At 68.1% G+C, this 45,707-nt stretch carries 39 protein-coding genes and 12 pseudogenes (1 of these 51 running past the window's edge); 23 read left to right on the top strand and 28 right to left on the bottom strand.

What is annotated here, in order from left to right; genetic code table 11:
• Nucleotides 1–88 precede the first annotated feature (88 nt).
• Nucleotides 89–259 carry an integrase core domain-containing protein gene (locus NW895_RS34280; RefSeq protein ID WP_289940659.1) on the bottom strand — a complete coding sequence of 57 codons (171 nt, stop codon included), beginning with the start codon at nucleotides 257–259 and terminating at the stop codon, nucleotides 89–91.
• Between the two features lie 94 nt (nucleotides 260–353).
• Between NW895_RS34280 and NW895_RS34275 the strand changes: the two are divergent.
• Nucleotides 354–1,593: pseudogene (locus NW895_RS34275) on the top strand (IS256 family transposase).
• An 11-nt stretch (nucleotides 1,594–1,604) separates the two neighbouring features.
• Here NW895_RS34275 and NW895_RS34270 read toward each other — a convergent pair.
• Nucleotides 1,605–2,328 (bottom strand): annotated as a pseudogene (locus NW895_RS34270) (transposase); the annotation flags it as partial.
• A gap of 71 nt (nucleotides 2,329–2,399) precedes the next feature.
• Between NW895_RS34270 and NW895_RS34265 the strand changes: the two are divergent.
• Nucleotides 2,400–2,783, top strand: coding sequence for a hypothetical protein (locus NW895_RS34265; RefSeq protein WP_289940658.1), 384 nt, complete (start codon nucleotides 2,400–2,402; stop codon nucleotides 2,781–2,783).
• 50 nt (nucleotides 2,784–2,833) lie between these two features.
• Here the strand turns inward: NW895_RS34265 and NW895_RS34260 are convergent, their stop codons facing one another.
• The 3 genes and pseudogenes from NW895_RS34260 to NW895_RS34250 all read right to left on the bottom strand — a co-directional run bounded on the left by NW895_RS34260 (nucleotide 2,834) and on the right by NW895_RS34250 (nucleotide 4,557).
• Nucleotides 2,834–3,097, bottom strand: a complete 264-nt coding sequence (locus NW895_RS34260) for a hypothetical protein (RefSeq protein ID WP_289940657.1) — start codon at nucleotides 3,095–3,097, stop codon at nucleotides 2,834–2,836.
• A 132-nt stretch (nucleotides 3,098–3,229) separates the two neighbouring features.
• Nucleotides 3,230–4,120: pseudogene (locus NW895_RS34255) on the bottom strand (IS481 family transposase); the annotation flags it as partial.
• Nucleotides 4,121–4,191: 71 nt separating this feature from the next.
• A complete protein-coding gene (locus NW895_RS34250; protein ID WP_289940656.1) occupies nucleotides 4,192–4,557 on the bottom strand; it encodes a VOC family protein in 366 nt (121 codons plus the stop codon).
• A 92-nt stretch (nucleotides 4,558–4,649) separates the two neighbouring features.
• Between NW895_RS34250 and NW895_RS34245 the strand changes: the two genes are divergently transcribed.
• Nucleotides 4,650–5,612: a WYL domain-containing protein gene (locus NW895_RS34245; RefSeq protein ID WP_289940655.1), complete on the top strand. Its 963-nt coding sequence runs from the start codon at nucleotides 4,650–4,652 to the stop codon at nucleotides 5,610–5,612.
• 29 nt (nucleotides 5,613–5,641) lie between these two features.
• On the opposite strand, the pseudogene NW895_RS34240 reads toward NW895_RS34245, so the two are convergent.
• Nucleotides 5,642–6,007: pseudogene (locus NW895_RS34240) on the bottom strand (transposase); the annotation flags it as partial.
• Nucleotides 6,008–6,445: 438 nt separating this feature from the next.
• Here NW895_RS34240 and NW895_RS34235 point away from each other — a divergent pair.
• Entirely contained in the window at nucleotides 6,446–7,192 is a 747-nt protein-coding gene (locus NW895_RS34235; RefSeq protein ID WP_289940654.1) for a phosphotransferase, read from the top strand.
• Between the two features lie 81 nt (nucleotides 7,193–7,273).
• Here NW895_RS34235 and NW895_RS34230 read toward each other — a convergent pair.
• Nucleotides 7,274–7,987, bottom strand: a pseudogene (locus tag NW895_RS34230) (IS5 family transposase); the annotation flags it as partial.
• 326 nt (nucleotides 7,988–8,313) lie between these two features.
• Here NW895_RS34230 and NW895_RS41350 point away from each other — a divergent pair.
• Nucleotides 8,314–9,085: pseudogene (locus NW895_RS41350) on the top strand (IS5 family transposase).
• A gap of 151 nt (nucleotides 9,086–9,236) precedes the next feature.
• Here NW895_RS41350 and NW895_RS34215 read toward each other — a convergent pair.
• Both NW895_RS34215 and NW895_RS34210 read right to left on the bottom strand, forming a co-directional pair.
• On the bottom strand, nucleotides 9,237–9,533 hold the full coding sequence (locus NW895_RS34215; RefSeq protein WP_289940675.1) for a hypothetical protein: 297 nt from the start codon (nucleotides 9,531–9,533) through the stop codon (nucleotides 9,237–9,239).
• Between the two features lie 76 nt (nucleotides 9,534–9,609).
• Entirely contained in the window at nucleotides 9,610–9,945 is a 336-nt protein-coding gene (locus NW895_RS34210; protein ID WP_289940653.1) for a hypothetical protein, read from the bottom strand.
• 326 nt (nucleotides 9,946–10,271) lie between these two features.
• On the opposite strand from NW895_RS34210, the gene NW895_RS34205 reads away from it, so the two are divergent.
• Both NW895_RS34205 and NW895_RS34200 read left to right on the top strand, forming a co-directional pair.
• Nucleotides 10,272–10,439 carry a hypothetical protein gene (locus tag NW895_RS34205; RefSeq protein WP_289940652.1) on the top strand — a complete coding sequence of 56 codons (168 nt, stop codon included), beginning with the start codon at nucleotides 10,272–10,274 and terminating at the stop codon, nucleotides 10,437–10,439.
• Between the two features lie 158 nt (nucleotides 10,440–10,597).
• Nucleotides 10,598–11,203 carry a TIGR03086 family metal-binding protein gene (locus NW895_RS34200; protein ID WP_289940651.1) on the top strand — a complete coding sequence of 202 codons (606 nt, stop codon included), beginning with the start codon at nucleotides 10,598–10,600 and terminating at the stop codon, nucleotides 11,201–11,203.
• 99 nt (nucleotides 11,204–11,302) lie between these two features.
• Here NW895_RS34200 and NW895_RS41345 read toward each other — a convergent pair.
• A pseudogene (locus tag NW895_RS41345) lies at nucleotides 11,303–11,521 on the bottom strand (transposase); the annotation flags it as partial.
• A gap of 211 nt (nucleotides 11,522–11,732) precedes the next feature.
• On the opposite strand from NW895_RS41345, the gene NW895_RS34195 reads away from it, so the two are divergent.
• Nucleotides 11,733–12,782, top strand: coding sequence for a helix-turn-helix transcriptional regulator (locus NW895_RS34195; protein WP_289940650.1), 1,050 nt, complete (start codon nucleotides 11,733–11,735; stop codon nucleotides 12,780–12,782).
• A 457-nt stretch (nucleotides 12,783–13,239) separates the two neighbouring features.
• Here NW895_RS34195 and NW895_RS34190 read toward each other — a convergent pair whose 3' ends face one another.
• From NW895_RS34190 to NW895_RS34165, 6 genes are all read right to left on the bottom strand, one after another.
• A complete protein-coding gene (locus tag NW895_RS34190) occupies nucleotides 13,240–15,432 on the bottom strand; it encodes a peptidase domain-containing ABC transporter (protein WP_289940649.1) in 2,193 nt (730 codons plus the stop codon).
• Nucleotides 15,432–18,593 (bottom strand): type 2 lanthipeptide synthetase LanM family protein, encoded by a 3,162-nt coding sequence (locus tag NW895_RS34185; protein ID WP_289940648.1) that lies wholly within the window; start codon nucleotides 18,591–18,593, stop codon nucleotides 15,432–15,434. The genes NW895_RS34190 and NW895_RS34185 overlap by 1 nt, the downstream gene beginning before the upstream one ends.
• Before the next feature lie 138 nt (nucleotides 18,594–18,731).
• Nucleotides 18,732–18,959 carry a mersacidin/lichenicidin family type 2 lantibiotic gene (locus NW895_RS34180; protein WP_289940647.1) on the bottom strand — a complete coding sequence of 76 codons (228 nt, stop codon included), beginning with the start codon at nucleotides 18,957–18,959 and terminating at the stop codon, nucleotides 18,732–18,734.
• 25 nt (nucleotides 18,960–18,984) lie between these two features.
• A complete protein-coding gene (locus NW895_RS34175) occupies nucleotides 18,985–19,203 on the bottom strand; it encodes a mersacidin/lichenicidin family type 2 lantibiotic (protein WP_289940646.1) in 219 nt (72 codons plus the stop codon).
• A 38-nt stretch (nucleotides 19,204–19,241) separates the two neighbouring features.
• Nucleotides 19,242–19,457 carry a mersacidin/lichenicidin family type 2 lantibiotic gene (locus tag NW895_RS34170; protein ID WP_289940645.1) on the bottom strand — a complete coding sequence of 72 codons (216 nt, stop codon included), beginning with the start codon at nucleotides 19,455–19,457 and terminating at the stop codon, nucleotides 19,242–19,244.
• A gap of 220 nt (nucleotides 19,458–19,677) precedes the next feature.
• Complete coding sequence (locus tag NW895_RS34165) at nucleotides 19,678–19,833, bottom strand: hypothetical protein (RefSeq protein WP_289940644.1); 156 nt, start codon at nucleotides 19,831–19,833, stop codon at nucleotides 19,678–19,680.
• A gap of 653 nt (nucleotides 19,834–20,486) precedes the next feature.
• Here NW895_RS34165 and NW895_RS34160 point away from each other — a divergent pair.
• The 4 genes from NW895_RS34160 (at nucleotide 20,487) to NW895_RS34145 (ending at nucleotide 26,381) form a co-directional block, all read left to right on the top strand.
• A complete protein-coding gene (locus NW895_RS34160; protein WP_289940643.1) occupies nucleotides 20,487–20,873 on the top strand; it encodes a hypothetical protein in 387 nt (128 codons plus the stop codon).
• 1,026 nt (nucleotides 20,874–21,899) lie between these two features.
• On the top strand, nucleotides 21,900–22,748 hold the full coding sequence (locus NW895_RS34155; protein ID WP_289940642.1) for an alpha/beta hydrolase-fold protein: 849 nt from the start codon (nucleotides 21,900–21,902) through the stop codon (nucleotides 22,746–22,748).
• 799 nt (nucleotides 22,749–23,547) lie between these two features.
• Nucleotides 23,548–24,438: an aminoglycoside phosphotransferase family protein gene (locus NW895_RS34150; RefSeq protein ID WP_289940641.1), complete on the top strand. Its 891-nt coding sequence runs from the start codon at nucleotides 23,548–23,550 to the stop codon at nucleotides 24,436–24,438.
• On the top strand, nucleotides 24,435–26,381 hold the full coding sequence (locus tag NW895_RS34145) for an ABC transporter ATP-binding protein (protein ID WP_289940640.1): 1,947 nt from the start codon (nucleotides 24,435–24,437) through the stop codon (nucleotides 26,379–26,381). Before NW895_RS34150 ends, NW895_RS34145 begins: the two co-directional genes overlap by 4 nt.
• A gap of 218 nt (nucleotides 26,382–26,599) precedes the next feature.
• Here the strand turns inward: NW895_RS34145 and NW895_RS41340 are convergent.
• Both NW895_RS41340 and NW895_RS34140 read right to left on the bottom strand, forming a co-directional pair.
• Nucleotides 26,600–26,803: pseudogene (locus NW895_RS41340) on the bottom strand (transposase); the annotation flags it as partial.
• Complete coding sequence (locus NW895_RS34140) at nucleotides 26,733–27,152, bottom strand: hypothetical protein (protein ID WP_289940639.1); 420 nt, start codon at nucleotides 27,150–27,152, stop codon at nucleotides 26,733–26,735. The pseudogene NW895_RS41340 and the gene NW895_RS34140, both read right to left, overlap by 71 nt.
• A 952-nt stretch (nucleotides 27,153–28,104) precedes the next feature.
• On the opposite strand from NW895_RS34140, the gene NW895_RS34135 reads away from it, so the two are divergent.
• From NW895_RS34135 to NW895_RS34125, 3 genes are all read left to right on the top strand, one after another.
• Nucleotides 28,105–29,448, top strand: a complete 1,344-nt coding sequence (locus NW895_RS34135) for a competence protein CoiA family protein (RefSeq protein WP_289940638.1) — start codon at nucleotides 28,105–28,107, stop codon at nucleotides 29,446–29,448.
• A gap of 533 nt (nucleotides 29,449–29,981) precedes the next feature.
• Nucleotides 29,982–30,284, top strand: coding sequence for an antibiotic biosynthesis monooxygenase (locus NW895_RS34130; RefSeq protein ID WP_289940637.1), 303 nt, complete (start codon nucleotides 29,982–29,984; stop codon nucleotides 30,282–30,284).
• A 46-nt stretch (nucleotides 30,285–30,330) separates the two neighbouring features.
• Nucleotides 30,331–31,083 (top strand): AraC family transcriptional regulator, encoded by a 753-nt coding sequence (locus NW895_RS34125; protein WP_289940636.1) that lies wholly within the window; start codon nucleotides 30,331–30,333, stop codon nucleotides 31,081–31,083.
• A 219-nt stretch (nucleotides 31,084–31,302) separates the two neighbouring features.
• Here NW895_RS34125 and dctA read toward each other — a convergent pair whose 3' ends face one another.
• Both dctA and NW895_RS34115 read right to left on the bottom strand, forming a co-directional pair.
• Nucleotides 31,303–32,700 carry a C4-dicarboxylate transporter DctA gene (gene dctA / locus NW895_RS34120; protein WP_289940635.1) on the bottom strand — a complete coding sequence of 466 codons (1,398 nt, stop codon included), beginning with the start codon at nucleotides 32,698–32,700 and terminating at the stop codon, nucleotides 31,303–31,305.
• Nucleotides 32,697–33,815 carry a PrpF domain-containing protein gene (locus NW895_RS34115; protein WP_289940633.1) on the bottom strand — a complete coding sequence of 373 codons (1,119 nt, stop codon included), beginning with the start codon at nucleotides 33,813–33,815 and terminating at the stop codon, nucleotides 32,697–32,699. Before NW895_RS34115 ends, dctA begins: the two co-directional genes overlap by 4 nt.
• A gap of 146 nt (nucleotides 33,816–33,961) precedes the next feature.
• On the opposite strand from NW895_RS34115, the gene NW895_RS34110 reads away from it, so the two are divergent.
• From NW895_RS34110 to NW895_RS34095, 4 genes are all read left to right on the top strand, one after another.
• Nucleotides 33,962–34,867, top strand: a complete 906-nt coding sequence (locus tag NW895_RS34110) for a LysR family transcriptional regulator (protein ID WP_289940632.1) — start codon at nucleotides 33,962–33,964, stop codon at nucleotides 34,865–34,867.
• Nucleotides 34,868–36,216: 1,349 nt separating this feature from the next.
• Nucleotides 36,217–36,909 (top strand): GAF and ANTAR domain-containing protein, encoded by a 693-nt coding sequence (locus NW895_RS34105; protein ID WP_289940631.1) that lies wholly within the window; start codon nucleotides 36,217–36,219, stop codon nucleotides 36,907–36,909.
• Between the two features lie 455 nt (nucleotides 36,910–37,364).
• Nucleotides 37,365–37,625 carry a carboxymuconolactone decarboxylase family protein gene (locus NW895_RS34100; RefSeq protein WP_289940674.1) on the top strand — a complete coding sequence of 87 codons (261 nt, stop codon included), beginning with the start codon at nucleotides 37,365–37,367 and terminating at the stop codon, nucleotides 37,623–37,625.
• Between the two features lie 363 nt (nucleotides 37,626–37,988).
• Nucleotides 37,989–38,342: a hypothetical protein gene (locus NW895_RS34095; protein WP_289940630.1), complete on the top strand. Its 354-nt coding sequence runs from the start codon at nucleotides 37,989–37,991 to the stop codon at nucleotides 38,340–38,342.
• Nucleotides 38,343–38,966: 624 nt separating this feature from the next.
• On the opposite strand, the gene NW895_RS34090 is transcribed toward NW895_RS34095, so the two are convergent.
• A complete protein-coding gene (locus NW895_RS34090) occupies nucleotides 38,967–39,191 on the bottom strand; it encodes a DUF6207 family protein (RefSeq protein ID WP_289940629.1) in 225 nt (74 codons plus the stop codon).
• Nucleotides 39,192–39,461: 270 nt separating this feature from the next.
• Nucleotides 39,462–39,845, bottom strand: a complete 384-nt coding sequence (locus NW895_RS34085; protein ID WP_289940628.1) for a VOC family protein — start codon at nucleotides 39,843–39,845, stop codon at nucleotides 39,462–39,464.
• Between the two features lie 145 nt (nucleotides 39,846–39,990).
• On the opposite strand from NW895_RS34085, the gene NW895_RS34080 reads away from it, so the two are divergent.
• Entirely contained in the window at nucleotides 39,991–40,791 is an 801-nt protein-coding gene (locus tag NW895_RS34080) for a TetR/AcrR family transcriptional regulator C-terminal domain-containing protein (RefSeq protein ID WP_289940627.1), read from the top strand.
• Between the two features lie 182 nt (nucleotides 40,792–40,973).
• Here the strand turns inward: NW895_RS34080 and NW895_RS34075 are convergent.
• A pseudogene (locus NW895_RS34075) lies at nucleotides 40,974–41,057 on the bottom strand (transcription factor); the annotation flags it as partial.
• A gap of 67 nt (nucleotides 41,058–41,124) precedes the next feature.
• Here NW895_RS34075 and NW895_RS34070 point away from each other — a divergent pair.
• Together NW895_RS34070 and NW895_RS34065 are read left to right on the top strand one after the other, a co-directional pair.
• Nucleotides 41,125–41,430: a hypothetical protein gene (locus NW895_RS34070; protein ID WP_289940626.1), complete on the top strand. Its 306-nt coding sequence runs from the start codon at nucleotides 41,125–41,127 to the stop codon at nucleotides 41,428–41,430.
• 393 nt (nucleotides 41,431–41,823) lie between these two features.
• Nucleotides 41,824–42,372 carry a GNAT family N-acetyltransferase gene (locus NW895_RS34065; protein WP_289940625.1) on the top strand — a complete coding sequence of 183 codons (549 nt, stop codon included), beginning with the start codon at nucleotides 41,824–41,826 and terminating at the stop codon, nucleotides 42,370–42,372.
• A gap of 51 nt (nucleotides 42,373–42,423) precedes the next feature.
• On the opposite strand, the pseudogene NW895_RS34060 reads toward NW895_RS34065, so the two are convergent.
• The 3 genes and pseudogenes from NW895_RS34060 to NW895_RS34050 form a co-directional block, all read right to left on the bottom strand.
• Nucleotides 42,424–42,852, bottom strand: a pseudogene (locus tag NW895_RS34060) (ATP-binding protein).
• A gap of 471 nt (nucleotides 42,853–43,323) precedes the next feature.
• Entirely contained in the window at nucleotides 43,324–43,848 is a 525-nt protein-coding gene (locus tag NW895_RS34055) for an ATP-binding protein (protein WP_289940624.1), read from the bottom strand.
• 29 nt (nucleotides 43,849–43,877) lie between these two features.
• A pseudogene (locus NW895_RS34050) lies at nucleotides 43,878–44,099 on the bottom strand (IS5/IS1182 family transposase); the annotation flags it as partial.
• 11 nt (nucleotides 44,100–44,110) lie between these two features.
• On the opposite strand from NW895_RS34050, the gene NW895_RS34045 reads away from it, so the two are divergent.
• The gene (locus NW895_RS34045) at nucleotides 44,111–44,257 is read left to right on the top strand and encodes a hypothetical protein (protein WP_354670144.1); all 147 of its coding nucleotides are present in this window, start codon (nucleotides 44,111–44,113) and stop codon (nucleotides 44,255–44,257) included.
• Between the two features lie 149 nt (nucleotides 44,258–44,406).
• Here NW895_RS34045 and NW895_RS34040 read toward each other — a convergent pair whose 3' ends face one another.
• Entirely contained in the window at nucleotides 44,407–45,063 is a 657-nt protein-coding gene (locus NW895_RS34040) for a hypothetical protein (protein ID WP_354670142.1), read from the bottom strand.
• A 104-nt stretch (nucleotides 45,064–45,167) separates the two neighbouring features.
• Nucleotides 45,168–45,707, bottom strand: a pseudogene (locus NW895_RS34035) (IS630 family transposase); its annotated part runs 23 nt beyond the window's last position; the annotation flags it as partial.

The raw sequence follows: 45,707 nt of genomic DNA, 5'->3' as shown, positions 1-45,707 counted from the left end.
ACACAGCCCCACCAACACCATCCATAAACATCCCTCCCAGACTCCCACCCACCATCCAACCCCCCACTCAAAACCCACTCGCACCCCACTAGATGTATGAGGGCTCGACGTTGATGACGCTCTCGCGCAGGCATGCTGCTGGCGGCTTTCCGGCGGCAGCACTATGCGGCCGGTGGTAGTTGTAGTGGATGTTCCACACTGCGATCGCGGCTGACCGGGGAGCAATGCTGGAGACCTGTGGATCAGTTCCGGCAGGCACGCGGAAGACGTACCTTCTCGAATGATCCTTTGATGGTCAGCGAGTAGGCCCGCGTTGCAGCGCGGGTCGGGAAGGTACGCCCGCGCTCAGCGTAGTGACCGACGGCGGCTCCACCCAGTCCGGCTCCCTGATCGACGAGATCGTCCGGGAGGGCGCCCGCCGGATGCTGGCTGCCGCTCTGGAGGGCGGAAGTCAACCAGTACATAGCCGAGTTGACCGCCGAGATTGACGAGCACGGGCGGCGCCTGGTGGTCCGCAACGGCCACCACAAGGCGAGGACCGTGGTCACTGCCGCCGGACCGGTCGAGGTCAGAGCTCCGCGGGTGAACGACCGCCGCGTCGACGACGCCACCGGCGAGCGCAAGCGGTTCTCCTCGAAGATCCTGGCGCCGTGGCGCCGCAAGTCGCCGAAGATCTCAGAGGTGTTGCCGCTGCTCTACCTGCACGGCCTGGCGTCCGGAGACTTCGTCCCCGCCCTGGAGCAGTTCCTCGGCGGCACCGCCGGCCTGTCCCCGGCCACCGCCACCCGGCTGACCAAGCAGTGGAGCGAGGACCACGCCGCCTTCCAGACCCGGGACCTGTCGGATCGCGACTTCGTCTACGTCTGGGCCGACGGCGTGCACCCCAAGGTCCGACTCGGCCAAGCCCACTCCTGCGTCCTGGTCCTGCTCGGCGTCCGGCTGGACGGCACCAAGGAACTGATCGCCCTGGCCGAGGGCCTGCGGGAGTCGACCGAGCCGTGGGCCGACCTGCTGCGCGACTGCCGCCGACGCGGCATGCGCGACCCTGAGCTGGTCATCGGGGACTGCGCCATAGGCCTTTGGCGGGCGCTCGCCGAGGTGTTCCCGGCCGCGAGGCCGCAGAGGTGCTGGGTTCACAAATCCCGCAATGTCACCAACTTCCTGCCCAAGTCCGCACTGCCCGGCGCGACGAAGGCAATGCAGGAGATCTACAACGCCGAGTCCCGCACTCACGCCGAGAAGGCGATCGAGGCGTTCGCGAAGACCTACGGCGCCAAGTTCCCCAAGGCCGTCGCGAAGATCACCGAGGACCGGGACGAACTGCTCGCGTTCTACGACTTCCCGGCCGAGCACTGGATCCACCTGCGGACCACCAACCCCATCGAGTCGACCTTCTCCACGGTCAAGCTCCGCACCAAGGTCACCCGAGGCGCCAGCAGCCCGGCGGCCGCGCTCGCGATGGTGTTCAAACTGGTCGAGTCCGCCCAGGCGCGGTGGCACGCGATCACCGGAGCCCACCTGGTCCCCCTGGTCCGCGCCGGTGCACGCTTCGAGAACGGCATCCTGGTCGAACGGTCCGAGGTGGCGGCGTGAAGGACATGCATTGCGTGGTGAACCCCGTCGCCTTTGAGGCGGCAGTCGCGGAGGATCTTCCAGGTCTTCAAGCGGGCGAAGACGTGCTCGACGCGGGCGCGGACTTTACGGTGCGAACGGTTGTGCTCTTCTTTCCAGTCCGGGAGTTCGGCCCGCCCGCGTTCGCGGCGGTGCGGGATGACCAGACCGGTGCCGCGGTAGCCACCGTCCGCGATCACCGTGGTGTGGCCGACGACGTTCTTCACGCCGGACAGTTCCCGCGCCTTGCAGTCGTTGCGGTTGCCGGACACTGGCCGGCCGACGGCGACGGAGAGCCGGGTCTCGGCATCGATGACGACCTGATGATTGGTGGAGTACCGGTAATTTTCCGACTGCTCGGCGATGGTGTGGTCGCGGGTGGGCACCAAGGTGCCGTCCACGATCAGCACGGTGCGGTTGCGGAACCGTCTGTGGGCTGGAATGCGAGCGACGGGCCGAGGCCGCCGATGATGCGGTCGGCTGCCGACTTCAATATCCCGAACCCCGGCGCCAATTGGGGCAGGGTGAGGTTCGTGCGCCAGTACGCGGCGACCAGCAACACTCGGTCCTTGAGCGACAGACTCCAGGGCCGCCTTTGCGGACCGGGCCGGCACCCTCACGCCGCAGCGCGGTGACCAGCTTGCCGAACTGCCGAGGGTTCAGCCCGGTGAACGGAGCTATCCAGGACGACTCCGACGCCGTGATCACACCAGTCACGGCGAGTCATTTCAGTTGCTGTCGCCCTTCCCTGAGGCCGATCCTGTGTGCTCGGTCAACGAGGAGGACATGTGGGGCTCGTTCTGTTCCCAGGAGACGATGACACCAGCAGCCCGGACGTCTCGTGGTCCTACACCGGCTTCGGAGTGTTCCGGCGGTGGCTTGCACAGGCCGAGGGGTTCGCACTCGACGAGATGCACGGCTTCGGCGGACAGCGCCCGTGGAACGAGGTCTTCACCGCCCTGGCACCACTCCTCAACCATCCCGATGATGACGGCCCCGACCTCACGCCGGCCCAGTGCGCCGCGATCCTGCCCCGCCTGCAGGAGGTCGCCGACCAGCCTCAAGGCGGAAGCACCGACCCACTTCTCCAACGGCACATAGACGACGCCGGACAGTTGGTGGTCGTCTTGCAGCTCTGCATCGAGAAGGACGTCGACCTTCTCTTCGGCTGACACCGGCGGGCGTTACCGGCTCACTGCGACCAGCAGTTACGGGACAACGCTTAGTCGTCGTTCGGCAGGTACCACCCGTGCTCGCGATGCCTAGGCTTTGGTGGGTTCGGGTTCTCGCGGGCATAGGCCTCGTTTGCACGGCGCGTCATCTCTTCGTCGTAGTGGTGCAGCTCGTCGTAGAGTTTCGACGCCTCGTTGACATCCCCACTAGATACGTAACGCTGTCGCAGCGCCTCGCGCTCGTCTTCGAGTTCCGCGTCGGCCAGCGGGCGGAGGCTACCGAGGCCACGCGCGATGGAGTCGAAGATGCCCATGCGTTGATGTTGTCACACTGGGGGCTACCGCCGCGCCGTTGTCCGCCAATACCGCCTCGTAGGTGCGCGAAAACGCCCGGCTCGCGGCCGCCGAGATCACCGCGCCGGAAGGCCCCATCCACAACTCTTGACTATTGCTCCTGACCGGGCGTCCTTGCTGGTGAACTCGCGGGCGTAGAGGACTTCCTCGGCCATGATGCGCTGGTAGCGCTCCACCTTCCCCTTGTGCCGAGGTGTGTATGGCTTGGTTCTCTGATGCCGGGTGCCTTGCCCGACGATGCGGACGAAGTCGCCGGAGCGGTAGCAAGCGCCATTGTCGGTGACGACCCGGTGGATGTGGTTGATGCCGTGGGCGGCGAACCAGACCTTCGCCCGGGCGAGGAAAGCAGCAGCCGTCGCGCCCTTCTCATCGCCCAGCGGTTCTGTGTAGGCGAGCCGTGAGAAACCGTCGACGACGGAGTGCAGGTAGACATGGCCACGCTTTGCCCCGGCCGACTTCGCCCGACTAGCCACCTTGGCCTGATCGCTGTTCCGGCCGTGGATCCGCCACCCGCCGCCATCAGGGGTCCGGTCGACCTTCTTCACATCCAGGTGCACCATGTGTCCGGGCCAGCGAGCAGGGATCTCCCCCGGCTTCCGGTTGTTCTCACCGCCTGGGTCGAGGAAGCGGCGTTTGCCGAGGCCGAGCCGGATCAGATGTCCGCTAACAGTTCGCCGGTCGATCACAAAACCGATACTGACAAGTTCGTCGGTGATCCGTTGCGCGGACCACTTGAGCTCGCGGCGCCAGGACTCGATCTGCTCGATGACCCGTGCTGGAGTCGCGTTCGGACTCCGGTGCGGACTCGACGGCCGGTCTTGCAATCCCGTATCACCGTGTAGCCGCCAGCGATTTACCCACTTGCTGGCGCATGTGCGAGAGATACCCATCTCAGCGGCGACGTGGGCGATGGGACGTGTCTGGCACCGCTTCACGAGCCGCCTACGGCCCTCGACGCTCAGGGGCGCATTCGCGTGGGGCACTCGTCGTCCTCTCGAAGCCAGACGACGGCAGGCGCGACACCTATCGTGCGCGCCTGCCGCATTGCGGCCTCTCAGTCCTGCGGTGCGACGCGGATACGGTTCCCGTCAGGATCGGCTGCGAGGAAGGTCAGCCCGAACCCCGCATCATGAGGCTCGCACAGGATCGTGACCCCCTTGGACTTCCACTGCTCAAAGGTCGCGTTGACCTCATCGGGTCCACCGTCGATGGCCAGGCAAACCTCACTGGTGCGCGGGACGTCCGGTGACAGATCCTCGAACTGGCCAGACCACAGACCGAGGTCAGCGCCTGACCCGAGGTCGAAGGTGATGTATCCCGGAGTCTCGAACGAGGGGCTCATGCCGAGGAGGTCGCCGTAGAAACGAGCTGCGGCGGGAGCGTCGTTCACGTAGACGATGGACACGACGGATGTGGTCATGGTTGTTCCTTCTCACAGGTCGTAGGTACGCATCCACCAGCCTGACCGGGATATGCGCCGCATCGTGTCGCAATTACTGAAAAAATTGGTGTGTGACCCCAGACCGCTTCTTCACCCTGATGCTGCTCCTCAAATCGAGGGATGCCGTGACCACACAGGAACTCGCCTCAGCGCTCGGGGTGTCCCTTCGAACCATCACCCGAGATCTGAACTGGCTCCGCGACGCCGGCCTACCGGTGACCGCACACCGGGGCCGCCTCGGAGGCGTGACCATGCTGCCCGGATCCGGACTCGACCTCACGCGACTCACACCGGGCGAGCGTGATCATCTGTCGCTCACTGGGCTGGATGAGAAGCAACGTGCGGAGCTCAACGCATCGGTCGAAAGCCAGCGCGCGCTCTCCAAGATCGCCGCTACACAGCCACGTCGAGTTCATGAGCTCCTGCCGCTCACCGACGTAGTGCACGTGGACAGCCGTCCCTGGCGTCAGGCACGAGCTTTCGGCACTCCGGCTTCGCTGATCGGCCCGGTGCGGAGAGGTCGCCGGCTACGGATCGAATACGACAGCCCACGCGAGTCATGCCCACGCGACCTGGTCGTGGATCCCTACGGGCTGTTCGCCAAGGCCGGCATCTGGTACCTCGTCGCCGATTGTGCCCGAGCGCCACGGATGTACCGACTCGAACGGATCACGACGTGGAAAGAAGTCGACCAGCCACGACGGATCCGCGAGAACCAGACTCTGGCCACCGTCGCTGCAGCGCTCATTGATCAGTGGGAACACAACCACGCGATAGAGGTCAGCGCCACCATCGACCAGGCCCAGATCGAGCGAGCGCAACGGATCTTTGGCCTACGACTCGTCCGGGACGGCCATGAAGAATCCGCCACCGGCCACAAGGTAACAATCCGCTTCCTGCATATAGAGGATGTGCGAGCACTACTGCCGTTCGGGAGCGCCATCACTGTGCACGGCCCCACCGAAGCCAGGGCTCACCTCCGCGACCTCGCCACCAATCTTGCCCACCACTATGCGCCGTCACCAACGTCCTGACCCGCAACACCTAGGTTCTGTCTCTTTGGTCAGCGTCCTGCCCAGATGAGGATGGCGGCGAGGTGGAGTGCGGCCTGGTAGGCGATGGCGAGTTTGTCAGTTCGTGTGGCCAGGCCGCGCCACTGCTTGAGGCGGTTGATGCACCGCTCGACGGTGTTGCGCTGCTTGTAGGTATCCGCGTCGAAGCCGGGTGGGTGGCCGACCTGGTCGGACGGCTGCAGGATGACCGCGCGGATCTGCCGGCGACGCAGGTGGCCGCGGATCCGCGGGATGACCGCCTCGCAGGCGGCCGCGTCACCGGCCTGGCCCGCTGTGATGGCCAGAGCCAAGGGCCGTGCATGGCTGTCTGCGGCCAGATGGATCTTCGTGCTCAGCCCGCCGCGGGAGCGTCCGAGTGCGTGGTCGGCCAGCTCGTTTCGCCCTTCGGCCCCCTTTTGAGGGCTCCGGCGGCGTGCTGGTGGGCCCGCACGACAGTGGAGTCGACCATCATCATCCGGCGCTGAAGAGAGCGATGCCCAGCCAGACGAACACGGCAAGGAATATCAGCCCAAGAACGACGTACACAAGCCGCGACCACTGCTCAGTACATACCCAATGAGTTCCTCTCCGCGAACGATCACCATGAGCTGCACACTTGCGCCATCTTCCCCCAACAGGTAGCGCCTCGCCAAAGAAAACGTCGTCTAAGGACTCCTAACAAAAATGGTGGGCTTGACCTGGTCAGAGGGCGGTGTTGTGCACGAGGCCGCCGGGTAGCGGGACGCGGTCAGCCGCGTAATCGCACGCAATAAACCCGGCGACGTCGGCGAACACCCCCGGGATACTGGTCGCCCATGGATGAGGTCAAAGTCGTGGTCGCCCATTCCGAGCGCGCGACTCTGCGTGTCGGCGATGTGTTCCTGAAGGTGGACACCGATCAGGCGCGCATCGACGTCGAGGTCAAGGCGATGTCCCTCGCGCCGGTCCCGACCCCGGAGGTCCTATGGCGCAAACCGCCCGTGCTCGCGATCGCCGCACTCCCGGGGACGGTGCTCGGCCGTCTCGGTGAGCCGTCGACCGGGTCGCCGGCGGCGTGGGCCGCGGCGGGCGCCGCCATCCGGAAGCTGCACGAAGCGCCATTGCCGCCCTGGGCCGGCCGGCGCCGCCGGAGTCCCGACGAGTTGATGGCGGAACTCGACGGCGAGTGCGAGTTGCTCGTGACGAACGGCATCCTGCCCGCCGACCTGGTCACCCGCAACCGCCAGGTCGCCGAGGCCGCGCTCCGGCCGTGGACTCCGGCGTTCACACACGGCGACCTGCAGATCGATCACGTCTTCGTCGACGGCGACGAGGTCACGGGCATCATCGACTGGTCCGAGGCGGGCCGGGGTGATGCCCTGTTCGACCTCGCCACCTTGACGCTCGGACACGAGGAGCACCTCGACGACGTCATCGCAGGTTATGGCACCGACGTCGACCTCGACGTGATCCACGCGTGGTGGTCGTTGCGAAGCCTGCTGGTGGTTCGCTGGCTGGTCGAGCACGGCTTCGACCCCTTCGCGCCGGGCTGTGAGGTCGACGTGCTGAGATCCCGGATGTGAGGCTGTGGGGGCCGGACTGGCCACGTACGTTCTGACGCATCGAGCAGGTCATTCCCTGGAGCCCATCGCTTGCCCTTACTCTCAACAGCGTGTGGTGCGCAGTCGTCGCCAGCAGATGACGGCACAGCCGAGGGTGATGAACGCGTGGTGGATGTCGTCGCGGATCTCCCAGCGGATGCGCAGGCGGCGGAACCAGTGCAGCAGCGCGATCGCTCCTTCCACGACCCAGCGGTACACGCCCAGGCCGGATCCGTGCCCGGTGCCGCGCCGGGCGAGGTGCGGGGTGATCTGGAACCGGCGGGCCTTGTCCCGGTAGACCTCGTGGTCATAGCCGCGGTCGGCGTACAGGTGCTTGGGGCGGCGCAGTGGCCGGCCGCGCTTACCGCGGATCGGCGGGACGGCCTGGATCAACGGGATGAGTTGGGTGACGTCGTTGCGGTTGCCGCCGGTGGTCATTGCCGCGAGCGGGATGCCGTGCACCTCGACGATTACGTGGTGCTTGCTGCCGACCTTGCCCCGGTCTACCGGGGACGGACCGGTGGCCTGCCCGCCCTTCATCGCGCGGATGTGGCTGGAGTCGACCGCTGCGCGGGAGAAGTCCAGCAGCCCTGCGGCTCGCAGCTCGGAGAGCAGCAGCTCGTGCAGGTGCTGCCAGACCCCGGCCTCGTTCCAGTCCCGCAGCCGTCGCCAGCAGGTCATCCCCGAGCCGAAGCCCAGCTCCTGGGGCAGATACTCCCAGCGGATCCCGGTGTACAGCACGAACAGGATCCCGCACAGCACCTTGCGACTATCCAGACGCTTACGCCGAGAACTGACACACCGTCATTCCCGACGATTCAGAAACCTCATTTTTCAGCGGCCAGACACGAGCATCGAACCAAGCGATCCGCCGGAAAAATGGCTTCTGCGGCAATCGGTAGACCAGCTATGCGCCGCTTTCCATTCAAGAGTTCCCGTCTCATCTAGAAACCTACCGGTTCACGCGAGATCGAGAACGCACGCCCCGGTGCAACCGACACCCCGCACAGGCCCTGCTCAAGCCAGCCGCCACCGAACACCCAGGCACCACGCAGCCCTCACGGCCCTACCCCAGCGACCTGTCCGACGCCCGCTGAGAACTCATCCGCCCCACCCTCGAAGCCTGGCGCCAGGCCCGCAACGGCATCCGCAAGCCCACCCACGACCTGCGCGCCCTGATGAACGCCATCCATCCTCTACGTCGACCGCACCGGCATCCCCTGGCGCTACCTGCCCCACGACGTCCCACCCCACCAGACCGTCTATGGCTACTTCGCCCGCTGGGAAGCCGACGGCATCTTCGACCAGCTCACCGGCCTCCTACGCGGCAAAGTCCGCCAGGCCGAAGGCCGCTCCAGCGAGCCCAGCGCCTGACTGATCGACAGCCAGAACATCAAAACCTCCGCCACCGTCCCCCTGACCAGCCAAGGCATCGACCCGGCCAAGAAAATCGGCCGCCAACGGCACATCGTCACCGACACGCTCGGCCTCCTGCTGGCCGTGGCCGTCACCGCCGCCAGCGTCCACGACTCCGCCGCCGGCACCCAACTCCTGACCAAAGTCCGCGAGCGCCACCCCACCGCCACCAAAGCCTGGGCCGACAACGGCTACAAGACCGAAGCCGTGGAACAAGCCGCCCACCTCGGCATCGACCTCGAAATCGTCCAACGCGACCCCGCCACCCGCGGCTTCCACGTCCAGCCCCGCCGCCGGGTCATCGAACGCATCCTCGGCCGGCTCATGCACCACCGCCGCCTGGCCCGCGACTACGAAACCCGCCCCCACCGCTCAGCCGCCATGATCCAACTCGCTGCCATCAACCTCATGACCCGCCGCCTCACGCATGAAACCACCACCAACTGGCGCGATTGCTAATCGAAATCAAACGGATAACGGAGAATCAAACGCTCACTTAGGATGCGGTAAGTTCCTGCGGCCGTACACCGAGTCGAAGTGGCCGTGGGCGGTCGTTGCCACTGGCGGACCTGATCTCTGCTCGTTGGACGAGATCCGGCTGGCCCGATCGTTACGGCGTGGAGAACAGGCCGGGCCCCGGAGGCGTGGGGCCGTCGGCGCGGACGCCGTTGGTGACCCGTAGGAACTCCAGCTTTTCCGCGTCGGTGGAACCCGCGGCCACTGTGTAGACGACGAGGCGGATGTCACAGCCTGGGACGGTGAGCACGTCGCAGTCGCAGATCACCTCACCCACCTGGGGGTGTACGACGGTCTTGCGGGCCGAGACGTGCGGGCCGACCGTGCCCTCGTCCCACAGGCGGGCGAACTCCGCGCTGGTGGACCGCAGTTCCTCTACGAAGCTCATCACCGCCGCCGCATCAAGGGCAGGCACCAACACCCGAGTCCCCGGCCGTTGATCGCCGGGGGCTTTGGTGTGAGTCCGCTCAGGCGCCGAGGCGGGCGCGGATGGCCTTGGCCTTCTCCTCGGACAGCACTCCGCCGCGCGAGCCCCGGCTTCCCTCGTCGATGACACGGAAGTTGACCCACCAAGCGGGCGACGGCTCGGCACGCCCGCAGGCATCGGCCATCGCCGCCAGGCGGCGTTCTACGACCTGGGTCCGGACCTCCTGGCGCCAGTCCCCGTCCATCACCGCCACGTCGATCACCATGAGGTCGGCGTCCGGTCCGGCGTCCACCAGGAGCCGCCCGCCGATCGCCGGCATGTCCGGCTCGCGCTCCACGAAGTGCACCTGGAACCCCGACCCGCGCGGGCGGGGCAAACTGCCCCACCTCGGGCACGAACACCGCGTTGGTCAGTGTCTCGGCCAGCTTGCGGCGCTGCTCCAGGCTGTGCAGAGCTTCCGCAGCCCTTCAGCTCGCCTCAAACGGCCCGGCCGAACCCGACGGTGGTCATGCTCTGCTCAGTCAGCGACGCGAAGTAGACGTCGGGCTTCGGGCCGTACGCCTCGGGCTGGATGCCGAACTCGTGAGTGGAGTACTCGCCGAACCGGTTGATGTGCTCGGTCCGGTAAGGCGAGATGCGGGCCAGGTTCTCCGGGGGCGATCTCCCAACCCCTTCTCCAACAGTTGGCAGACGATCTCCGCGATGTCCAGGACGTTGTGGAAGATCACCGCGTTCGAGGCCATCTCGTCGAAGGCGGAGAACTCGAGCAGCTCCAGCCCGGCCTCCACGGCCTTCTCCAACCCGATGCTGATCAGGTCACGCCGACCGGTTCTTCGCCGCGGCCTGCTTGCGGATCGACTGCGGCCGTGACCGGCCGGCCCCGGCGCAGGCCCGGCAGCTCGTTGTGCCTGGTACTGGCAGTCCTCTCGTCGCAGAGGGCACTGGTTCTCCTGTCGCCACAAGCCGAGAGTGGACGCATGACAACAACCTTCATCACTGTGAGGGCATCACGAATGGGGGGCTCTCCGATGAGCGATGGCGTGATCTCCAGCGGTTGGGACGTCCTGGACGCCTCCCACGAAGCACTGCGCACGGCGGTCCGCGCCGTCCCCGCCGACGGCTGGCAGCTGCCGACGCCCTGCGCGGGCTGGACCGTCGCCCAGGTCTTCCAGCACGCCGTCGGCGACCAGATCGGCTACGCCGCCGGGCTGACCGGTGAACCCGGCCCCGACTTCGACCCGTTCGCCCCATCGGGCGACATGGAGGGGGTGGACCCGGCGGCGTTCCTGGAGGACGCCCTGGCACGCGCGGCGAAGGCGTGGGCGGGGGTCGACCGGGACGTCGCCGAGGTGCCCGTGCCGGTGCCGCCGCACAGAATGTCCTCGTGGTCCGGCTCGGCAGCGTGTGGGCTGGACGCAGCGGTCCACGCCTGGGACATCGCCCGGGCGACGGGCCGGCCGTCGCCGCTCACGTCCGAGTTGGCCCGCCCTCTCCTCAAGGTCGCCAGGGAGATCGTCGAGCCGCTGCGCCCCCGCGGCGCGTACACCGCCGCCCTGGCCCCCGACGAGGGCGACGACGACGTGGCGGTCCTCCTGCGTTACCTCGGCCGCGACCCTCGCTGGAGCGTCTCTTGACCCCCGCTCCCTACGCGGTGACAAGGCGACCACGGCGGCACGTACGACGCTCATGCGGGCGCCGGGGGGGTGCGGGCGAAGGGGGCTGCTCGACGGGGGCCTGACCCGTCGTTCTTCGGCGTTGTCTTCCTCCTGGCCGCGCAGCAGGGGGTGTCCGGCCCTTCTGCGATGCGGGATGATCAGCTCGGTGCCCAGGTAAGCGCCGTCCGCGATCACCGTCGTTCCTGCGGCCATGGCGGGCAGGTCTGACTCGCGCCAGACCTGTGCGTCGGCTTTGTTGCCCGCTGCCGGCCGGGCCGACGCGATCACCAGCCGGGTGACTCTGGAGCTGGTGTGACGGGGTCAGCGGGGCCTGGATCAGCTGCTTTCAACGAGGTTAATTGGATTGCGCCGAGATTGACGTGAACGACTCTTGCCTTGCCTTCGATGAGGCAACAAGGGTGAACGTCCGTTCGGGACACGTCCCGAACAGTGCGAGGAGGGATGACGCGGCTTTGCCGCCGTCCCAGACACAAGGAGGCGGCAGTACATGGGGGAGCGGTCCCTTCCACCGGACCCGGCGACAGCAACGGACGCGGCGGAGTACGTGGGGCTGTTGCGCGCGTTGAAGGACTGGGCCGGCGTGACCTACCGGCAGTTGGAGACCCGGAGCGAGGCACTGGGGACGACCCTGCCTCGCAGCACCGTGGCGAACTTGCTTCAGCGGCCGGTCCTGCCGAGCGAAGACCAGACACTGACCTTCATACGCGCCTGTGGTTGCTCGCCCGCCCAGATAGCAGAGTGGCTGGCCGTCTACAAGCAGATCGCCGCTCTCGACGGCACACACCGGCGCGCCATGCCACAGCGCTTCATGCCACGCGAAGCCGAGTCGGCACCGGTCGTGGCACTCTCCTCGAGTGGTCCGGAGGTGCCCCTGCTGAAGGACGACGGCGCGAAGAGCGCACCGCGGCCCGCACCAGAGTCGCCCGCCCATCGTCCCCGGCCTCGTACCGAGGTAGTGCTCGCTGTCCTGACGGTGTTTGCGATCGCCCTGGCCGGAGCGATCGTCGGCCTTCGGGGCACAGGCGACGACGAACGGCCCCGAGCAGAGGAGAATGCGGCGCCGAGCCCACACGTCGACGCATCGGACCTCCCGAAGCCCGGGCCCTACAGGATCCGTGTCGCCCACTCGAGGCTGTGTCTGACCGAGAAGGTCGGCACGGATCACGGGCGGGTCTTCCAGGCCTCCTGCGCGGACACGGTTCCCCGCTTTTCACTGGAAGCCGCAGGCAAGGGCAGCTGGCGGATAGCCACCGACCACCCGGAGTTCGGCCCTGGATGCATGGGTGTGAGGGGCCAGGACCGCGCGATCGGCGCGTCAATGGAGAACGCGGCGTGCGGCAGGCGAGGCGACGCCGAGACGTTCACCCTGGAACGCACTACCGCCCCGGCCCGTGGTTTCCGACTGCGCCCACGGCACACCAACCTGTGCCTCGGCATCCGCGAGGGATCGCGGGACAGCTGGGCGGAGGTACTCCAACTGTCCTGCTCACAAGAGGGCGTGGGGCAGGTCTTCGTGTTTGAAGCGGTCAGGAGTTGAGCGGTTGGGCGGCTGCTCACGGAGTGCGACGGAGTCCCGCCCGACGGGCCGGCGGGCACAGCACATGCCCCGGCGCGGCACCATGCTGTGAGCCCGGGGGTCTATGTCAAGCCCGGGTCGTGGAGGGTGGGTCAGCCGGTTTCCAGAGGTGCTTGTGGTGCAGTGGCCGTTTGCGTGGAGGGCTTCGAACCCGGCGGGTGGGACGTGGCGACTTCGCCGTGGTCGCGGCGCCGGTTGAACCAGTCGATGTACTCGGCGACGGCGATCTCAGCGTCGTTGATGCCAGTTCAGGGGCCTTGTTGCGGGCCTCCATCAGACCCGCAGCAGTTCATCACCCCGGTTTTTGGGACGGGTCCTGAGAGGGACAGGGGACGCAGGCCTGCCGTCCGGCCCGTCCCCCTCAGGCGGCCCGGCCTAGCTCAGCAGGCCGGAGGACCGGCGACTTGAAACGTCGAGCTCAGTCGAGGCTCGCCGGCGCCGGGTCCTGCTGACTCTGCACCAGCTCCGCGTACGCGCCGTCGGCGGCGATGAGCTCTTCATGGGTGCCCTGCTCAACTATTCTGCCCTGGTCGACCACGACGATCCGGTCTGCGGAACGCACGGTGCTGAGCCGGTGCGCGATCACTATGCGGGTGCAGTGGAGTTCTCGAAGGTTGCGCTGGACGGTTTCCTCGGTGAGGGTGTCGAGGTGGCTCGTCGCCTCGTCCATCAGCAGCACGCTCGGCCGCCCGACGAGGGCCCGGGCCAGCCCGAGCCGCTGGCGCTGACCGCCGGACATACCGCTGCCCCGCTCCCCGAGCGCGGTGAAGTACCCCAACGGCATGCGCTCGATGTCGGCGTGCAGGCAGGCGATGGTGGCGGCCTCGACGACGTCATCGACGCCCACGCCCGGCCGGTTGATCCTGATGTTGTCGAGGATGCTGCCGCTGAACACCGAGCTGTCCTGGACGACCACGCCGAACCGGGAGCGAACCGACTCCACGTCGAACCGGTCGATCGGAACGCCGTCGAGCAGCACCCGCCCCTCCACCGGCTGGTAGAGCCCCAGCATCAGCCGCGCCAGCGTGCTCTTGCCTGATCCGGACCTGCCCACGACCGCCACCATGCTGCCGGCGGGTATGTGCAGGTCGATGGCGTCCACGGCGGGCGGCGCATCCGGCTGGTACCGGTAGCGCACCGACTCCAGCCGGATATCGCCGCGGACGGCGGGGACCTCGGGCCGCGGGTCCGGCTGTTCCGGAGGCTCGGCGAGCACGTCGCGCAGGCGCCGTACGTGTACCCCCGCTCCCTGCAGGGCGTGGTACGTCTGGGAGAGCGTACTGATGGGGCTCAGTGCCATACCCGCCAGGGTGTTGGCGCCGACCAGGGTGCCGACGGACATGTTCCCGTCCATCACCAGCCAGGCGCCCGTCCACAGCAGCACCAGCGGGGCGCCCAACCTGGTCAGGTCCATGACGCCGTCCATCTTGTTGCTCACGGTGCCCTTGCGCAGAGTCGAGGCCAACTGTCGCTCGTACAGCTCCTGCCAGCGGTCCAGGGCGACCCGTTCGGCGCCTGCCGCCTTGAGGGTCTCGATGCCCGACAGCGACTCCACGAGCTGCGCCTGCGCCGACGTCATCGCACTGATCTCCTGACGGCTGGTCTCCCGCACCCGAGGGGTGAAGGCGAGCGCGATCACGATCTGGCACGCGGCCGCTCCCATCACCACCAGGGCCATGGACGGGGCCAGTCGCCAGAGGACGACGATGTAGAGCAGGCCCATGCCGCCGTCGAGGACGAGGGAGAGGGTGTGGGACGTGAGTACCTCGCGCACCAGCATGCTGCTGGAGACGCGGGTGAGGATGTCGCCGCTGTTCCTGAGCTGGAAGTAGGGATACGACAGCCGGAACAGATGGCGCAGGAACGACGTCATGAGGGCGTGGTCGATCCGGTTGCGCATGTGCAGCAGCAGCTGGTTCCGGATGAAACCGATCAGCGCCTGGCCTACGACCAGAGCGGAGATGCCCAGCCCGAGCGTGTACATCACCTGGGGGGAACTGCTCCCGACCACCTCGTCGAGGACGTACTGGGTGATCAGCGCGGGGAGCAGCCCCAGAGCGGTCAGCAGCGCGGAGACACCGAGTACGCCGGCGATGAGCGCGGGACGCCGGGGCGCGTACCGGGCGAGGAAGCCCAGGACCTCGCCGCGTGGTCTGGCCTTCGCCCGGAACTCAGGGCCCGGTGCGAGAACGAGCACCACACCGCTGAAGGAGCCGTCGAACTCCTCGCGGGAGATCTTCTTCCGGCCTTCGGACGGATCCACGATGGTGGCGTGGTGCGCGTCGATCTCCTCGAGCACCACGTAATGGTTGAGATTCCAGTGCAGCAGTGCGGGGAGCGTGAGCTTCGCGAGCGCCCACGGCTCCGCCCGGTATGCCTCGACCGTCAGGCCGTACTCCTCGGCAGTGGCGGCAAGCGCGGCGGCGTTGGCGCCGTCACGGCCGATGCCGAGACGGTCACGGACCTCCGGCACGGTCACGTGGTGGCCGTGGGCGCAGAGGAGCATGGCGAGGCAGGCGGCTCCGCACTCGGCGATGCTGTCCTGCAGCAGTACGGGAACCCGGGTGCGAGCTCCGCCGGGACGGAGCCGCACCCACCGGCTGTCACCCATCAGGCGTCTGCCTCCCGCGACGGCGGGTCCAGCAGCAGCACGGAGGGGACCTGGTCCGGATAGGCCAGCCGCAGCAGGTTGTAGCCGATGCCGGCCCGGCCGTACATCAGCCCCGGGAGTGACTCGGGGCTGAGCTGGCCGGTGAGCCAGCCGTCCCTGCCTAGCTCCAGCAGAGCCGCTACCGCCCGCTGGACGCGGTGTACGCCGGCGTCGTCCCCGCGGTGCCGAGCAGCCAGGTGGAGGAACTCCAGGTTGCCCAGGTCGCCATGGCACATGCCGTTGTTCCCGGAGGAGTTGAGCGACGTCCCGTCCACGCCGAAGTGGGCCGCTCGCGTGGTGCGCTCGGCAGTGCGCAAGTCCTCCTCGGCCAGTCTCCGGAGCGACAACGTGCCCTCGTCGGCCTGCTCGACGGTCCGCAGGATGCCCAGGCGGCTCATCCCCACCCCCGGGGCGCCGTGGCACCAGGCCATGCCGCAGCCGTTGCCGCCGCCCATGTCCTCGTACCGCAGGTCGGGCCAGTTGCCCTGCTTGGCGTCGAGGGTGGAACGCTCGTAGAGCAGGGCCTGTTCGACAACCTGCGGGTACTCGGGCCGTGGCCGCACGGCATGCAGGCGAGCGAGCGCGTAGGCGATCCCGGAGGCGCCGTGGGACATTCCGGTGAGGGGCGCGGGACCGAGGTTGGTCCGCCACCCCATGCCTTCGCCGGTGCGCTCGGCGGTGAGCAACAGCCGTTCCGCGGCCCGTTCGGCGGTGCGGACCGCGGCGGAGTCCGGACGTACGGCGTGCAGCGCCAGCGCGGCGAGGATCGCTCCCGCGCTGCCCATGATGACGTCGTACTTGGTGTCGTGTGCGATGTGCTGGTCGAGGGTGGTCAGGGTGCGCTCGGCGGCGTCGAGGAGGTCGGCCCGCTGATGGAGAACACCGGCGTGGGTGAGGTAGTAGACCATGCTGCCGGTCACGCCGAAGGCACCGGCATCGGCCTGTTCCTTGAGAGCTTCGCTGAGCAGCGGTGCGGGCGTGTCCGCTATTTGGTCGGCGGCGGCGAGTGCCTGCCCTTTCAGGGAGTCCGCGGTCAGCTCCGCGTACTCAAGCAGCCGTGGATCGCCGCTGAGCCGTGCCGCCACGGAGAGGAACAGGCCCATTCCGGGCATGCCGGAGTACAGGTCCATGGCTGTCGGGCCGACCTGCCAGATCGACTCGTCGACGAAGTTGAGTCCGATCCAGCCCAGTCGCTCTCCCTGTCTGATGGCCGTGTCACAGAGGCTGTGCGCCAGCCGGACTGCCGCGGACAGCGAATCGTCCGGAGCGGAGGGGTGGTCCGGCAGATCCAGGCTGATGAGGCCGGCATGGGGAGTCGAGGCCGGCTCGAGGGAGTCGAACGCCCGCCGGATCAGCATGGTCTGGGTGTCGAGGTCGTTCTGGTCCAGCCGGGCGAGCCGCCTGCGTGCGGCTTCGATGGGCGCCTCGTCGAGAACGTCGGGAATCGTGACGCCCTCGCTGTCCACCAGGTCACGGGAGCCGGGCAATGAGGAGAAGAAGGGGATGTCGCCCCTGCGCAGGTCCCGCATCTCCGAGGGCACCAGCTTCTCCCATGACTGGGTGCCGTCGGCGGTGATGGCCAGGCGGGCGAGGAACCGGTCGCGGTCCAGGGCGTCGCGCAGGAAGTCGGGGTGCCTGCTGTCCTCCAGAAGGCACGTGTAGTACGCCGTGGCTCGGGCGATGTGTCTCATCCCGACATCGGCGAACCGGTCGAGAAGAGCCGACCAGCTGCTCTTGTCCGCTGCGATGGCGCGGTGGGTCCAGGCGAAACCCGCCTCGACCTCGAAAGCGTACCTCCGGGGATCGACCACCCCGCTGTCCAGCCGAGCCCTACTGGTGGTGTCACCGGGCATTTCCACATGCCGCTCGACGAACCGCATCTCGTCAGTGCCGGTGTTCTGCGGGACGGGAACGGGGATGAGTGTCTTCTGGCGCCCCTCCACCCCTACAGGGCTGGTCTCGAGCGCGTGGGCGACTCCTTCGTTGCGGACAACGAGTTTGGACGGCAGCAGGCCGACCCGGAGCACGCCGTCCACCATGAGGTCGTCGGCCGGTGTGGACCAGGGCCGCCCGGTCGTCGGAAGGGCACCGTGGAACAGCGCCTCCATGTCGACCATCACGGGGTAGGCGCCGTGGGCGATGAGGTTCTCGTGGTGGACATCCACGCCGCACAGGGCATAGTTCAGGGCAAGCAGCGCGCCAGTGCGCCAGAAGAATCCCCGGAGTTCAGCCTCTGACCGGCAGGGTTGGTGGTCCACAAAGCCGGACCAGCCGTAGCCCTCGCCCGCCAGTGTCCTCGGGGCGATGAGATCATGCTGGGGGTTCTGCCTGTGGAACCAGCTCAGCACCTCTTCCCAAGCGATGTCGGAGGCCAGGGAGCGGGGTTTGTAGACGAGCTTCTTGTGGGTGAAGCGCACGACGGCGACGCTGCGACCGCGGCGGTGGGTGTCACCGGCGCCGAACTGTACGTCGACGAGGTCGCCAAGCCCTCCGTCGCACCAGGTGTCGAGCTCGTCGAGGTCGGCCAGCAGCCGCTCGGCGAACTCGGCGCGCGAGTCGACCCAGCCGGTGAGAATGTCGCCGATGTGCCGGAGGAGGACGGGGTATTCGGCCCAGAGCTCCCGCTGTACGGACTCCTCGCCGAGCAGCCGGATGTAGTCGGCGTACCGATCTTGAGGTGTGTCGCCGCACAGACGGCCCTCGACACGGGCCACGTTGAGCTCCAGCACCATGGTGCGCACGAGGGCCTTGGTGATCTCCTCCTGTGGCCAGGCCGCACTGAGGGCGTCAGCGAGGCCGGCAAGCCGTGACCCCGCGGTGAGTTCGGAAATGCGCTGGTGGAGCTCGCGCTGGCTGCCTCGGACGAGTGCCGCGGCAGGGCGTAGGAGCGAGACGCTGACGTCTTCGGCGAACCAGGACGGAGACTCGTCCGTCTCTCCTGCTTCAGCGCGCCGTTGCAGATCCTGTACCCAGGACGGCACTGGTGCCGACCTGTCCCCCGGTCCCAGACGTGCCCGGAAGTCGTCGAGGGTGAGCCCCAGCGCCCCGGCCACAGTTGCGACGGTTTCGTCCGAGCCGAAGGCATCGATCCACCGCTTCTTCTCGACTGCACCGTCGGTCACCGCAGAGGGAGACCTCTCGTGCAGGAAGGCCGCGTTGTGCCAGGGAAGGTTACGAAGAGACATGTCCTGCCTTTCCAACGCTGCTCCCCGCGCCGCTGGGCGGCGACGCGGGGAGAGCCGGTGTATCCGGGTTGCTGATCAGCAGATCGCCAGCGAGATGCTGCAGGCGATCGGGCTGGTCAGTGTGAACGTCTGGGGGGACTGGCAGCAGCCGAAGGTCAACAGCGACTGGGAGCCGGCGCCGGCGACGGCGGCGAGCTCCGGGGCTTCGAGGCGCACGAGGCCGGGAACACCGGACGGGTGCTCCGGACTTGCCGAGAGGGTGCTCCGGTACTCCGGGTCCTTCCAGGCGCGGACGATGTCCATGTGCTGCTCCTTTACTGGTTTTTGGTCAGCAACAGCCGAGACTCGAGATGCCTTTGGTGCCTGCGCACGCCGCGATGCTGACGGTTATCCCGAAGCACCACCACGTTGTTCCGCCGGCCACTCCCGACAGTTGCGTGCGGGACATGGGGACGATTCCGGCAGGGTTCGAAGGGAATGCTGCTCGGTCGGCCACGGAGAGGGTGGCCCGGTAATCCGGGTCCTTCCATGCCTTTACCGCATCCATTTACTTCTCTTTCCTCTTGGTGTGGACGGGTGTTCAGGTCAGGGGCACACGGCCAGGGTGACGACGCACCAGACCGGGATGGTCAGAGTTGCGGTCTTGATCAGGCATATGGCGCCTGTGCCGGCACCGCCTGCCGCTGCTGCGAGCCCTGCCGAGTCGAGCTTGCTGAGCCCTGGGGTTCCCGACGGATGCTGCGGAGGGGCCGCCAGAGTCCGGCGGTACTCCGGGTCCTTCCAAGCTCGTACCGAATCCATTCAGATTCCTCCATTGGAAATCGCTGTCGTAGACACACAGGAATGCATTGCTGCCGACGATTGAGTGATCGCGGGTGGTGCGGCATTCGGGTGGTTGCATCAGAACGCGAACGGAGCGTTCTCTTCCGAATCGCTACCGGGCGTCAGGCCGAACTCCGGTGGATCTTCCGGAGCGGCCGTAGTCGGTACTCCAGTACACGCTGGTGCTCGACCAGCTCGCCTACTGCTCCACGTACACCTTCTCGCCGTGGCCGACGAAGCCAGCGTCGGCGTGGTCGGCGCCCAGGAGCACGTTCGCGTGAGCGCCGCCCGCAGTGGTGATGCCGAGGGCGATCGCAGCACAGGCCGGCACCACCCACCGTGTCACTTGCTCCATGGGTCAGCTCCTTCTCGCCGGCTGGTCGTGGTCCTGGGTGCCGGGCCGATCCCACGGTTGCCGGGGCAGCCCGAGGAGTGCAACAGGAACGGCTGTCCCGGACAGCCGGCTCGGTATCCGGACTGGTCAGAGCGTTGTCCGCAGTCTGTCCGGGACAGGGCCAGGGGCTCGACCCTCTGGTGGCCGTTCACGTCCGGGAGAAGTTCGTCGGGGTCTCCGTGGCGTTGGTGGACGGTGGACTTCAGGCACAGCCGCCAAGGTGTGGCAAACAGCGGGGCGTGCGGGCTGTGCGGCTGGGCGCGGAGGTGATCGAGGGGCTGCTGCCGGCGGGGGGCAAGGGCGGGCGGCGAGTGCTGGACACGCGGCCCTGCGTACTGTGCTGGACAACAGCGGCAGCCCCACCTCCGGGGCGGTGAGGACGATGTCGGCCCACGCACAATCCACGCCGAGATTCCTCCACGTGCCGGTCGCGGGGGGTGGCTCTCTTCACGAGACCGGACAGCAGATGTTCACTTCGGGAGGCGCCGCTGTCCGGTGCTGTTCGATTGCGGCAGCAGCACTCGCGCTTCAATCTCCGTGGGTGCCGCGCCGGATATTGACGCCCTTCCGTGCCATCGAACACGGTTGCGGAAGCAAGGTGCGATGCTGCATGTATGAACGATCTGGGCGACGCGCACCTTCGCACCTGGACGCTGCGATTTATGGCCCTGCTCGCAGCCGACACCCAGGATCAGCTTGCCTGGCTGGGCGAGCATGAGCTGGAGACGAAGGACGTCGTTGAAGAGGTGGAACTCCTCTGCCGCGTTTCCGAAGGACTCGCGGAGCGTGGAGTTTTCGCGCCCAAGGATCTGCGCGATCTTCGGGCCATCGGCCGTCGCCTCGGCGAGATCGATGCGGCCTGCCGCATTGGCCTCTGGGCCAACGCCCTGGCCACAGATCCGGCGTGGGACGACATCCGTCGTCTCGCCCGCCGTTTTCTCCTCACGACGCTGGGCGACTGGCGTCAGCCACTGCCACGCCCCGTTGATGAGAACCTTTGAAAATGGCTCTGTCCGCAGTTACGTGAATCCCTGTGTCAGGGCGGGAACGCGGGATCGTTTCGCCAGGGTGTTTCCCGCATGGCGAGCAAGACGGTCGAGGCCTTAAGGAAGCGGGATGGACCATCAGCGCCATCGCCCGCGACTGAACCTGAACCGCAAGACCGTGCGCCGCTTCCGCGACACCGACCTCGACGAGCTACTGGCCCCGGCCCGCAGCCGCCGGCCCAACGCCGTCCTGGAACCGTTAAGCCCTATCTCAATGCCCGCTTCACCGAGGTGCTCGGCCAGGTCGACAGAAAGCGGCTTTCCTGGAGATCCGTGAACACGAATACCGGGGAAGCATCCAGGTTGTCCGCAAGCACCTCGCCGCCCTGCGAGCCGGCACCGCCGAACCCGTCCGCGCCAACATACCTAGCCCGCGCAAGATCACCTCATGGATCATGCGCCCCCGTGACACTCTCACCCCAAGTCAGAAGAGCGGCTGCTTCAGATCCGGCTCGCTGCCCCGACATCACACGAGCCTGCGACCTCGCACGATGCTTCACCGACCTGGTTCACCAACTCCTCACACAGCCGTGATCACGGACAGCCCGACAAGGCTCTGCCGTCCACGGTGATCGGCTGGGCCGGTGGTCCGTCCATCAGCAAGGACGCCAGTAGTTCTGGCAAGCCGGCCGACCGCAACACATCGGACGTCGCGGCCAACTCCGCGGCGGTCCACCAGCGGTGCCCGCTGATCGTGGCCCTCTGTGGTCTGGTGAACACCATTGCCCCTTCAGGCGGCAGTCCCGCAGGGCATCTCGACCAGCTTCACTACAACACCCGCGCTCGACATCGGGTGGCCGATCGCCACTGGCACGGTGGAGGGAGCCTGCCGCCACCTGATCGCCGACCGCCTTGACATCACCGGCGCCCGCTGAGGCCTTCCCGGAGCCTACGCCCTGACCTCTTGCTCCCGGCCGTCGATCCGAACAACCCGCACACAATCCCTTTGAGTCGATCGGACAGCATCTCTAGGGTGCGGACGTGACCATCGAACTGCCCTTTCGTCCGCTCCCCATGGACCAGCAAGACGTTCGCTACGCCCACGGGCCCGATTCGGATATACAGCCGGGCGTCCCCGTCGGCTCGACCGTGGAGTTCGACTGGTGCGAGAGCACGATCTACCCCGGCACCACGAGGCGGTACTGGGTTCATGTGCCCGCGCAATACGACCCCTCCGAACCCGCGTCGCTGATGGTGTTCCAGGACGGATGGTGGTACCTGGACCCGGATGGGCAAGTCCGCGGCGCCGTCGTGTTGGACAACCTCATCCACCGCGGCGACATCCCGGTCACTATCGGCGTCTTCGTCGACCCCGGCGTCCTGAAGAACGCCGAACAATCGAAGAACCGCAACGCCGAGTACGACGCGTTCGACGACCGCTACGTCACCTTCCTCCTGACGGAGATCATCCCCCAGGTCACACGGCGCTACTCGATCGCCGAGGACGCCGACCGATGGGGCATCTGCGGTGGCAGCAGCGGCGGCAACTGCGCCTTCACGGCTGCGTGGATGCGCCCGGACAAGTTCCGCCGAGTCATCTGCTGCCTCTCCAGCTTCACGCAGATGCCGAACGGAAACCCGTACCCTGCCCTGATCCCCAACACCCCCCGCAAACCGCTCCGCATCTTCATGCAAGCAGGCCACCGCGACCTCAACTGGAACGGGCCCGAAAGGAACTGGCTCGCCAGCAATCTGCGTGTGGCAGCCGCTCTCGCGGAAGCAGGCTACGACTTCCGTCTCGTGCTCGGCGACGGTGGCCACAATCCCAACCACGGCGGAGTCCTACTCCCCGATGCGCTCCGCTGGCTATGGCGCTCAGCCACGACCTGACGAAAGCTGCCCGAATGATCACTCCGTCCGAGCTGCACCCAACCTCGTACGTGCCAACGTATCCCTGACGGCAGCACGGAGTGCAAGAGCACTGCCTGCACGGGTGCCTGCAGAAGGTGCTGATGCTAGCTGCCGGGATGCCCATGCAGGGGTTCGCCGCCCCGGTCGGTGCCCCGCCAGAAGGCAGATCAAGCCACTTTGCCCCGCCGCTCAATTCCGGTCTGCAGCATGGCGGTTCGAGAATCCTTTCGTCCTGCTCCGCCCCAGGTCATCGGCCCGTGTCATCAGGCTGAGGCTGCACCGCACCGCCGACTCGGATTGTCCGGATCACGGTGTTGTCCCCCGCTGATTGTCAGTGGCGTGGACGAGGGTGACGTCCGCAGAGCCCACCCCTACGCCTCGCCGAAGGAGACCGGTGCCGTCGACGCCGTCATGCCTTCTCGACCAGCGCACCGGCCGCGCCGATGCCGATGTCCCCTTGTCGGGTGAATCGAACGGGCAGGCGCCATGCGGCTAGGCCGACAGCACTTGCCTCACCCTGCCCGGCATCGAATTTGCACTCGATCCATCGCCCGAGGGAGCCCGTGTCGCCTCTGTGGTCAGGGACGTTGTCCGGTTGCTCTGCCCGTTCCGCGCTGAAGGAGACTGACGTGAATCCCGTCCTCGTGCTTCCCGCCCTCTGCCCCGCGTTCGAAAACCCTCCCGCTCAGGCCATCGAGGCCACCGCCTTCCGGCGTCCGGTCGACGTGCGCCGCGCCCTGTTCTCATCCGCATCACGACCGTCATCGAGGTGGGGGGCATGACCAACCCGATCACTCCCGCGCCCGCCCTGCTCACCTGGGCCAGCAGGGCACTCGGCGCCCGGCCGGTCGTCCAGGACGCCTCGAACCCGCACGAGAACTCCCGTGTCTGGCAGCTCTCTGTGCCCGGGGACGTCCGGTTCTACCTGAAGGTCTCGCCGCGACCGCTGATGTACGAGCGCGAGACCGTGGCCCTGCGTCATTCGGCGCTGGCCCTCGGCGTAGGCCACGCGCCACAGCTGCGGGCCTCGAGCACGGACCATCTGACTCTGCTCCTGACCGCCGCCCCAGGCCGCCCGCTCAAGCAGCTGACGCTGACGCCCGCCGAGGAAACCAGCGCCCACCGGCAAGGCGGCGCCCTGCTGGCCCGCCTCTACGCGGCCGGCGACCTGTCCGGCCCTCGTCGCACCGAGGCCGAGCAGGCTCTGCAGGCTGCCTCCGATGGAGCCGACCACCATCTGCAGCAGGCCGGGGACCGACTGACGGCGGCGGAGCAGAAGTTGGTGCGCGACTTGGCCGAGCAACTGCGTACCCTTCCACCGCCGCCGCTCGCGTTCATCCACGGCGACGCGTGGGAGCGCAACCTGATGTGGTCGACCGGCCTGGGACAGGCCGGATGGATCGACTTCGAGAGGTCCCGGCTCGCGACGGCGGTGCAGGACTTTGTGCTGATGGCCTGTACCCCCTGGGCGGATCGGCCCGACCTACGGGCCGCATGCCTCCAGGGCTATGGCCGTGATCTCACCCCCGAGGAGCAGAACGCCCTGGCGTGCCTGGCGGCGCTCGATGCGGTGAGCTGCCTGGCCTGGGGTCCCGCGCACGACGATCCCCATGTCACCGCACGCGGACGGCGCACCCTGGACCGGCTGATGGCGGGGGTGTTCGCATGACGGCACCGCACGACAAGACGACAGCCCCGGACGTGGACGAGGCGAGCGGGTGCGACAGGCCGGCGTCCGTCCCCGCGGCGCGGGTCGGGGTTCCGCAGCCGTCCGCGCCGCCGGAGCTCGACTACAACGGGCGCAAGCACCGGCGGGCGATGGACGACGCCACATTGTGGGACATGGCACGCCGCATCCCCGCGGCACTCCTCCAGACGGCCCGCCTGGCGTGGACGGTCGACCGGCGCATGGCCGTCACGATCGTCGTGTGCCAGCTGCTGTCCGGCATCGGCACGGCCGTGATGCTCAGCGCCGTCGCCGAGGCCCTGCCACGGTTGATGGTCGACGATCCCCGCGAGGGCCTGGCGCACGCGTGGCCCGCGCTGACCGTCGCCGTCGTGGCGATGGCCACCGGCGCGGCCATGTGGATCCTGGCCGACTGGGCGACCCGGCGCCTGAACCCGAAGATCGCCTCAGCCGCGGATCTGGAACTCGTCGATCTCCACATGCGGGCCGAGCTCGCCGCGTACGACGCGGAGGGCTTCGGCGACCGGAGCCAGGCGGCGGAGATCGGCGCGCTGCGCGCCGTCGACCTCGCCAACGACGCCAAGACCCTCACCAACGGCCTCGTCCAACTGGTGTCCGCGGCGACGGTGCTCACCTCCCTGCATCCGCTGCTGCTCGGCGTGCTGCTGCTGTCCGTCATTCCCCGGGGGATGGGTGGAGTGATCGCCGCGCGGGTCGACTACCGCGTCCACGACCGGACGATCTCCGCCCGCAACGTGCGCGGGATGATGCGCTGGTGGCTGACGACGGCGGACCTCGCCGATGAGCTGCGTGCCAACACGATGCGCGGCTACCTGTACTTCTGGTACCGGGCGATGTGCGACCGGGTTGAAGGCCGCGAGCTAGAGGGCGCCCGCCCCTATCTGCTGATCACGCTGCTGGCCGCGTCCCTCGGCGGCCTGTTCACGCTCGGTATGTGGGCCTCGCTGGCTGGGCTGGTGCTCACCGGCGCCATGTCGACGGCGATCGCGGGCACCGCCGTCGTCGCCTCGCAGACCGCCGGCCGCGCCCTGAACTCGATCATCAGATACAGCACGGTGATGTTCCACCACGGCCTCTACCTCTCCGACTACTTCGCTTTCATCGAGGAGGTCCGGGCCATGACCACCGCCCGCGGCACCGCACAGGCCAAGCCGCCGCGGCAGATCCGCCTGGAGGACGCCTCCTACACCTACCCGGGCAAGGACATTGCGGCCGTGCAGCCGATCACGCTCACGCTGAACCGTGGCGAGGTGGTGGCGCTGGTGGGAGAGAACGGCGCCGGCAAGTCGACGCTGATCCGGATGCTCACCGGGCTGACCGTTCCCACCAACGGCGGGAAGGTGCTGTGGGACGACACCGATCTGGCCACCGCCGACGCGGAGTCGGTGTGGCGGCACGTTGGTCTGGTCCCGCAGAAGTACGGGCGCTGGCCGCTCGCCGCCCGGGAGAACATCACCTTGGGCCAGCCCCGCGAGCACGGCGATGAACGGGTCTGGGACGCGGCGCACCGGGTCGGCATGGCCAAGGCGCTGAGTGACCTGCCTGATCAGTTGGACACGCTGCTGGCCCGCGCGGTGTGGGGCGGCCACGAGTTGTCCGGTGGCCAGTGGCAGCGCCTGGCGTGTGCGAGGGCGATGTACCGTGAGCTGGCCGTGCTCGTCCTGGACGAGCCGACCAGTGAGATGGACGCCCGCGGCGAGCACACCATTTTCCGGGAGCTGCGGGCCATGGCTCCGGACCGGATCACCGTGGTGGTCACGCACCGGCTCGACAACGTGCGGATGGCCGACCGGGTCATTGTCCTCGACCAGGGACGCATCCGGGAGCAGGGTTCCTTCGACGAGCTCATCGCGACCGAGGGAAGTCTGCTGGGCGAGCTGTATGCCCTTGCCCAGGACCGCTGAGCACCACGGACATCGCGTCTCATCACGGGGCCGCGCCAGCCGGACTCTGTTGGTACATGGCCCCTTGGTTGCGTCCCGCTGCCGTCAGACAGCGGGACGCAGTCGTTCGAAGCGGGAGATGCGGGTTCCGGCCGGGGTGTTCCGGTGATCCAGGCATCAAGCCGGGCAAGGTTCATCGCGGTGGCGGTGAAGAGGTGCTGAAGGCGGGTCTTGGGATGGCCGCGGTATCGGGACCGCCGCAGGCCGAAGGCCCGGACACCTTGTGAAACGGTGGCCTCGATGCCCTGTCGGTGCTGGTAGAGGCTCCACCACTCAGGCTCCCGCTGGTCAGCACGGTTGCGCTGCATCGCCTCATGTGCGGCTCTCTCCCGCAGCATGTTCTCCCGACCCCTGCCGGCTTTCGACGGCGCGCAGGCATTCACGTCCGGGCAGGCCCGGCAGCCGACCGCGGGAAACCGCGGGAAACCGGACTCGGATCACCGGGATGCCGTGCGAGGAGACGCGCGGATACCAGCTGTCCGCAACCCGGCCCTTGGGCCAGGTCACCCGTTTGTTCCCCCAGTCCACGGCGAACGCGTCCGTGGCGAACTTGCCCGTGGGCTGGGTGGTGGTGTTCTTGTCGACCGGCCCCACCAGTCTGATGCCCGCCTGCTCGGCGTCGGCCAGGCCCTGGGCGTCGATGCAGTTCGCGTCCACCAGATGCATGGCAGGAAGCATGCCGTGAGCACGCAGATCCGCGTGAATGGCATCGACCATCTTCAGGTCACTCACGGACGCGTCCGTGGTGGCGACATGAGTGATCAAGTTGGGTGTGTCCGGCTCACACGTCTCCGTCAGCTGCACCAGATAGCCAGTCCAGCTGGTGCCTCGCTTGGCGCCGGCGCGAGCGTCGGAGTCATACGGTGAGAAGGGACGTAAGCAGCCCGGAGGAACGTTCTTCGCGTCCCGCTGGCGAATGGCCCCGTCGACGACCTGGAAGTTCTGCACACCAACGCATCAGGCCGCGGCCCCTCCCGGAGTGTCACCGCACGCCCTGAGATCCTTCCGCTCGCCGGCGGAAAGCCCCTGGCCGTGCAGGCCGCTCGCCCGGCGGGTGCGGAACACCCACTCTCACCCCGGCGCCCCGGGCGCCGCGCTCGGTCGTCCACCACGACGGTGCCCGCCCACCGCACCTCCGTGGAGCGGTGGAGCAGCCCGGCCTCGGTCATCAGCCGTACCCGCTGCTGGGCGGCTTCCATCCGTCCACTCAGCAGGCGGGCGGCCTGGTGGAGCGTCAGCGTGCTGTAGCGGGTGGCCAGCGGCAGCAGTTGCTCGTCCTCCTCGGTGGGCTGCCAGCCGTCCCCGCGGCTTTCGCCCGTTCCCCGCGTCCACCGCCGGCGCTCCGCCCGCTCCCGGTAGGCGCCCGTCCTCCTCGTCTCCCCCCTTCCCAACCCCTGTAGTTGGCGCGCGGCCGCGTACGGGCGGCAGTACGTACGGCAGCGTGACCTGCAAAGAGGACAGCGGTCGGAACAGGAGTCCTTCACCGTCCGGTGGAGGACCTGGTGGAGGACGCGGCGGCGACCTGCGGATCGACGGACGGCTGCCCCTGTCAGGGGTAATAGGGCCAACCAGAGTCAGCACCCGGCCGGGAAGGCGCTGGGTTCCCGCCCTTCTCCTGGATCGGCAGCGTGGGGGCGTCCCGGCGTGGGGACGCTGGGGCCGTTGGGCGCACGAGGGGGGGCTGATGGGGTACACCGCCGTACACCCGGTCTGGGGTCGGCTGGACGCGTCGTTGGACGATCTCGGGTGTGGCCGTGCCTGGACGGACATCCACCGCGTCAATGGGCTGGAGCTGGTCTGCCCGGAGTGCCGGGGCCGGGTCTTCGCCCGGGTTTCCCAGCGCAGTTTCCGGCACTTCTACCACCAGGTGCGGCCGAAGGACTGCGAGCTGGCGAACGAATCGCCGGAGCACCACCTGCTGAAGCTGGAGCTGGCCATGGCCGCTCGGGCGGCGGGTTGGCGGGCGGAGCTGGAGGTGAGCAGCGAGGCCCGGAACTGGCGGGCCGACGTGATGGTCTTCGACGAGCAGGACCGCCCGTTCATGGCGCTGGAGGCGCAGTTGTCGCCCATGACGCCGCAGGACGCGCGCATGCGTACGGACCGCTATGCGCAGGACGGGGTGGCGGTGTGCTGGGTGGCCGTGCAGGACCGGCCGTGGGAGCGGGTCGTCCCCTCCCTGCGGGTGCGTTTCCCGCAGCAGCGGGGCGAGACCTGGACGGTGTGCCATGGGTTGGCGCGCTACACCTGGTCACCGCGCATGCTGAAGACGAAGGCGAAGTGGGTGCACATCACCTGCCCGCTCGGCGACGCGATCAAGTGGATTCTCGACGGGCGGGTGCGCGCTCACACCGGCGCGAACGGCACGGTGTGGTGGACTGCGCCCGCGTACGAGGACCTGGCCGTTGCCCGCGCCCGGATGGAGGCCGAGGCCGAAGCCGTCGAACGGGCCGCTGCCGCCGAGCGCCGGCGCCTGAAGGCCGAGCAGCAGGCAGCCGCGGCCGCGCAACGCCGCCGGGACGTCGAGCAGCGGGCGCGGGAGCGGGCGCAGAAGCGGCAGGCGGAGCTGCAGCGCCTGGCGGGATTCTTCGAGCACGCGGGCCTGGATGCCGCCGTGTGGGAGACGTTCACGCAGATGGTTCGCTCCGCCTCCGACAAGGCGATCAGGTACGGCAACCCGAGTCCCTCCCACGGCAACGGCTTACTCGTCTACGCCCGGCCGCGGTCGGCCAGCGACGGGTTCACGCTGGCCGGTGTGGTGTGCCCTGACCCTTCAGCGCTCGCCGAGTGGCCGAAGGAACTGACGATCCTGGTGCCGAACCAAACGTGGCTCTCTCGTATCCAGGCCGCCGCCCGGACGCCGCTCAAGGTCGCGGTGCTGAACCCGGTCACTGGCCGCAGCAACTTCGTGCGCGTCGCCCCGGACCGCGCTGCCCCCGTTGGGTCTAACGGGGGCAACGAGATGGCTGCGGGGTTTACGCGCCAGCGCGGCGGCGCAGGTCGGCGGCCCACTGATGGAGCGGATCGGTAAGGACCAGGCTATCGCCGCGGGCCACGGTCTCAGCCGGGCGCATATGGTCGCTTCGGCGGCGAGGCCGGCCGGGCTGCCCAGGATCGGGAAGACGGTGAGGACCCGGGCGGCGGTGTCCGGCTGAAGCAGGGTGTAGGCGGGGAGCGTGGCGGCGTCGACCCCCTCCGGCGCGCGGCCTCGGGCCTCCCAGTCCAAAAGCCGCAGGAGCTCGGTGAGGTTCGCCCAGTGCACGTCGGAGTGGGCGGTGGTCCAGCAGGTCGCGGCGGGTGCCCGGGATGCCGACGAACTGGGGGATCGCCCGGTCCGTGTACTGCTGTCGTAGGGCGACGCGGTCGGTGTTCACGGCCGACACCTTCTCCAGCATCCCGGCGAGCTCCTGCCACCAGGAGTCCCGCTGGGTTTGCGGTGAGGAGCGAGTCTGTCCGATGGGAGCGTGAAAGCGTCCGGTTGACGGAAGCCGGCCGAGCCGGTGCCGCGTGAGGATCATAGGCATCTCATCCGCAGCAATCGCTGCCCTGGTCCAGGAGGTCCCCGTGCTCATTGCCATCGTCGACTTTGACACCGCCGCTACCGATCGCGCGGCTGCCCTCAACCATCTTGACGCCGAACGTGACCAGATCAGCACCATGCCCGGCAACCTCGCCTTCCGGGTCTACGCCTCCCGGGAGGACGACAGCCGAATCACCATCGTGCACGAGTGGGAGGACGAGGCGTCGTTCGACGGCTACCTGAGATCAGCCTCCTTCGCGCGTTTCGGCGAGACGATCCGCCCGCTCATGGTCGGCGCGCCGGTAAGCCGGCGCTTCCGCGCCGAGTTGCTGGCGACGGTCGCCTGACCGGTATCACGACGGACTACTACGATCCATCCGTGCGAGGCCATCGATGACCCGGAAGGCGTACAGCTTCGTCCGCACCTTCGCCGCAGGGTCCGCTCGCGATGTCTGCGTTGATCGGCACTACCTGCTCTGCGCCTCCGCCGGTGCCCTCCGGCTGGAGGCGCAGGGTCGGGCGTGGTTGCTGCCGCCGGCCCGAGCTGCTCTGATCGAGGCGGGCCGGGCGATTCAGGTGAGTATCCCGCGGCCAGTCACGACCGCGTCGGTGCTGTTCGACACCGGATTTGCCCCGCCCCCGCCGGCGCCGTTGACCGTGTTCGACCTCAGCCCCCTCGCACGCTCCCTGGTGGCTGAGTGTGGCACGTGGGGCGACAGCGACCCACCCCTTACTGCGTACGCCGAGACCCTGTTCGCCGCGCTCGCCGCAGTGACCTGGCGGCTCGCCGAACAGCCGAGCCCGGTCGTCGTGCCGGTGGGGCGATCTCCGGAACTGCGCCGAGCCCTGCGACTGACCGAGGAACGGCTCGACAGTGCAGTCCGCTTCGAAGACTTGGCACAAGAGGTCGGCCTCGCGCCGCGGTCGCTGGCACGTCGATTTTCGGACGAGACCGGCATGACCTGGCGGGCAGCCCTGCGCCGCATGCGCCTGCTACGCGCGATCGAGGAACTCGCCGCGGGCGATACCCCGGTAACCAAGATTGCCTTCATGGTCGGCTACACCTCCCTGTCGGCGTTCAACGCCGCCTTCCAGGAGCTGACCGGCCGCACGCCCACCGACTACCGGGCCAGCTTCCGTCCCTGACGAGCCTCATCGCCGCGCGACGGGCTCTGCCGATGACACGGACGCATTCGTGGACCCTGCCGGAGCCGATGCTGAGCACTCCCCCGCCCGGGCCCGATCTACGGCCAGGCTGGGCCGCGGAGCCCAAGTCCGATGGTTCTCCAGGTATTTGAAGTTGTCTCATCGAGTGACATCGCGGGCGGCCCGGCGTCTCGCTCCGGGCCGCCCGCCCATGCGACGTCAGCGTGCGGCGGTGACGGGGTCGTGGGTTGGTGCGGGTGTCTCCATCGGATCGAGCTGGGCTGTCACCGCGGAGGGAGCGGAGGTGGGGGCGTAGGGGATCTCTCCGCGCAGGACGGCCTTGGCGCGGTCCTCGTCGAGCTCGCCCTCCCACCGGGCGACGGCCAGGGTGGCGACGCCATTGCCGACCAGGCTGGTCAGGGCGCGGGCCTCGGACATGAACCGGTCGATGCCGAAGATCAGCGCGAGGGCGGCGACGGGGACGTGCGGGATGGCGCTGAGGGTGGCGGCCAGGGCGATGAAGCCGGAGCCGGTGACACCTGCGGCGCCCTTGGAGGTGAGCAGCATGACGGCGAGCATGGTCAGCTGCTGGGTGAGGCTGAGGTCGATACCGAGGGCCTGGGCGAGGAAGACCGAGCCCATGGTCAGGTAGATGGCGGTGCCGTCAAGGTTGAAGGAGTACCCGGCGGGCAGCGTGATGCCGACGACCGGTTTCGAGGCGCCCGCGTGCTGGAGCTTGGCCATCATGCGCGGCAGGACGGGCTCGGTGGAAGAGGTGCCCAGGACGATCAGCAGTTCTTCCTTGATGTAGCGCAGGAAGGGCAGCAGTCGCAGCCCGTTCAGGCGCATCACGGTCCCGAGGACGGCGAGGACGAAGAAGAGGGCGGTCAGCCAGAACGAGCCGACCAGCAGGGCCAGGTGGCGCAGGGTGCCCAGGCCGTAGTTGCCGATGGTGAAGGCCATCGAGCCGAACGCGCCGACGGGGGCCAGCCGCATGATCCACCGGATGAGCGTGAACAGGACCGTGGAGAACTTCTCGATGCCCCGGGCGATGCCCAGGCCGGCTTCTCCGCTGGCGTGCAGGCCGAAGCCGAACAGCACCGACACCAGCAGCACCGGCAGGATCTCGTTGCCGGTCAGGGCGCTGACCAGGGTGGCCGGGATGATGGCGAGGGCGAACTCGGCGAAGCCCTCGTGGGCCGTGGTCGCCTCCGGCGGCAGGCCCTTGGTGGTCAGGGTCGAGAGGTCGACGTGCAGACCGCTGCCCGGCTTGACGACGTTGACGACGACCAGGCCGAGCACCATGGCCACGGTGGTCAGCACCTCGAAGTAGACCAGGGCCTTCAGGCTCACGCGGCCGACCGCGCGGGCGTTGCCCATGGAGGCTATGCCGTGGACGACCGTGCAGAAGATGATCGGCGCGATGAGCATCTTCACCAGCGCGATGAAGCCGTCGCCGAGCGGCTTGAGGTCAGCGCCGACGGAGGGCCACAGCCAACCCACTGCGGCGCCGAGGAAGACGGCGATCAGGCACTGGACGTAGAGGTGGGACAGCATGCGGCGGGTGCGGCCCGGTGGTGTGGTGACGGTACCCGGGGCGGCGTCGTTGCGGCTCATGCGGGGCGTCCTTCCAGGACGGGAACGAGGAGTTCGGCTCGGGCGATACGCCGGGCGGCGCGGTGCAGGAGCACCGTGGGGGACGCGCCGTCCGGTGCGGGGACGGCTTGGGTGGTGATCACGCCGGCGGGAGTGCCCAGGCGCAGCGTGCCGTCGGCGGTCTGCCGGGCGACGCGGTGGGCGAGGGTGCCAGGGGTGGCGGCGGCCGTGGCCAGGGCCACGGCGGAGGTCAGGCCGATCGCCGGGTGCGGGGCGTGCATGGAGACCATGCGCACGGCCAGGTCGTACTCGTCCTGGTTGACGAGTATGCCGTGGGTGGTGCGATAGGGAGCAGGTCGGGCGACGATGCCCACCTTCGGCACCGCGTGGCTTATCGGATCGCTCTCGCGGGCCAGGCCCATGGCCAGCGCTGCCTGGCGGCGCAGCAGGGTCAGCGCGGGTACGGCGGTGGCGAACGCGGTGAGGGATTCCGTGCCGTCGAGGCCGAACGCCTTGGCCTCGAACAGCGCGGCCGGAGCGCCGGCGTCCACCAGGGTTGCCTCGACGGGGCCGTCCGGGCCGGTCAGCTCCTCCAGCGTCCGGCCGGTCGGCAGAGCGCGGCCGGTCGTCGAGCCCGCCGGGTCCTGAAACCCGAGCAGGACCGGCACGCCCCGTGCCGAGGTACCCGGGACCACGGCCGTGCCCTCCTCGGGGGCCGCGCCCGCGGGGGTGGGGATCGTGCCGGTGAGGCGGGCCCCGGTGTTGACGTTGAGCATGCGGACCGTGGTGGTGTCCGACACGATCGGCACGAGATCGTGGTGGACGGCGTACAGGGCCACGGCGGTGGCGCAGTTGCCGCAGTTGCTGGCCCACTCCACGCGCTCGTCGCCGATGCCGACCTGCGCGAAGGCGAACTCGACGTCCACGCCGACCTGGGTCGACGCCTGTACGACGGCGGCCTTGGAGGTGGTGGAGGAGGCGCCGCCCACGCCGTCGATCTGGCGGGGGTCGGCGGCGTTGAAGGCGGCGAGCAGGAGGTCATCGACGTCCACGCCTGTGGCGGCCACGTCGCGGTGGTCGAAGATCCAGCACTTGCTGGTTCCTCCGCGGATCATCTCGCCCTGCAGACGCAGCACAACTGACTCCTCACAGGCATGGAAGGGGAAGCCCACCGGCGGTCTCGCCGTGCGTGGTGTCCTCCACGGTGGGTGACAGCAGCGTGAAGTACAATCTCGGAAATCTGTATGGCTATTAAGGTGAAGTGAACGCTGGAGGTGGCGGCATGCTCGACGTCCGGCGCATCCTGCTGTTCACGGAGGTCGCCCGGCGCGGCTCGGTGACCGCGACAGCTCGCGCCCTCAACTACACACCGTCAGCGGTGTCGCAGCAGATCAGCCGCCTGGAAACGGAAGCAGGCCAGCCCCTGCTGGAACGCCACGCCCGGGGCGTCACCCTCACCGACGCCGGGCGGGCGCTGGCCGAACGAGGGCAACGGATCGAACGCGAACTGCAGGCCGCGGAAAACGAACTCGCCGACTACGCCGGCCTGCGCGCGGGCACGCTGCGCATCGGCACCTTCCCCACCGTCGGAGCCTCGCTCCTCCCGCAGGCCGTGATCGCCTTCAGGGACGCCCACCCCGACGTACGGCTGACCGTCCGCAGCGCCCGCATCGCCGGACTCTGGACGATGCTGGAGAACCGGGAGATCGAGATGTCGCTGATGTGGGACTACGACTGGAGCCGAATCGACCGGGAGGACATCGTCGTCACCCCCCTCCTCGATGACCCGCCGGCCCTTCTCGTCAGCGACCAGCATCCACTCGCCGGCCGCGACGCCGCCTCACTCGCCGACTTCGCCCACGACCCCTGGATCACCCGCGCCGACCATCACCCGGTGGCCGAAGCCCTCGTCCGCGGCTGCCGCGCCGCCGGCTTCGAGCCCCACATCGCCTACGAGGCCCACGACTACCAGGAAGCCCAGGCCATGGTCGCCGCCGGCATCGGCGTCGCCCTCGCCCCCACCCTGGCCCTGGAAGGCATCCGAGGAGGCGTCAAGGTCCTGCCCCTACAGCCGCCGGCCCCCATCCGCCGCATCCTCCTGGTCCGCATGGCCGACCACTCACCCACCCCCGCCGCCCTGACCTTCGCCGGCCTCCTCCGCGACGCCGCCACGGCCCGAACCCTCTGACACGGAACCACACCCACCCGTCACAGAACCGTCGCGCTCACCACCGCCGGTCGAGGACCCGCGCTTCGGTGTTGGACGCGGGCAACGGGCCGCGGCATGCAACCCTGGCCACACGTTGGGTTCGTGACCCGTAAGGAGTACGGGCCGAGGTAGGCATGGCGAGCGTCGGCTCCGGCAGTGACAGGCCGACGGCAGGTCGATGTCTTCCACTGCGGGGTGATGGCAGTGGGCGGTTCGCCTGGTCAACGGTTCCGGGGCAGCGCCCTGTCCGAGTGGCGGCTTGCACCTACTTGACGGCGATCTCGAGGGGCCCAGCTGAAGAACTGTATGCACAACCCACCACCCACACCAGCCTCGTGACCAGCGAATTCAAGATGGTGAATCTGGCACCGCCATGGCGTCGGCTGGTCGTATGGGACCCCGCGGGTCGGCTGGCCTTCGAGCATCTGCAGAACCGTTCAGCGGCACGGCGCCGGGGCGGCCCGGGCGGCTGACGAGGTGGCCGGCCCACTTACGTCGCCTTTGACCTCCTGACGCTGTCCGGCACTGACACGACCAGCTGCCCATATCAGCGGCGCAGGACCGCGCTTGAATCCGTGTTCGCCGCGCCCGTCAGCTGACGGCGCCGTGGACGCTGTGTCCGTCGACCACCGACCCGGACACCATGCGCGAGTGGCTGACGTGGACGTCGGTCGGGACGGCGGGCGTGCTTTTCAAGCGGCTGGACAGCGTGTACGAGCCTTGGTACGACGACAACCGCCGACTTCCGTACACCGGCCGCACCACCACTCTCGCCCACCCGGCAAGCAGCACGGTCGCCGGGCTACTCGACCCGCGCAGCACAGTCATCGCTGGACAGGCTGGTCGTTCTCCGCCACGTGGGGCAGCCGGGAGACGCTGGACGTCGCGCTGGTGGAACCGGAGCTGGTGGTGGAAGTCGGCGTCGACGTCGCCCGCGACGCCTCCGGCTGGTGGCGGCATCCCACGCGCTGGCATCGCACCCGCCCCGGCCTCTCCCCCACTGACCTGCCCCGCCTGACGTCGTCGCACTGTCGCGGCACGGGCGCGGAGGCCCCGCCGACGCGCAGCCGCCTGAGCGCGCACCGCGATCCCCGGCCGCAGGCCGCGCCGCCCACCCTGCCCATCCCTTCTCCTTGACTCCAGCCAAGGGGCCGTAGGCGCAACCCCAAGCACAAACCAGATGGCGCAACGGTGAGCGGGCGCGGGCTGAGGCATCCACGGATGGGACGTCCCACGTCTCCCTGCGCTCCTGGTGACATCGGCCAGGCCAAGATGTGGCGCGGCTCGGGGTACTGTGACCCGACCGATGATCGAGGCGGGTGGTGGCGGTGGAGTGGCGTGAGTACGCCGAGCAGATGGCGCTGCTCGCGCGGGATCTACTGGCCCAGGACTCTGTCCAGTCGACCCTGGATGAGATCGCGGCCTCCGCGGTGAGGCTGGTCGACGGCTGCGACGCCGCCGGCATACTCGCGGTGCGCAAAGGCCGGGCCGTGACCCTGGCCGCCTGCGGGGACAGGGTCCAGGAGTCCGACCGCCTGCAAGGTGAACTGCGCGAGGGACCCTGCTTCGACCTCGCCCGCCGCAAGGACGGCGAGCGCATATACCGGATCGCTGACCTGACAGAGCCCCAGCCAGCCTGGGAGCGTTTCGCGGCCCAGGCCCGCAAGCTGGGAATCGGCAGCATGACCGGCGTACTGCTCTACACCGACAACGAAGACTTCGGCGCACTGAACCTGTACGCACGCCGCCCCGGAGCCTTCGGCAAGGACATAGAGAACGCGGGCTGGCTGCTGGCCTCCCACGCCGCCGTCGCCCTGGCCAGCGCCCGCACCATCGACCAGCTCGAGCACGCGATGGAGACCCGGCACGCCATCGGCGAGGCCATGGGCATCCTCATGGAGCGCCACCAGCTGAGCGAGGGCGAGGCCTTCAACGTGCTGCGCCGCATCTCCCAGCATCACAACGTCAAGCTGCGCGACGTCGCCCAGCGCCTCCGGGCCGAACATACCGACCCAGTCTGATCACCAGCTCGGGTGCCGTGTGGGCGCTGCGCGAGAGGGGCATGTGCGGTTGGGCCACTGCAGATACGTGTGCCGCTGAAGGGCGGGGCGGGCAAGCGACGGGGGGAACACCTGCCCGTTCCGGCACAACGGGGGACGCGGGCCTTGCGGAGCCGCGGTTGCGGCCCACCGATGACAAGCACCGGGCGCCCCAAGCGTTACACCCAAGCAGCGAGCCGTGGGCGGTGGTCGATCGCTGATCAGGCAGCTTCCGCCAGCAGCAGTGGGCCCGTGTCCGTCACCTGCAGCGGTCGCTCGACAAACGGCATCACCGGTCCGGATACAGACAGGCACACCCCAGGCGGCCGTGCTCTGCGGCTCCCGGCGTGTCGAGGTGGACTTCAACCAGGTCGGATTCTGTGACCGCTATGGGCTGATCGTCCTGCTGGCAGTCCGCAGCCACTGTCGGGACCTCGCTGGGTACCGGACTGCTGGGCCATGGGCTCCTCCCGGCCATCGACGGCGAGATCGTCATCGCCCGCGTGACCGCGCGCGCCGGCTGTGCCTACGAATGGGGCGTGCACGCCGCGACTCTCGCACAGCAGGCCGGACTCAGCCGGGAACAGCTCCGGGCAACCACCGACACCGATTTGGCGGGCAGTGTCGCATGGTCGCCACGCCATGCGGCGCTGCTCGACGCAGTCGACGAACTGCACGACACGGCCAAGCTCTCGTAGTCCGCCTGGGAGGCCCTGCGCGTTCACTGCGAGGACACTCAGCTACTCGAACTCTTCGTAGTGATCGGCTGGTACCGAACCATCAGCTATGTGGCCGACGGGCTCCTCCTGGAGGAGGAAACCTGGGCCGCTTGATTTCCGACGCGGTAACTACACCCCCGCAAGCGCCCGGCCGTTGCCCAACATCGCGGGACAACCTTTAGGCATGCTTTCCGGTGCCCGGAATGTACGCCACAGGGTGACCTTTTGCGTACGTGACCGAATAAGCCGCGACATTGTCGTGTTCCAGGTGCCGGGTGTAACGCGGCGACGAATACCGGGCGCTGTAGAGGGAGGCAGCAAACCCGTCAGAGCGGATTCCCCATGAACAACACCGGCCCGGCTTCCGGATACCCGACCTACGACCAGCCCTCAGCGCCCGACCACTCCGCCCGCAACCAGGCCGCCGCACGCAGAACAGCCCTCACCATCTGCACGATCGCCGACATCGCGGCCGGTCTGCTGGGACTGTGGATCGTGCTCTACCTGCTCGACGCCAACCAGGCGAACTCCTTTGTCGAATTCGTGCACGGAGCGGCGGACTGGCTGTCCGGCTGGGCACAAGACATTTTCACCATGAACACAGAAGGGCTACGCATCGTCCTCAATTACGGACTTCCGGCTGTCATTTATCTGCTGATCGGTCACGGCATCGCCGCACGGATCAACCGAGCCTGATGTGACGTGAACGCAGTGCTTCTTTGGTGCCTCGCGACAGCCGAGTGCCGCGCCGGAACCACTACTGCGGAAAGCGCTCGACATGGAAAGGCCAGCACAGTGACAGGCAGTCCGAACGAGCCAGATCACCCACCGATCTACGAGGACCTGGTGCGCGAGCGAGGAGACGTCGTGGCAGATGTTCAGTCGGCTGCCGAGCACGCGCAGCCCCAGGCGGCCCAGCTGCTGGGCAGACACCAGCTGGACCAGCCGCACTCCCGGGTGTGACATCCGAGACCCACGGTGCGCTGTAGCCAGTGGGTCGCGAGATCGACCCCGCGAGGCCCGCTTTCCCCCCGTGAGTGAGTCTCGTACGAGGGGTGGGCAGGTACATCCCCCCGTTGCCTGCCCACCCCCGCACACGCCGCGCGGCGCGCATCCGTGGACGGGCTGGATGGCCTCGGCAGGGTGGGCAACGCAGCGCACCCTCGATGCCGTCCTGGTGCAGCCCGATGTCGTGATGGAAGTCGACATCGACGCCGCCCGTGACAGCACCGGACGGTGGCGGCGCCCGACCCGCCCTCACCGCCTCCGCGCGGACATCGAAGTCCAGGAGATGCCGCTGTTCGGCGAAGGCGGCACCTGTCATGAAGTCAGGCCCGGGCCGTGGTTGCCTCCAGGGCCAGGCCGACCACGGAGGGCCGCGGTGAACTGCTGGCGCAGGTCCCGATGGCAGCGCAGCCGTACGCCGGACTGAGCGGCGTCCCGCGCCGTGTGCTCCGCCATCGCCGTCGCCCACCGGTCGGCGAGCAGCCGCTGGAAGGCAAGCGCTGTGGCGTCGTCGGCGGCCGCCACGTCGACGACGACCAAGCCCGGCTCCCTCACATGCGTCTCGTGGATCGGTCCATGTACGGCACTACGCCCGGGCCCCCTGGGACAGTAACGCCGCTGCCGTATCTTCACCCGACGGGGTAGCTCGGTCCCGGCTTCGGTCCCGGGTGATCGTGGTCGGCCCCGTAGATCCGGCCGCGCAGCAGCTGAAGCATCGAGATCGCCCGCTGGCCGTTGGCCGGAGCGACACGGTCAAGGCCACCAGCGCAAGGGCCGCCCCCACCAGCGCGGCGGCCAGAGAGAACCGCTTCACTGGGGCGGGGTGACCCAGTCGACCAACTGAATGATGACGCCGTTCGGATCGGTGACTTGGAAGAGCCGCTCGCCCCACGGCTCTTCCCTCAGCGGCATGGTGATGGAGACCTGCTCGTTCTGCAGTCGCTCGTACTCGGCCTCCAGATCGGTCACGGTGAAGGCCACGATGAGCCCGGCGACGTGCTGATCCCTGAAGCCCTCGGGCAGGACCTCGATCCCTCGCCGCAGAAAGATCACGTTGGCCGCGTCTTCGCGAACGAGGGACGCGAAGCCGTCTGCAGCGGCGGCTTCCGTGAAGCCGAAGTGTTGGGTGAGGAAGTGGGCGGAAGCGGCGACGTCGTCGACGTTCAGGGAAATGGCGGTGGCGGTGACCTGCACGTTCTCCTCCAGGGGGACGGGCCGCCGGAACCGGCAGACGAGTCGGCCACATTCAGTAACTCTATACATTGTACTCTATACTGAGTATAGAGATACGCTCCAAGATCCCGAACCACACGCAAGAGCCCGCGAGAGGATGTGAGCCATGGCGAAGGCGAAGGACCGCACCGGCGCAGGCGACCCGGCACGCACGCTCGAACTGCTCTGGCGCGAAGCAGGCCACAAGGGCGCCAGACGCGGGCCGAAGCAACAGCTCAGCATCGACGTCGTCGTGCAGACCGCCATTGAGCTCGCCGACCGCGACGGCCTGGACACGCTCACCATGCGCCGTATCGCCCAGGAGCTCGGCGTCACGCCCATGACGCTGTACACCTACATCCCGGGCAAAGCCGAGCTCCTCGACGTCATGCTCGACACCGTCTACCAGCAGATGCCGCGCACCGAGCACCCTCCGGGCACCAGCTGGCGCACCCGTGTCACGACCGTCGCCCACGAGAACCGAGCCCTCTTCCGCCGACACCCCTGGGCGGCCACCCTGCCCAGCACCCGTCCGGCCCTCGGACCCGGCCTGATGGCCAAGTACGAGCGCGAACTGGGCGCCTTCGAGGGGACCGGACTCGACGACATCGAAAGAGACGCCGCGCTCACCCACCTCCTCGCCTTCGTCCAGTCCACCGCCCGCACCGCACACGACGCCCAAGCCGCCCACCGTGACAGCGCCATGTCGGACGAGCAGTGGTGGGCCGCTAACGCCCCCCTCCTGGCCCGTGTCTTCGACCCCGCCCGCTACCCACTCGCCACCCGTGTGGGCAGCGCGGCCGGCGCAGCCCACCAAGGCGCGTACAACCCCGACCACACCTACGAGTTCGGCCTGCGCTGCGTGCTCGACGGCTTCGCGGCACTCATCGACGAACGCGGCGCCCGGCCCCAGGCCAAGGACCGCTAGAGACAGCCCGCCTGAGCTTGCGCGCACGGCCTCATTCGGAACTGGTAGCCGATCAGGTGCATCGCGTCCTCGTCCGGGTAGATCAGCCGATCTTTGATGGCCTCGCGAGTGCGGTGCCCCGATAGAGGAGCTGACCAGGTAGGGATGCTCAGCCCGTTGGTCATCGTGGTAAGGCGCGCCGGTTACAACGGGAGTTGTATGCCGAGTTCCTGCATGGCGGCCGAGGGCAGGCCGCCTTCGGACCGTTCGGTCTTGTAGCCCTTGACCGTCATGGCGGCGGCGGTCGTCGTCTCCTTAACCATGGCGACGGGGGCCCATGCCGCCAGCCACGAGATGAAGACCGACGACGACAACCCGGGCGGCAAGCTCACGTTCAACAGCGACGGGGACAAGACAAAGGTCTGTGACGAGCAAGCGGACGGCTGGAGCGCGGTCGCCTACGTCATCAACCCGAACGGAAGCACCCGCTACTCACTCAGGGCCAGCGGGAACGGCGACTGCGACGATCGAAGCGCCGACGACGGCGGTCAATACAACCTTGACGACGGCACCTACTACACCTTCCGGGTCTGTCTCGACCACGACGGTTCAGGCACGGGTGACGACCGCTTCTGCGACTCGGCGCGGTGGCAGGCGTGAGAGCCTGAACTGGAAGAGTGCATGCTCCCCCTGGGCGCCACCAGCCGCGCCCAGGGAAGAACGGCGGCCTGCTGGGCGGCCACCAGGGCAAGCCCCAGCAGGCCAGTACCTCACCTTTCAGGACCCGGCGTTCGCAGGCAGGCTCTCAGCTGGCGCGCCCTTCGGCAGCGATGCGCTGGAGCTGCTGTTCGCAGGCGCGGCTTTGTTCACGTTCAGCGGCAGCGTTTGTCGATCGGTTTCAGCAGCGGTTGGTGATCAGAGGGCCAGCGGATGGTCACGAGAAATGACGTCACCTGCCCCAACGTCGCTCGTCGTCCTGGAGGGAGCGACGGGTGCGGGGTGGTGCCGAAACCCAGGTGCGGACCGGCTTGGAGCACTCGGCAGGATGGGTGGATGGAGCAGCCTCTTGACGTGCCTGAACTCGCCGCTGGTGGTGGATTCACGCTTCGTCCGTGGCGCCTTTCGGACCTTCCGCTTGTCCGTGAGGCGTCGGAAGACGGCTGCATCCCCTTGATCACGACGGTGCCGTCGCCTTATTCCGAGTCGGCAGGCGTCGCGTTCATCGAACGGCAATGGGGCCGAGCAATCGCAAGGGCTGGGTATACGTTCGTCATCGTGACCTCTGACGATCGGCCAGTTGGCCAGGTCGGGCTGTGGCTGAGGGACCTGGAACAGGGCCGCGCGTCGCTGGGCTACTGGGTTGTCACGTCGGCGCGTGGTCAGGGGGCCGCCGTGGCTGCCGTCGACGCAGTGGTCGGCTGGGCCTTGCGTGAGCTGCGGATTCCCCGGCTTGAACTGTGGGTGGAACCGTGGAACACAGCCTCCATGCGCACTGCCGAGCGTGCTGGGTTCCGACGTGAGGGGCTGCTGCGGAGCTGGCAGCAGGTGGGGGACGGACGCCGGGACATGTTCATGTATTCGCTGTTGAACGACGAGCTGTGATGTCGTTGGTTCTGCCGCCAGGCCGGCAGGACCAACGCTCTGGCGCCAGGATCAACCGGCCTTGACCGGGGCTTCGGCATGGGCCCGGGTGCTGGCGAGCCGGTGGCGGTCGGTGCCGGTCTCGATGATCGTTCCGTTGAAGGTGAGCCGGTCGACGATGGCCGCGCAGAGACGGGGATCAGTGCACGTTTTTGTCCAGCCGCCGAAGGACTCGTTGGAGGCGATGGCGACGCTGTTCTTCTCCTCGCGCTCGATCAGGACCTGGAAGAGCAGTTCAGCGCCGTGCCGGTCGAGGTCCATGTATCCGAGCTCGTCGATGCAGCAGATCGGCGAGAAAGCCGCGGTAGGTCATCTGATCCCTGGCCGCCCGGTCGGCGAACTCGGCGAACTCGTGGCGGATTGACGGCAGCCGCAGCAGGCGGCAGGTGGTGTCGATGGCCTGGTAGCGGCCTGCTCGGTCAAGCCTCGCTGGCGGGGCAGGGTCGCTGTGCTTCTTCCTCTCGTGATCACCACCGCTGGCGCGACGACGTCGGAGCAACTGGGATCCCTGTCAGCGGCAGCATCAAGGCCCGCTCTCTGCCCCTGCGCTGTTGGCCGAGCTCGCCCCTGCCTCGGGTTCGCGGCTCACAGAGGGTAGCCATCGCGGAGGGTCGCCAGCCCTTCGGCAGCGAGCTGTTCCCAAGCGGAGCGGACCGCGGCCATCGGTTGCTGGGAATTCCCAGGCCCGCCCGGTAACCAGCGCCCCGAGCACGTCACCCAATCGGCTGGATAGTGGACGGGCGTGGTCTGAGGCAGGCTCCGCTCCTACTGCGGACGATCCGTGTCTCGGAACGCAAGGATTCTGGCTCGCCCGTCCCGCTGCCTCGGCTAGAGCCTGTCCGGCGGATCATTCCGGGCTCGGCACTCCTGGCACGGCTGCGTGGCTGGCCGGCACCAAGGTTGGCCGGACAGTCACGCGAGCGATGGCCACCGGTCGGCGGCCCACTCGAGCCATCCTGACCACCCAGGAGGCGGACCTGCTACCTCATGTCCATCGAGTTCCATGGCGTCGGGCTCCTCGAACAGCGTCCTCCAGTGCAAGAGGTCCGTCTCGCTCATCACAAAGGTCTGATCAGGTGTGGTCGACTGGCGATGGGCGATCCGAGCACGTTGGGTCTCATGGTCCACCGGCACGTACACGAGTTGACAGGACGCACCCACAGACATCACCAACCAGCGGATCGCGGACCTCTCGTCACGAGACCAGCATCCGAAATCCAGGACGACGTTCGTTCCCAGCTTCAGCGCCTCCAGCCCCAGCCAGAGCAGCCGACCTTCCAGCACATCGCGCTTCCCGGCCGGCTGCGGATCGCCGAACAGCGGGAGCATCCACTCATCCGGCGTCAGCCGAAGCGCGTTGTGCTCCTCGGCCAGTTGTCGAGCTCTCGTGGTCTTTCCGGCTCCGGGCAGGCCAACCGTCAGGAACAACGTCGTCACGCCCAGATCTTGTCACGAAGGCCAAGTGATCACGGCTTGAGCCAAACGCGGATCGAAGCCACGGTGTCGGTGCCGTGGAAGACATAGGCGCGCCTGTCGAATCTCGTGACCACGGCCCGGGAGTTCTTCAGCGCATTGATCGTTCGCTCGACTGCGTTCCTGCGCTTGTAGATCGTCTTGTCGAAGCCGACGGGCCGGCCGGCCTTGCTGCCGCGGCGATGGTGCTTGTCCCGCTGGTTCTTCGGCTTGGGGAATCGTGTGCTTGGACGGCCAGAACGCCCATCTGGTCCACGGCGTCGAGGAAGCACTGGCCCGAACGCCCAAGGGCTTCTCCAACTACGCGCGGGAAGCCGCGGCCACCGGTGTCTGGGACGCCGCCCCGGTCAGGCCGGCTGACGGCCGTTCGTAGCCAACCCATCCCATGGACAAACAGGAGAGCGACATGGCAGTTCTGCACTGCCCTGACGCATAGGGTTGCCGGTTGGGACGGGTGGCCCCGTGCGCTCTCGCCTCGGTAAGGGCACGATCATCAGCCTGGCCGCGGCTGAAGCCGACCCCCTATGATCGCGGTGTACTGACCCAGCGCCACGTGGTGAGACGAGGGTGCCCCGGTAGTTCGGCGCGGCCGGTGGCCCACAACAGAGTGAGCCAGGGATCCTCGCCGCCCGGAGCCTTTGGAAACAGACGGGCGAGCACCCGCGAGCAGAGAGCGGAGGGCGGGGTCCAGGCAAGTCCGAAGCCTTCCGCCACATCGTGCATGTGTACCAGCGTCTCTACCACCCCCATCGCCGCGAAGCCCTCAGGATCCGACACCCCGGCGGCGTGGTGGGCGCGGACCCGGGGCGGCGTCGTACGCACCATGGCGACCAGCAGCGCTCCGCACGCCTCCAGCACCTGCACCAGGCCAGCCGGACCCGCATCACGCTCCGCGAAGAGGAAGTACGCGGGCCCGTCCGGCCTCTTCTGACGCAACGCGAAAGGCACATGGGTGTCCAGCGGCGGGCTCTGCGGCCCCAGCTGCACGGCGTAGTACAACAGGTCGTTGGCGAGGTGTTCGACGGTCTCCCAGCAGTCCCACTTCAGCGAACCGGCCTTACCGCCCCACCCCTCCGGGGGTGCGTCCCGCAGGACGCCCACAGCAAGTCGCACGGCAAGGTCGACGTCGTCCGCGGTGACGGGAGACAAGACTGATCCGGTTTCGGCTGATCGAGACATGACAGCACCGTATCGCGAGGCAAGAGGGCAACCCCTTCCAACTGGTGAGTTGTCCGTGAGGGTGCGCCGGTTGGGGTGAGCAGGCTGCTTGGGTGCGTGGGGCGGCCCCGGCGAATCCTCTTCTCGCTGAGAATGCGGGCACGTTCACGGCGCTGAGCTGCCAGGACGTCGGGGTACCGGGGTGCCGGGCATTCTGGTTGCGCCAGCGCAGTCGTCGCTGCAACTCCCTTGTCTGAACGGTGTGGTTGGGGTGGAGGAAGTTGGTCGGGGTGAACTGCCGCAGCGGACCGAAGTGCGTCTCGATCCGGTGCGCCCAGGAGGCATTCGCGGGCGTGAAGCACAGCTCAACCTTGTCCTTCCGGGCTCATCGGCGGATCTTGCTGCCCTTGTGGGCGGACAGGTTGTTCAGGAGCACGCAGATCGGGGCGCCGTCGGGACGCGCTGACCGGATGGTCTTGAGTGCGGCCCAGATCGGGTTGATCCCTTTGCGGCGCCGGTTGACGCCCCACAGGGTGTCGTCGCCGAACGAGTAGCAGCCGTGGAAGGACGTGACCCCGTGGATGCGGTGGTAGATCCACGGCACCCGGTCGGGCCTGCCCTTCTCCGCCCAGCAGGATCCGCCGCTGGGGCGGATGCCGAGCCGC

This window comes from Streptomyces sp. S.PNR 29, from assembly GCF_030386795.1.
Lineage (GTDB): Bacteria > Actinomycetota > Actinomycetes > Streptomycetales > Streptomycetaceae > Streptomyces.
The sequence above is the reverse complement of the archived record's forward strand: the minus strand, read 5'-3'. Positions and strand labels throughout refer to the sequence as shown.

Excerpts from the sequence above, each read along its gene's own strand:
- NW895_RS34180 (WP_289940647.1), bottom strand. The coding sequence starts at position 18,959 with ATGGACATCGTCCGCGCCTGGAAGGACCCGGAGTACCGGAGCACCCTC.
- NW895_RS34065 (WP_289940625.1), top strand. The coding sequence starts at position 41,824 with ATGGAGCAGCCTCTTGACGTGCCTGAACTCGCCGCTGGTGGTGGATTC.
- NW895_RS34135 (WP_289940638.1), top strand. The coding sequence starts at position 28,105 with ATGGGGTACACCGCCGTACACCCGGTCTGGGGTCGGCTGGACGCGTCG.
- NW895_RS34170 (WP_289940645.1), bottom strand. The coding sequence starts at position 19,457 with ATGGATTCGGTACGAGCTTGGAAGGACCCGGAGTACCGCCGGACTCTG.
- NW895_RS34235 (WP_289940654.1), top strand. The coding sequence starts at position 6,446 with ATGGATGAGGTCAAAGTCGTGGTCGCCCATTCCGAGCGCGCGACTCTG.
- NW895_RS34250 (WP_289940656.1), bottom strand. The coding sequence starts at position 4,557 with ATGACCACATCCGTCGTGTCCATCGTCTACGTGAACGACGCTCCCGCC.
- NW895_RS34095 (WP_289940630.1), top strand. The coding sequence starts at position 37,989 with ATGAACAACACCGGCCCGGCTTCCGGATACCCGACCTACGACCAGCCC.
- NW895_RS34165 (WP_289940644.1), bottom strand. The coding sequence starts at position 19,833 with ATGGAGCAAGTGACACGGTGGGTGGTGCCGGCCTGTGCTGCGATCGCC.
- NW895_RS34260 (WP_289940657.1), bottom strand. The coding sequence starts at position 3,097 with ATGGGCATCTTCGACTCCATCGCGCGTGGCCTCGGTAGCCTCCGCCCG.
- NW895_RS34110 (WP_289940632.1), top strand. The coding sequence starts at position 33,962 with ATGCTCGACGTCCGGCGCATCCTGCTGTTCACGGAGGTCGCCCGGCGC.
- NW895_RS34040 (WP_354670142.1), bottom strand. The coding sequence starts at position 45,063 with ATGTCTCGATCAGCCGAAACCGGATCAGTCTTGTCTCCCGTCACCGCG.
- NW895_RS34125 (WP_289940636.1), top strand. The coding sequence starts at position 30,331 with ATGACCCGGAAGGCGTACAGCTTCGTCCGCACCTTCGCCGCAGGGTCC.
- NW895_RS34070 (WP_289940626.1), top strand. The coding sequence starts at position 41,125 with ATGAAGACCGACGACGACAACCCGGGCGGCAAGCTCACGTTCAACAGC.
- NW895_RS34160 (WP_289940643.1), top strand. The coding sequence starts at position 20,487 with ATGAACGATCTGGGCGACGCGCACCTTCGCACCTGGACGCTGCGATTT.
- NW895_RS34205 (WP_289940652.1), top strand. The coding sequence starts at position 10,272 with ATGTCCAGGACGTTGTGGAAGATCACCGCGTTCGAGGCCATCTCGTCG.
- NW895_RS34175 (WP_289940646.1), bottom strand. The coding sequence starts at position 19,203 with ATGGATGCGGTAAAGGCATGGAAGGACCCGGATTACCGGGCCACCCTC.
- dctA (WP_289940635.1), bottom strand. The coding sequence starts at position 32,700 with ATGAGCCGCAACGACGCCGCCCCGGGTACCGTCACCACACCACCGGGC.
- NW895_RS34150 (WP_289940641.1), top strand. The coding sequence starts at position 23,548 with ATGACCAACCCGATCACTCCCGCGCCCGCCCTGCTCACCTGGGCCAGC.
- NW895_RS34200 (WP_289940651.1), top strand. The coding sequence starts at position 10,598 with ATGAGCGATGGCGTGATCTCCAGCGGTTGGGACGTCCTGGACGCCTCC.
- NW895_RS34190 (WP_289940649.1), bottom strand. The coding sequence starts at position 15,432 with ATGGGTGACAGCCGGTGGGTGCGGCTCCGTCCCGGCGGAGCTCGCACC.
- NW895_RS34195 (WP_289940650.1), top strand. The coding sequence starts at position 11,733 with ATGGGGGAGCGGTCCCTTCCACCGGACCCGGCGACAGCAACGGACGCG.
- NW895_RS34080 (WP_289940627.1), top strand. The coding sequence starts at position 39,991 with ATGGCGAAGGCGAAGGACCGCACCGGCGCAGGCGACCCGGCACGCACG.
- NW895_RS34145 (WP_289940640.1), top strand. The coding sequence starts at position 24,435 with ATGACGGCACCGCACGACAAGACGACAGCCCCGGACGTGGACGAGGCG.